The organism is Pedococcus sp. P2_E2 (genome assembly GCF_056403955.1).
Genome location: NZ_JBFUEM010000002.1, coordinates 284201 through 341871, shown reverse-complemented (window position 1 = coordinate 341871; position 57671 = coordinate 284201). Strand labels below are relative to the sequence as shown.

The window sequence follows — 57671 nt, the reverse complement described above, 5'->3', positions numbered from 1 at the left end:
TCGAGGATCTCGAGCTTGCGCGGCGGGGTCACGACGTCGGAGATGGCCACCGTGGTGCCCGAGCGGGTCGCCCAGTGGAAGCCGTACTCCTTGAGCGCGTCGAGGCTCGCAGCGACCTGCACCTTGGTGTAGCGCTCGGCCAGGTCGTTGACGATGGTCGACAGACGCTTCTTGTCGACGACCGCGTCCACGAACGGGTAGTCCACGGGCAGCGTCTGGTTGAACAGCGCGCGACCGAGGCTGGTCTCGATGGTGAGCGAGGCCACCTGGCCCTGCTCGTTGACCTCGGTGCCCTCGGCGAGCTCCGTGCCCGGGATCGGGACGACGTCGAGCAGGCGGATCTTGACGATGCTGCCGAGCTCGAGCTCGCCGGCGTCGAACGCCATGCGGGCCTCGGAGACCGACGAGAACGCGCGGCCGGAACCCTTGCCGTTCTCCACCTCGGACGTGAGGTGGTAGAGCCCGATGATCATGTCCTGGGTGGGCATGGTCACCGGACGGCCGTCGGCCGGCTTGAGGATGTTGTTGCTCGAGAGCATCAGGATGCGGGCCTCGGCCTGCGCCTCGGTGCTCAGCGGCACGTGCACAGCCATCTGGTCACCGTCGAAGTCGGCGTTGAAGGCCGAGCAGACGAGCGGGTGGATCTGGATGGCCTTGCCCTCGACGAGCTGAGGCTCGAAGGCCTGGATGCCGAGGCGGTGCAGGGTGGGCGCGCGGTTGAGGAGCACGGGGTGCTCGGTGATGACCTCTTCGAGGACGTCCCACACGACCGGACGGGCGCGCTCGACCATGCGCTTGGCCGACTTGATGTTCTGCGCGTGGTCGAGGTCGACCAGGCGCTTCATCACGAACGGCTTGAACAGCTCGAGGGCCATCTGCTTGGGCAGACCGCACTGGTGCAGCTTGAGCTGCGGGCCGACGACGATGACCGAACGGCCGGAGTAGTCGACGCGCTTGCCGAGCAGGTTCTGGCGGAACCGGCCCTGCTTGCCCTTGAGCATGTCGGACAGCGACTTGAGCGGACGGTTGCCGGGACCCGTGACCGGGCGACCACGACGGCCGTTGTCGAAGAGGCTGTCGACAGCCTCCTGGAGCATCCGCTTCTCGTTGTTGACGATGATCTCCGGCGCACCGAGGTCGAGCAGACGCTTGAGCCGGTTGTTGCGGTTGATCACGCGACGGTAGAGGTCGTTGAGGTCGGAGGTCGCGAAGCGGCCACCGTCGAGCTGCACCATCGGGCGCAGATCCGGCGGGATGACCGGGACGGCGTCCAGGACCATGCCGGACGGCTTGTTCGTCGTGGCCTGGAAGGCGGTGACGACCTTGAGCCGCTTGAGGGCACGGGTCTTCTTCTGGCCCTTGCCGGTGGCGATGATCTCGCGCAGCAGCTCGGACTCGGCCTGGAGGTCGAAGTCCTGCAGGCGCTTCTGGATCGCGGCGGCGCCCATGCCACCCTCGAAGTACAGACCGAAGCGGTCACGCATCTCGCGGTAGAGGATCTCGTCGCCCTCGAGGTCCTGGACCTTGAGGTTCTTGAACCGGTCCCAGACCTGCTCGATGCGCTCGATCTGCATGTCGGCGCGCTTGCGGATCTGGTTCATCTCGCGCTCGGCGGACTCGCGCACCTTGCGGCGGGCGTCAGCCTTGGCACCCTCGGCCTCGAGCTCGGCGATGTCGGACTCGAGCCGCTTGGCCCGGGTGTCGACCTCGGAGTCACGCTTGTTCTCGTACTCCTTCTTCTCCACCTCGATCTGGGCCTCGAGCGAGGGCAGGTCCTTGTGGCGCTGCTCCTCGTCGACCGAGGTGATCATGTAGGCCGCGAAGTAGATGACCTTCTCGAGGTCCTTCGGGGCGAGGTCGAGCAGGTAGCCCAGGCGCGACGGGACGCCCTTGAAGTACCAGATGTGGGTGACGGGGGCAGCGAGCTCGATGTGGCCCATCCGCTCACGACGCACCTTGGCACGAGTGACCTCGACGCCGCAGCGCTCACAGATGATGCCCTTGAAGCGGACCCGCTTGTACTTGCCGCAGTTGCACTCCCAGTCCCGGGTGGGGCCGAAGATGCGCTCGCAGAACAGGCCCTCCTTCTCAGGCTTGAGGGTGCGGTAGTTGATCGTCTCGGGCTTCTTCACCTCGCCGTGGCTCCACTGACGGATGTCGTCAGCAGTGGCCAGGCCGATGCGCAGTTCGTCAAAGAAGTTGACGTCGAGCACGTGGTTCCTTCTTCCGTGTCTCTAGCTAAAACTCAAAGGGTGGGTCGTGAGGAGGGCCGGTATGCCGCGTGCCCGCCCAGGGCGTCCACGCGGCATACCCGCGCCTTAGACCTCTTCGACCGAACTGGGCTCGCGCCGGGACAGGTCGATGCCGAGCTCCTCCGCCGCGCGGAAGACGTCCTCGTCGGACTCCTTCAGCTCGATGGAGGTGCCCTCGCTGTTGAGCACCTCGACGTTCAGGCACAGCGACTGCATCTCCTTGATGAGCACCTTGAAGGACTCGGGGATGCCGGGCTCCGGGATGTTGTCGCCCTTGACGATCGCCTCGTAGACCTTCACGCGGCCCTGGACGTCGTCGGACTTGATCGTGAGCAGCTCCTGCAGCGCGTAGGCCGCGCCGTAGGCCTCGAGTGCCCACACCTCCATCTCACCGAAGCGCTGGCCACCGAACTGAGCCTTACCACCCAGCGGCTGCTGCGTGATCATGCTGTAGGGGCCGGTGCTGCGGGCGTGGATCTTGTCGTCCACGAGGTGGTGCAGCTTGAGGATGTACATGTAGCCCACGGACACCGGCTCGGGGAACGGCTCGCCGGAGCGACCGTCGAAGAGCCGGGACTTGCCGGAGCCGTCGATGAGCCGCACGTCGTCGCGGGTCTTGGTCGTGGAGTCCAGCAGACCCACGATCTCGTCCTCGCGCACACCGTCGAACACCGGCGAGGCGACACGGGTGCCGGCCGGGGCCGAGCGCGCGTCCTCGGGGATGAGCTTGGCCCAGTCCGGGTTGCCCGCGATCTCCCAACCGCGGGAGGCGGCCCAGCCGAGGTGCAGCTCGAGGATCTGGCCGACGTTCATACGACCGGGGACACCGAGCGGGTTGAGCACGACGTCCACAGGGGTGCCGTCCTCGAGGAACGGCATGTCCTCGACGGGCAGGATCTTGGAGATGACGCCCTTGTTGCCGTGACGGCCGGCGAGCTTGTCTCCATCGGTGATCTTGCGCTTGTTGGCGACGTAGACGCGGACGAGCTGGTTGACGCCCGGGGGCAGGTCGTCGCCTTCGTCCTTGTCGAACACCTTGACGCCGATGACCGTGCCGGTCTCGCCGTGGGGCACCTTGAGCGACGTGTCGCGGACCTCGCGAGCCTTCTCACCGAAGATGGCGCGCAGCAGGCGCTCCTCCGGCGTCAGCTCGGTCTCACCCTTGGGCGTGACCTTGCCGACGAGCAGGTCCCCGTCGCGGACCTCGGCGCCGATGCGGATGATGCCGCGCTCGTCGAGGTCGGCCAGGACCTCCTCGGAGACGTTCGGGATGTCCCGGGTGATCTCCTCGGGGCCGAGCTTGGTGTCGCGGGCGTCGACCTCGTGCTCCTCGATGTGGATCGAGGAGAGGACGTCGTCCTGCACCAGACGCTGGCTGAGGATGATCGCGTCCTCGTAGTTGTGGCCCTCCCACGGCATGAACGCCACGAGCAGGTTGCGGCCCAGGGCCATCTCGCCACCGTCGGTCGCGGGACCGTCGGCGATGACGCCGCCGGCCTCGACCCGGTCGCCCTCGTTGACGACGACGACCTGGTTGTAGGACGTGCCCTGGTTGGAGCGCGCGAACTTGGCGATCCGGTAGGTGCGCGTCGAGCCGTCGTCACCGGCGACGGTGACGAGGTCGGCGGACACCTCGGTGACCACACCAGCGGTCTCGGCCCGGACGACGTCGCCCGAGTCGAGGGCGGCGCGGTACTCCATGCCGGTGCCGACCAGCGGAGCCTCGGACTTGACCAGCGGCACCGCCTGACGCTGCATGTTGGAACCCATGAGCGCACGGTTGGCGTCGTCGTGCTCGAGGAACGGGATCAGCGCGGTCGCGGCCGACACCATCTGGCGCGGGGAGACGTCCATGTAGTCGACGTCGGCACCCGGGATGTAGTCGATCTCGCCGCCCTTGGTGCGCACCAGGACGCGGTCCTCCGTGAACAGGCCCTCGGCGTTGATGACGGCGTTGGCCTGCGCGATGACGTGGCGGTCCTCCTCGTCGGCGGACAGGTAGTCCACCTTGTCGGTGACCTTGCCCTTGACGACCTTGCGGTAGGGCGTCTCGATGAACCCGAACGGGTTGATCCGACCGTAGGACGCGAGCGAGCCGATCAGGCCGATGTTCGGGCCCTCAGGGGTCTCGATCGGGCACATGCGGCCGTAGTGCGACGGGTGGACGTCACGGACCTCCATGCCGGCGCGGTCGCGGGACAGACCACCCGGGCCGAGGGCCGACAGACGCCGCTTGTGCGTCAGGCCCGCGAGCGGGTTGTTCTGGTCCATGAACTGCGACAGCTGGGAGGTGCCGAAGAACTCCTTGATCGACGCCACCACGGGGCGGATGTTGATCAGGGTCTGCGGGGTGATCGCCTCGACGTCCTGCGTGGTCATGCGCTCGCGGACGACGCGCTCCATGCGGGACAGCCCGGTGCGGACCTGGTTCTGGATGAGCTCGCCCACGTTGCGCAGACGACGGTTGCCGAAGTGGTCGATGTCGTCGACCTCGACCGGCACCTCGTCGCCGTTCTTGCCGGCGAGCGTCGACTCACCGGCGTGCAGCGAGACGATGTACTTGATCGTGGCGACGATGTCGTCGACGGACAGGACCGAGGCGCTGAGCTCGGCGGCGACGCCCAGCTTGCGGTCGATCTTGTAGCGGCCGACCTTGGCCAGGTCGTAGCGCTTGGGGTTGAAGTAGAGGTTGTCCAGCAGGGTCTGGGCAGCCTCGCGGGTCGGCGGTTCGCCCGGGCGCAGCTTGCGGTAGATGTCGAGCAGCGCGTCGTCCTGGCCGGCCGTGTGGTCCTTCTCCAGGGTGAGGCGCATCGACTCGAACTCGCCGAACTCCTCGAGGATGTCGGCCTCGGTCATGCCCAGGGCCTTGAGGAGGACGGTGACCGACTGCTTGCGCTTGCGGTCGACGCGGACGCCCACCATGTCGCGCTTGTCGATCTCGAACTCCAGCCAGGCACCGCGGCTCGGGATGACCTTGGCGGTGTAGATGTCCTTGTCGGACGTCTTGTCGGGCGTGCGCTCGAAGTAGACGCCCGGGCTGCGGACCAGCTGGGAGACGACGACACGCTCGGTGCCGTTGATCACGAAGGTGCCGCGCTCGGTCATGAGCGGGAAGTCACCCATGAAGACCGTCTGGCTCTTGATCTCGCCAGTCGTGGTGTTCATGAACTCCGCGGTGACGAACAGGGGCGCGGAGTAGGTCTGGTCGCGCTCCTTGCAGTCCTCGATGGAGTACTTGACCTCCTCGAAGCGGTGGTCGCGGAACGACAGCGACATGGAGCCGCTGAAGTCCTCGATCGGGGAGATCTCTTCGAAGATCTCCTCGAGGCCGGAGCGATCCGGCACATCCCCACGGCCGGCGGCCTTGGCCTCTGCGACACGGGCCTGCCAGCGCTCGTTACCGAGCAGCCAGTCGAAGCTTTCCGTTTGCAGCGCCAGGAGGTCGGGGACCTCGAGGGGTTCGCGGATCTTTGCGAAGGACAGACGGCCTGAGACCGTCCGTGCGGTGGACACAGTCTGAGTCGCGTTGCGCGAGGCAGCCAAGGAGGGGTCCTTCCACGGGCCTTGTCTTAAATCTGATGGTTCGAAACCGGTGCAGCGCTGACCGCCGGTGCCGACCACGCAGGAGACAGGGCCAGGAATTCGTGCCGCAGGGCACGACGAAAGGCTGAGGTCTGAGGCGGGATCGAAGAAAGAGGGCAGCGCAAAGGAAGAGCATACACGAAAGAGGGCAGCCTCGTCCAACCGTGTCCAGCGGGCTCGCGCCACGACCGTTGACGGGGGTCAGGCCCGGGCCACAAGCCACAGGCTGATCCGACGCAGACGAGGATGACGCGCGAAACCCCCCACGTCAAGACATTCGCCCCGTGTGGCGCCGAACGACCTGCGGCGACGCACCCGAAGAGGGGATGCATCGCCGCAGGTCAGGAGGATCCGGGAGGCGTCGCCGCGCCGGATCTCCGAAGGGGTGGTAGGCCCTTAGAAGGCTTCGACCTTGCTGATCAGCCAGCGGTCGCCGACCTTGGTCATCGTCGCGATGACCCGGTTCTGGTCGACCACGGGGTCCTGCTGGTCGGTGCCGATGCGGGCCTGGTTGACGAACGCCAGCACCTTGACGGTCGTGGGCGAGGAGCTCATCACCCCGACGTCGGACACCTTGGCCTGCACGACGGTCTGGTTCTTGACCGCGAGCGGCTTGATGTCCTTGTCCATCGCGGCCGTGAACTCGCCCTTGAACGACCCGGTGAGCAGGCCCTCGATCTGCGCCGACTGCGCGTCGATGGTCTTGTAGCTGTAGCTGAGCATCTGCTCGATCGAGGTGCGGGCCTGGCTGGCCGCCGCCCGGTTGGTGGCGGCCTGGGCGCCGGCGTCGCGCAGGCTGACGCCCACGACGGTCCCGAGCACGGCCAGCACGGCGACGAGGGCCACGAGCGGTGCGATCCAGCGTCGCCGGCCGCCTGCCGCGGGCTGTGAAGACGTCCAGGTATGCCGCGTGGGCAGCTTCGGGAGCCGGGGCCAGCTCCGCGTGGGGCTCGACTGGTCACCTGCCCCCGGCGCGGCTGCGCCAGGGTCGACGAGGGGCTGCTGTGGGGCGCGTGCCCGGGACCGCTCTCCGGCCACGCGGGGGCGAGCCTTCACCTTGGTATCAACCGACGAACTCAAGGTTTTCCACCTTCCACTCGTCGCCGACCAGGCGCAGGTCGAGCCGCATCCGGTAGGTCTTGGTCTCGCCGTTCGGAACGGCGGTGTTCTTGGTCGGGGCGACCACGCCCACGAGCGCGACGGCGGAGTCCTTGTCACCGGAGACCAGCGCGGCCTCGGTGCGCTGCACCGAGGAGACCGTCTTGTTGGCGACGAGGACCTTGCTGAGCTGGTCGGCCGAGGTCGAGTAGCTCTTGAGGAAGTCCCCCGTGGCGCCGGCCTTCACCCGGGCCATGTCAGCGTCGACCTTGGTGTAGTCGACCGTGACGAAGTTGATGGCCAGCTGCTTCGCAGCTGCCACGGCGTCGGCGTTGGCCGCCGACGTCTGCCGCGCGGCATACCAGTCGCGTCCTCGGGTGGCCCCGAGCGCGAGGCTCGCGATGAGCGCGATGGCGACCACGATCCACACCATGGTCGGGGTGATGCGCAGTGCCCTGGCCCGGTCACGGGCTGTCTGGTGATCTGTGTCGGCAGCGAGCGCGTCGGGGGGTGACACGTCCTCGTCCGCCTCCACCGCCCTCCCGGCGTGGGTGGTGATCGTGCTCATCGAGCAGCCTCCTTCATGATCCACAACCACGAGGCGTCGCCGCTCTCGGCCCCGGAGGGAGGCAGTGGCACCGATACCTGTGGCGTTGTCAGGCTCAACGAGGCAGCCATGCCCGGGGATACGGGCTGGTTGCCGAAAGCGAACGGGACGGTGGAGTTCGTGCTCGAGTGCGGACCCGGGGCGTTCTGGGCGCCGCGAACGCTGGCCGCCGACCCGCGTGGGGCCGTGCAGCGTGCCGACGTGTTCGCCTTGGTGTTGCTGGTCTGGTTGGGCGTGCGCCGCACCGTGCCCTGGTAGCCCTGCGTGCAGACCGGCGGGTCGTGCGCCATGGCCAGTCCGAAGTGGGCGGTGCCGTCGCCGGGGACGACCGTGAAGCCGCCGGCCACGACATCGGGGTAGGTGACGAGGAGCTGCTGGATCCCGTCGACCCGTGCCGTGGTCACCTGGCCGACGGTGATCAGGTTGGCCAGCAGCGCGGCGAGGTTGCCCTGGTTGTCCCTGATCAGGGACTCGAGCTCCTTGGACGCCACGACGCCGCGGTCGAGGATCAGGCGCAGGTCGCCGTCAGAGGCCTTGAGGGTCTCGGACAGGTCCGCGAAGTTCTTGGCGAAGACCTTGATGTCGCCCGAGGTCTCGCGCTGCGTGTCGAGCACGATGCGGCCGTCGTCGATCAGCTTGACCGTCTCGGGCAGCGCCTCGGTGGCCGACCTCGTCAGCTTGTCACCGCTGTCGATCAGTCGCTGGAGGTCCTGTCCCCCGTCGGCGAACCCCTTGCCGAGCTCGTCGACCACGGTGCGCAGGTCCTGCTTGTCGACCGAGTTGACGGTCCCGTCGAGGTCGAGCAGCAGCGTGTCGACCCGCAGCGGGAAGACCGTGTCCTTGCGCGGGATGGTGTCGCCGTTCCTCAGCGAGGCGCCCTTGTCGGTACGCGGCTGGAAGTCGAGGTACTGCTCGCCGACCGCGGAGCGGTTCTCCACGACGACCTTGGTGTCCTTCGGAATCACTACTCCCCGTTGGATTTTCGCGTCGACGATCACACCGTCCCTGGACAGCTTCAGGTTGTCGACCCGGCCGACGGTGACGCCGCGGTAGGTGACCTCGGAGCCGACGAAGATGCCGCCGGACTGCTCGAAGTCGGCCGCGACGTGGTACTGCCCACCGGCCACCTGGTCGTAGAGCCCGACGTAGCGGGCCGAGAGGACCGAGACGGTGACGAGGGTGATCAGCAGGAACGCGAACAGCTGGACCTGCACCGAGCGGCGGATCATGCGGCACCTCCGTAGAGCGAGCGCCACGAACCGTCCGAGCCCGACGAGCCGGACTGCTGGTCGGGGGCACCGACGCAGATCACGCCCGGGACGCACGCGCCCGAGGTCGAGCTGCCGCCCGGGGTGATCGGCACACTCGGGATGCTGGGCGTCGGCAGCGGCAGGCTGGGCAGCCCGGTGGGCCCGCCCGTCGGGCCGCCGGGGGGCGGAGTCGTCGGGATCCCCAGGTTGCCGGCGAGGTGCGCGAAGTTGAGGTCCAGGTCGGCGGACATGTTGGTGTAGTCGCCCTTCATGGCCCCGGTCGTCGCGTCCGAGAAGGGGTAGGTCAGCAGCAGCTGCAGCGACTTCGGCAGGTTGTCCCCGGCCTTGGTGAGCTGGGCCAGGATCGGCGCGAGGGCCTGGAGGTTGGCGGCGGTGTCGGCCTTGCTCTGCTGGATGACCTGGGTCCCGACGGCCCCGAGCCTGCTGAGCGCCTGGAGCATCTGCACGAGCTGCTGGCGCTGGTCGGCGAGCACCTTGAGGCCCTTGGGCAGCGCCTCGAGGGCCCTGCCGATGTCCTCCTTCTGGGCTGCGAGCTTGGCGGCGAGCGCGTCGATGTTGTCGATGGCGCGGACGATCTCGGACTTCTGGCTGTCGAGGCCGCCGATGAAGGTGTCGAGCTGCTTGATGACGTCCTTGATCTGCGCCTGGTTGCCCCGCGCGGCGTTGTTGAGCTCGGTCTCGATGACCTTGAGCTGGGCGACGCCACCACCGTTGAGCAGCAGCGACATCGCGCTGAGCACCTCCTCGACCTCCGGGTTGCGGCCGGTGCGGGCGAGGGGGATGTTGTCGCCGTCGCCGAGCCGGCCCTCGGGGGCCGCACCGGTCGGCGCGGACAGCTGGACGTACTTCTCCCCCAGCAGCGAGGTCTGCTTGAGCTCCGCCACGGCGTTGTCGGGCAGCTTGACGTTCTTGGGCAGGCGCAGCGTCACCCGGGCCGTCCAGCCGTTGAGCTCGATCTTCTCGACCGAGCCCACCGTCACCTGGTCGACCTTGACCGACGACTGCGGGACGAGGTCGAGGACGTCGGCGAACTCGGCCGTCACGCGGAAGATGTCACCGCGGTTGGCTGCTCCGCCGGGCAGCGGCAGGTCGAAGGCGCCTTGGCAGCCGGTGACGCCGAGGAGGACGGCGCCCACGACGAGCCCGGACACGGCGCGCCGGCCACGCGGCATACCCAGGGTCTGTGGCTTGGTGGTCTGTGACTGGTGGTCGTTCATCGGGTCCCTCCCAGCAGGCCGCCCAGGGTCGGGTCCGCGCCGCGCATCGTCACGACGGCCCCGCTCTGGCCGGGGGTGGTCGCGGGCGATCCCGACGACGCTCCGGCCTGGGCCTGCGGCACGGCGGACAGGAGGTTGACCGGCAGTTTCACGCCTTGTCCCGCGAGCTGGTCGAGCAGCGACTGGATCGGCTTGAGGGCCCCGCTGACGGTCTTGCACAGCGAAGCCGGCTGACCGCCCTGGACGATGAGGGAGCACAGCATGTTCTGCACGGTGAGGTTCTCGTTCACGTTGGCCCGGGTGTCGAGCGTGCCGGTGTCGGGGTTGTAGGCGTTCTGCAGGTTGCTGATCGCCACCGGGGCGTTCGTGAGGGTCTCGGCCAGGGCATCCCGCTGCTTGGCCACCGTGCCGGTCACCGACGCCAGCTGCTTGAGGTTGGTGGTCAGGCCCGCCCGGTTGTCGTGGACGAAGGAACTGATCTCGCTCAGCGCGACAGCGAGGTTCTTCAGGGCGGCGGCGAGGTCGTCGCGCTCCCCGTCGAGCTGCTGCGAGACGTTGGCGAGGTCGCTGTTGAGCCTGCGGACCTGGCTGTCGTTGGTGGCGAGCATGGTCGTGAAGGTCTGGAGGTTCTTCACGGTGCCGAACAGGTCGTTGCGGCCACCGGACAGAGCCTCGAGCGCCAGGCTGAGGTCGCGGTTGGTGTCGTGCAGCTTCTGGCCCTGGCCGCCGAGGTTCTTGGCGCCGGTGTCGAGCACGTCGGCGAAGGCGCCGTCCTTGTTGGCACCCGTGGGACCGAGGGCCACCAGGAGGTCGTCCAGGCTCGAGGAGATGCGGTCCAGCTCGACGGGAACCGCCGTGCGGTCCAGGCCGATCTGGGCGTTGTCCTTCATCACCGGACCAGCGGTGTATGCCGGGAGCAGCTGCACGTAGCGGTCGCTCACCAAGGAGGGGGCCACCACCGCGGCCTTGGCGTCCGCGGGCACCCGGTACTTGCGGTCGAACTCGAACTTGACCTCGACCTTGTCGCCCTTCGGAGTCACCTCGGTGACCTTGCCGACCTGGACGCCGAGGATGCGTACGTCGGACCCGGGGAACAGGCCGACCGCGCGGCTGAACTCACCGGTCACGTGGATGCTGTCCTGCCGCGGCCAGAAGGCGTACGCGCCGGCGACGAGGGCGACCACGACGAGCGCGGCGACGACCTTGGGGATCAGGCCGAGCCGGGGCGTGGCGGGCAGCGACGGCAGTCGCAGGGCGGGCAGGCGCTTCATCAGTTGCCTCCCGGAGACACGGGGGTCGTGAGGTTCTGGATGTAGGTGTCGAACCACCGGCCGTTGCCGAGGACGTTGGCGAACAGCCGCGTGAACGGGCCCATCGCGGCAATGGTGTCCCCGAGGTCCTTCTCGTGCTTCTGCAGCACCGCGAGGACCTTGGTCAGCTGGTCGAGGGCGGGCTTGAGCTCCGAGCGGTTGTCCCGGACCAGCCCGGTGAGCTGCTGGGCCATCGCAGAGGTGTTGGTGAACAGCGTGTGGATCGCCTCGCGACGGGCATTGAGCTCGACCATCAGGAGGTCGGCGTTCTTGATGATCGACTCCACGGCCTTGTTGCGCTCGGCGACGGTGCCCGAGACGCTGTTGGCCGAGGCGAGCAACCGCTTGAGCTCGTCGTCGCGCGAGGCGATGGTGTTGGACAACCTGCTGAGGCCGTCCAGGGCCGCCTTGACGTCGGGCGGGCTGTCCTTGAACTCGGTCGCCAGGGTGGTCAGCGACTTCGCCAGCATGTCCGTGTCGATCTCCTCGGACGTGGTCGCGAGGTCGCTGAACGCGTTGACGATGTCGTAGGACGAGATGGTCCGCTCCAGCGGGATCTCGCTGTCCGCCTTGAGCTGGCCACCACCGGCGGGCTCCAGGGCGAGGAACTTCGAACCCAGCAAGGTCCGCATCCGGATGCTGGCACCGGTCCGGGTGCCGAAGGCTGCCGGTTCGGTGACCTTGAAGTCGACGACCACGTGGTTGCCCGCGAGGTCGACCTTCTCCACCTTGCCGACCTTGACCCCGGCGATCCGCACGTCGTCGCCCTTGATCAGGCCGCCCGCCTCGCTGAACGAAGCGCGGTAGTGGTCGCCGCCCCCGAGGAACGGGATGCTCTGGACGTTGAACGCGAGGAACAGCACCAGCGCGATGGACGCCAGCCCGGCAGCGCCGATCGGGACGGGGTTGCGCTCGCGGAAGGGGGTACTCATGACGAGCACCTCGCTGCGGAGAGCCCAGCCGGCTTGTCGACCGGGATCTTGATGGCCGGGGCACCCTTGGTCGGCGACGGCACGACGATCGTCCCGCTGAAGTCGCACATGTAGAAGTTGAACCAGGAGCCGTAGGTCGCGGTCCGCGTGATCGTGTTGATCTTGCCCGGCGAGGTCGCCAGGAACTTCTCGAAAACGGCGGTGTTCGACGGCTTGTTGAGGTTCGTGCTGAGCGCACGGAGGTTGCTGATGTCCGCCTTGATCGAGGGACGGGTGACCTTCAGCAGGTCGGCAGTCTCCGCGGTCAGGGAGTTGATGTTGGTCAACGAGGCACCGATCGTCGTGCGGTCGGCGGCCAGGCCGGAGATGAAGCGCTGGAGCTGGTCGATCAGCGCCTTGAGGGCGGAGTCGTGGGCATCCACGGTGCCGAGCACCGCGTTGAGGTTGGAGATGGTCCGACCAATGACCTCGTCGCGGTCCGCGAGGGTCGAGGTCAGCGACGCCGTCTTGGACAGCAGCGAGTTGATGTTGCCGCCCTCGCCCTGAAGGACGCTGATGATGTTGGCCGACAGCTCGTTGACGTCCTTGGGCGACAGGGCCGCGAACAACGGCTTGAAGCCGTTGAACAAGACCGTGAGGTCCAGCGCGGACTGGGTGTGGTCCAGTCCGATCGTGGCCCCGTCCTTCAGGGGCGTGGCACTGCCGACGTCCTGGGTGAGGGCGATGTAGCGCTCACCGATGAGGTTGCGGTACTTGATGGTCGCCTTGGTCCCTTGCGTGAGCACACTGGTCTTCAGCACGTTGAACTCGACGTCCGCGTGCACGCGGTCGCTGGCGACCTTGATGGACTTCACCTCACCCACGCGCACGCCGGCGATCCGCACCTCCTGGCCCGGAGCGAGGCCGGTCACGTCGTTGAACATGCCGCGATACGTCGCCTTGTCACCGAACTGGGTGTTGGAGATGGTGGCCGCGAGGGTGCCCGTGGCGAACAGCGTCGCCGCCACGAAGATCAGGAACTTCACCAGGCTGGATCGGGTGCTCACTGTTGGTTCACCACCGTTCCGCGCAGCATCGGGCCCGCGAGGAGCGTCGTGATGGCTGAGGGGCGACCGTCTCGCGATAGGAGAGCGGCCACGACGGCCTGTTCCTGCTCGGTTCCGGCCAGACCGGAGTCGGCCTCAGCGATGCTCTGCCCCGACAGCCCGGAGAACATCGACGGCAACGCACTGCCCGCCGCCCGCGAGCCCGAGTGGTTGGTGCCGTCACTGAAGTGGTTGCCCTTCCAGGGGTTCGCCTGGGTGCCGACGCGGCCTGGCAGGCCCTGGCAGCTCGGGGCACGCCGCTCGCCCCACCGGGGTTCCTCGCCGGGCTTGTAGCCCTGGCGCTGCTGGGTGACCTCGACCGTGATGTGGAAGGTCTTGTCCCGCCAGGCCTGGTCGATCCGCGGCAGCCAGTTCACCATCGCCGTGGCGACACAGGGGTACTGCGATGAGTACTTCGCCAGCACCTCGACGGTCGGTCGCTGCACGCGACCCACCTGGATGATCCGCTGGCCATTGGCGTCCAGGAAGTCCGCGGTCGTGTTCGCGAAGCCCGCCGTCCCCGCCAGGAAGCCGGCCAGCTCGTCCTTCTTGGCCACGATCGTCGTGCTCGTGGTGATCAACGCCGTCGCCGCGCGCACGAGATCCGGCGCCGCCACGGCATACGTGGAGGCAAGGTCGGCCAGCCCGCTGATGTCCGCCTTGATCACGGGCAGCTTGGGGTTGATCTCCTTGAAGTAGCTGTCGACCAGGACCAGGTTCTGGCCGAGGCGGGTCCCCCGCCCGTCCAGCGCCGACGCCAGCGCGTTCAACGTCATCGCCAGCTTCTCCGGCTGCACGGTGCGCAGCAACGGCAACAGGTCGTCGAAGACCTTCTCGAGCTCGATCGCCACCGACGTGCGGTCCTGACCGATGGTGTCGCCCTTGGCGATGTGCCGCCCCACGGCACCGGTCGTCGGCGTCACCAGGTCGACGTACCGCTCACCGAACAACGTCTTCGGGAGCAGGCGGGCCGACACGTTGGCCGGGATCAGGTCGACCATCTCCGGCTTCAGGGCCAGCTTGAGCGTCGCGCCGTTGCCGGTGGTCTCGATCGACCGCACCTCACCGACGATCAACCCACGGATCTTGACGTCGGACGCCGTCTGCAGCTGGGACCCGATCCGGTCGGTCATCAGGTTGACCATCACCACGGGGGTGAACCGCTTGTGGAACGACGCCACCGACAGACCGATGAGCAGGCCCACGATGACGATGAAGCCGACCCCGTAGGCACGGTTGCCCAGGCGTGACATGAAACCGCTCGACGAGTCAGCCATGCGCTAACCCGCGATCCGTACGGTCGTCGTGGCGCCCCACACCGCCAGGGAGAAGAAGAAGTCCACGATGTTGATGGCGACGATGGAGGTCCGCACGGCCTTGCCGACGGCAACGCCCACGCCTGCCGGACCTCCGGACGCGTTGTAGCCGTAGTAGCAGTGGATGAGGATGATCACGACCGCGAACACCATCACCTTGAGGAACGAGAAGAGGACGTCGATCGGCGGCAGGAACAGGTGGAAGTAGTGGTCGTAGGTGCCGGCCGACTGCCCGAAGTAGTGCACGACGATGAAGCGGGTCGCGCCGTAGGACGAGAGCAGGCCCAGGACGTAGAGCGGGACGACCGCCACGAAGCCGGCGATCATCCGGGTCGTCACGAGGAACGGCAGCGAGGGGATCCCCATGACCTCGAGTGCGTCGACCTCCTCGGAGATGCGCATCGCACCGAGCTGGGCGGTGAAACCACACCCGACCGTCGCCGCGAGCGCCAGCCCCGCGACCAGCGGGGCGATCTCGCGGGTGTTGAGGTAGGCGGAGACGAAGCCGGTGAGGGCGCCTGTCCCGAGCTGGTTGAGCGAGGAGTAGCCCTGGAGGCCGACCTGGCTCCCGGTGAAGAAGGCGAGGAAGGCGATGACCCCCACGGTGCCTGCGATGACAGCGAGGGCACCCGAACCGAGCGAGACCTCCGCCAGCAGCCGCAGGATCTCCTTCTTGTAGCGGCGCAGGGTGCGCGGGCTCCAGGCGAGCGAGCGGACGTAGAACCGCATCTGCTCACCGAGGCTGTCGAGCGCCTCGACAGGCCGACCCGCGAGGTCCAGGACTTTGCTCACTGGGACTGCACCTCCTTCAGATCTTCTGGGGGACGACTTGGAAGTACACGGCGCTGGCGACGAAGTTCACGACGAACAGGAACATGAAGGTGATGACCACGCTCTGGTTCACTGCGTCGCCGACGCCCTTGGGGCCGCCGCCCGCGGTGAGGCCCTTGTACGAGGCCACGACCGCGGCGATGAAGCCGAAGATGAGGGCCTTGATCTCGCTGGTCCACAGGTCCGCCAGCTGGGCGAGCGCGGTGAACGAGGCGATGTAGGCGCCGGGGGTGCCGCCCTGGATGATGACGTTGAAGAAGTAGCCACCCGCGACGCCGACGACCGACACCAGCCCGTTGAGCAGCAGCGCGACGACCATGGCAGCCAGCACCCGGGGCACGACGAGGCGCTGGATGGGGCTGATCCCGAGGACCTCCATCGCGTCGATCTCCTCGCGGATCTTGCGCGAGCCGAGGTCTGCGCAGATCGCCGACCCGCCGGCACCGGCGATCAGCAGGGCCGTGACGATGGGTGAGGCCTCACGGATGACGGCGAGCACCGAGGCCGCTCCGGTGAAGGACTGGGCGCCGAGCTGGCGGGTCAGGGTGCCGAGCTGCAGGGCGATGACCGCACCGAAGGGGATGGAGACCAGGGCCGTCGGGACGATCGTCACCGAGGCGATGAACCAGCACTGCTGGATGAACTCCTTGGTCTGGAACGGCCGCTTCGGCAGGGACCGTCCGACGTCGAGGACGAGCGCGAAGAGCGATCCGCTCTGGCGCAGCGCACCAATAGCTGGATTGCCCATCTAGATCGCCGCCTCAGCAGACTGAGTGGGCTCGGTGTGGCGGACACCGGGAACGCCGGCGTTGTGCGACTGGAACGACCCGGGGGGCGGCGTGATGCCGTTCGCGCGGCACCAGTCCCCCGCCGGACGCTCGCCGCGGCGGGGGGTGCCGTCGCTGGTGCCGAGCTGGAGCGGGATGGGCGGCAGCGGCGGCAGCTCCTGACCGGACTTCGCCTCGGCCGCGAGCTCGTCGGCGTCCTTCTCCTCGGACATGCCGATGGGGCCGATCGTCTGGGCGTTCAGGAACTGGCGCACCACCGGCTCCTCCGAGCTCAGCAGCATCTCGCGCGGCCCGAACATGGCGAGGTGCTTGTGGTACAGCAGCCCGATGTTGTCGGGCACCGTGCGCGTCGAGTTGATGTCGTGGGTGACGATCAGGAAGGTCGCGTCGATCTGCGCGTTGAGGTCGATGAACAGCTGGTTGATGTAGGACGTGCGGACCGGGTCCAGACCGGAGTCCGGCTCGTCGATCAGCAGGATCTCGGGGTCGAGCACCAGCGCGCGGGCCAGGCCGGCCCTCTTGCGCATGCCACCCGAGATCTCGCCGGGCAGCTTGGACTCGGCGCCGGTCAGGCCGACCAGGTCCATCTTCTCGAGGACGATGGTGCGGATGTCCGACTCGGACTTCTTGGTGTGCTCACGCAGGGGGAACGCCACGTTGTCGTAGAGGTTCATCGAGCCGAACAGCGCGCCGTCCTGGAACAGCACCCCGAACAGCTTGCGCACCTCGTAGAGCTCGCGCTCGCGCATCTGGGTCAGGTCGCGGTCCTGGATCCAGATCGCGCCCGCCTCCGGCTTGAGTAGGCCGACCAGCGTCTTGAGGAACACAGACTTGCCGGTACCCGACGGCCCCAGCATCACGGAGATCTCGCCCGCAGGAAGGGTCAGCGAGACGTCGTTCCAGATCACCTGCGACCCAAATCGCTTGGTCAGACCTTCGACCCTGATCTCAACGCCCACAGCTCCACCTCGTCGTGAATGTCCACGCCCGCCACACATGGCGGGCCCCGGTTCGCAGGGCTCAACGAGGCGGGCAAGCCGAAGTTACGCCCCGGTATGCCACGGCAGCCGGTGCACACGCGGCATACGGGCGCTTTTCTGGCATGCGAAAGCGGGCCCGACTCGGTGGTTTGGAGTCAGCGATGGCGTGGGGTCAGGACGACGAAAGCGACCGCACACGCGGCATACAGTGCTAGCGCGGCGGCGAGGGGGAGCCTCCCGACGGTCCGGCTGATAGGAGCCAGAGCGGTCATGAACTCGAGGCCGACGGAGACCATGCCAAGCCCCAGCACCACGGCCGGCCCCTGGTTGACTGTGATTGTGGGCGCGACGACCCCGCCCGCTGCCAACAGCACGAACCACGTGAGGAAGGCGGCGTTCGCGTAGAAGGCGTGGTCAACCATGGCCGTCAAACCAAGCAATGTCGTGGTCAGGCCCAGACTCCAGGCACGGACCTGCCGTGCGCGCACCGCACCGCCCGCGAGCGCCCCGAACGCGCCTCCGAGTGGCACCACCGCGAACGCCACTTGGAGCGCGGCCAACGGCCAAACCAGTGGGAGGGGCTGCCTCAGCGCCGACACCACATGACTCCCCGCCGCCACCGCTGCGAGGGCCGTGCACACGACTCCCAGCCCCGCAGCTTTCGCTCGGTGCGCCTTCGCGAATGTTCCGATCACGTGAGGTCGCCGCGCATGACGTGGCACGACAGGATCGCCTCGAAGGCTGAGGTGACGTCCGAGGGAACCGGCTTGGGTGGGGTTTGTCCGACGAGTACCGCGACCAACCAGCCTTGGACGACGTCCTGCGCATCGAGAAGGGGGCCAGCCTCCTTCGCGGAGAAGAGCTCGGCACACTGGTGTGGCCGGGCCAGCGCGCGTGCCGTCGCCTGGGGAGAGTAGCCCTGCGCCGTCAGGTTCGCGGGGTCGAAGTCCAGCGGGGCCGCGGATCCCAGCTTCGCGTACTGGTCGAGTCGAGCGACGGTGAAGCGTTGGGGAGCGACGAACTGAGTCCCGTCCAGCGTGTGGTAGCTGTCGGCCAGAGACGTCTGGACGGGCTCGAGCAGCGGCAGTCGAGATGTGGGTCCACACACAGCAGGGTGCCGGCCAACGCACCGCACCTGTTCCGTGGAGACCTCGTAGACCTGGCTGTCCAACGGCCACGCGGCAGGCAGGACCACAGCCACGGCGACGACAGGGGCGAGGAGAACCCACAGGAAGCTCCTCGGTCGACGCACCGCGGTCAGCCAGCTGGAGGCGAGAACCAGACCACCGCCCAGGACCAGCAGTCCGGCGAGCGAGAGCATGGCCCGCGATGGCGTCCGCTGCAGGCCAGTCAACGTCCCGTACGTGGTGACCGCCTCGAACGGGCCGCGGCCAAACGGTGCCGCGATGACAAGCGTGGCCAGCACTGCCAGCACGGCCGCCGGCGCGGCCAGGAAGCCGTCGACCACGAGGCCGACGCACGCCCCCACCAACGACGAGACAAGGATCGGGAGGAGCACCTCGGCATACACCCAGTAGTCCGTCGGACCGACTCCGCCGCGGCGGAGCACGGCGACGGCGACGGCCAGCCAGGTCAGCACGTACGCGGCACCAGCGCAGAGGGCCACGGCGAGCGCGGGCGCCAGCGCCTGGCTCCCGCGCCGCGCCGAGGCCTTGGCCAGCTCGGCCACGGTCGGTCGATACCGTCTCGCGGTGTCGTGGGCCGCGGCGGCGGCAACCAGCGGGCAGGCGATGATCACGCTGGCGGCCGACAGTCTCGTGCCCCAGTCCCACTCGACCTGCCAGTGGCCTTGGCTGAAGACAGTGGTGAGGGTGAAGCCCGCCAGGGCCACGGCCACCGGAGCCCCCGCACCGCGACGGATCCACAGTGCGATGCCGTTCACGCCGGGACCGGCTCCTCGATGACGCGGAAGAAGCCTGACTCGATCGCGCTGCGCCGAGACCCGGCCGGGGCGAGGTCCGCGAGGTCCGCGACCGTGCCGGAGAAGCGAAGTCGACCGGCGTGGATCACCAGGACGTCGCCTGCGAGGTCGGCAACGTCTTCCACGACGTGGCTGCTCAGAAGCACCGTGCAGTCCAACCCCCTGATCAGCTCGACCATTGCCCTTCGCTGAGCCGGGTCGAGACCCGTGGTCGGCTCGTCCAGGAGAAGCACCTCCGGCTCTGATGCAAGGGCCTGGGCGAAGGCCACCCGGCGAACCATGCCTCCAGAGAGGGTCGACAGTCGGCGAGCGGCGACGTCGGCGAGGCCCACAGCCTCCAGGCATTCGTCGGCACGCGACTGGGCCTTTCTCGTGGGCAGGCCCTTGAGCCACGCGAGGTACGACACCACTTCCCGGGGCGTCAGCCGACCCGGGAAGCTCGCCCCTTGAGGCATCAGCGCCACGAGCGGGAGGGCCTCGCGTCGGGTCGCCCGCGCATAGAGGTCCCTCCCGCCGACAGCGACCGATCCGGAGGTGGGTTCGAGGATGCCCGCGGCGCACGACAGGAGCGTGGACTTGCCGGCGCCGTTGACCCCCAGCAGGGCCGTCACGCCACGCCCCAGAGTGAACGAGACCTCGCTGAGGGCGGTCTCCCGCCCGTAGGCGTGTGTGACGTCCTGCACCTGCATGACGGACCGGCTAGGGGTAGCGACGATAGTCATCCGAGCAGGGATCGCTCAGCGTCACCGTCTTCAAGCGCAAGACCTCTCTCCAAGACCGTGTCGTCTGACCTTGAGACTCGAGAGAGGGCCGGGCGTGACGCGGCCTGCCGGGCGGACACGCGGAAGCGGGCCCGACCTGGTGGTCGGACCCGCTTCGCAGCAGTGCTGGTGCTCCCCGAGGGGAGCTCAGATCACTTGAGGGTGACGGTGGCGCCGGCGGCCTCGAGGGCCTCCTTGGCCTTGTCGGCCGCAGCCTTGTCAACCTTCTCGAGGACGGGCTTGGGAGCGCCGTCGACGAGGTCCTTGGCTTCCTTCAGGCCGAGGGAGGTCAGCGCGCGGACCTCCTTGATGACCTGGATCTTCTTGTCGCCAGCGGCCTCGAGGACGACGTCGAACTCGTCCTGCTCCTCGGCGGCAGCGGTGTCGCCACCGGCCGGGGCGCCGGCCGCGGCAACGGCCACGGGGGCAGCAGCGGTGACGTTGAAGGTGTCCTCGAACTGCTTCACGAACTCAGAGAGCTCGATGAGGGTCATTTCCTTGAAGGCCTCAAGGAGCTCGTCGGTGGAGAGCTTCGCCATGATGGGCGTCCTTTCTAATTCTTGGTATGCCGTGAGTGGCGTCTTGGTGTGTGAGCGGGCTCGGTGCGGGGTTGCCCCCGACCGGGTCAGCTCTCGTCGCCACCCTCGGCGACGTCTGCGGTTGCCTCGGCCACGGGGGCCTCGGCGGACGCGTCGGCTGCGGGAGCCTCGGCGGTGTTGTCGTCAGCCTCGGCAACCTCGGCCTCGGCGGCGGGAGCGGCGGCAGCAGCCACCGGGCCCTCGGCCTCGACCTTGGCGCGCAGCGCGTCGACGACCCGAGCGGTCTGCGACAGCGGCGCGGCGAAGAGGTAGACAGCCTGGCTGAGCGACGCCTGAAGGGCACCGGCCAGCTTGGCCAGGAGAACCTCGCGGGACTCGAGGTCCGCAAGCTTCGTGATCTCCGCGGGAGTCAGGGCCTTGCCGTCGAGGACGCCGCCCTTGATCACGAGGAGGGGGTTCGCCTTGGCGAAGTCACGCAGACCCTTGGCGGCCTCGACCGGGTCGCCATCGACGAATGCGATGGCGGACGGTCCGACGAGCTGGCCGTCGAACGCCGTGACTCCGGCGTCCTTGGCAGCAAGCTCGGTGAGCGTGTTCTTCACGACGGCGAAGGTGGCGTTTCCGCGCAACGAGTTGCGGAGATCGGTGATCTGCTTCACCGAAAGCCCGCGGTACTCGGTCAGCACGGCCGCGCCGGAGTTGCGGAACTTGTCCGACAGCTCGGCGATGGCGGCAGCCTTGTCAGCCTTGGCCATGGGGCCTCCCTTCCGTGTGTTCGACCGTCCGGAGCTGGAGGCCACACGGAAAGAGCCCCATGCACAGGGCACGGGGCTCGCACGCGGGCAGGCTCTGGGAGCCGGCACTGCGGGTGAATCGTGGCCTGCGCTGGACGCCCACCGGAGTGGAACCTTCGGTCACGTGCTGCCTATTGCGGTGGCACGCGACAACCGAGCGGTCTTTGGTCAGGGTCCAGAGTACGGGTGGGCGGGCCCCCGACCAAATCGCTGTCTCCCGGCGCCCCCGGCACCGCCCGGTCGACCCGTCGGCTCACGGGACCTTGAAGGTGCCCACCTGACTGGCGGGTGGTGCGGTGATGGTGACCGGCTTCCCCCAGCCGCCGAACGTGCCGCCGACGGTCTGTCCCTCGACCTCGACAGTCATCGAGACGGGCCTGTCCTTGGCGTCCAGGACGTAGCGGGTGGTGACCGGGGCCATCGACGGCACCGCGCCCTGGCCGGCTTCGCCGAGGAGCTTGGCCGGGTCGATCGACACCTCGTAGGTCGTCCCGGTGGCCGACGAGCTCACGACCGTGGCCTCCGCGCCGACCATCGCGTCGGCGAACTGGCGGGGACTGCCCATCTGGCCCAGCATCCCGGAGAACAGCTGGCTGGACGGGTCCTTGGCCTTGGGGTCGATCTTCACCCAGGGCTTGGTCGAACCGGGCAGGCCCTTGATGTAGAGCACGCCGTCGATCGACACGATCTCCATCCGGACGCCCTCGAGCGCCATGACCATCCGCTGGCGCATCGTGCCCTTCCTCATGATGAAGGAACCGCTGGCCGTGCCCCCGGCACCGACGTTCATGGTCATCGTGCCGGAGCCGGCCTTCACCATCGCCGCGAGCATGCGAGTCCCGAGGTCGCCCCCGTCGACCGTGGTGCCGACAGCGAGACCGGCAGCGGAGGCAGCGCTCGACGCGGTGGTCGAGCTGCTCGAGCTGGTCGAGCTGGTCGACGGTGTCGCGCCGGCGTTCGACACGGCAGGCGTGGTGCTGCCGCAGGCGCCGAGCGCCAGGGTCGCGGCAAGGGCGAGGGCGGCGCACGAGATGGTCTTCACAAGAATCCCCCAGGACGGGCACGTGGGGCACGTCCCCGACGGCTGCGTCCACGCTACCCCGACAGCCACGCCCGGCGCCGGGATTCGGGCAGACGAGAGCCCGCCCCCGGTGCGGGTGGCGGGCTCTCGGCAGGACTGCGGCGAGGCTGGGACTCAGGCGGTGGCCTCGTCCTCGACCAGCAGGTTGCGGGTGCGGGTGTAGTCCAGCGGGATGCCGGGGCCCATCGTCGTCGACAGGGTGGCCTTCTCGATGTAGCGGCCCTTGGAGGAGGACGGCTTCAGGCGCAGGATCTCGTCCAGCGCGGTCGCGTAGTTCTCGACCAGCGACTTCTCGTCGAAGGAGGCCTTGCCGATGATGAAGTGGAGGTTCGCGTGCTTGTCGACACGGAACTCGATCTTGCCGCCCTTGATGTCGGTCACGGCCTTGGCCGTGTCCATCGTGACCGTGCCGGTCTTCGGGTTGGGCATGAGACCACGCGGGCCCAGGACCTTGCCGAGACGACCGACCTTGCCCATCATGTCCGGCGTCGCGACGACCGAGTCGAAGTCGAGCCAGCCGCCGGCAACCTTCTCGAGCAGCTCGTCGGAACCGACGAAGTCGGCGCCGGCCTCACGGGCGGCCTCGGCCTTGTCGCCGTTGGCGAACACGAGGACGCGGGCGGTCTTGCCCGTGCCGTGCGGCAGGTTGACGGTGCCACGGACCATCTGGTCGGCCTTGCGGGGGTCGACGCCGAGTCGCATCGCGACCTCGACCGTCTCGTCGTACTTGGCCTTGGCGGACGCCTTGGCGAGGCGGACGGCCTCGAGGGGGGCGTAGCTCTTGGTCGCGTCGATCTTGTCCGCGGCCTCGCGGTAAGCCTTGCTGCGCTTCATTTCTGCTCCTTGGTCTTTCAATGGTGCTGCCTGGGTGTTTCGGTGGAGTTGTGGTCTGTACGGACCAGCGCGGTCCTGCCACGTGCCCCGGTATGCCGCGTGGGCGGCATACCGGGGTTGTTTCCCTTAGAGGGTGGTGTCGATGCCCATGCTGCGGGCGGTGCCGGCGATGATCTTCATCGCCTGGTCGATGTCGTTGGCGTTCAGGTCTTCCATCTTCTGCTCGGCGATGGCGCGGACCTGGTCGGCCGACAGCTTGGCGACCTTGGTCTTGTGCGGCTCGCCGGAACCCTTGGGCACACCCGCGGCCTTCTTGATCAGCTCGGCGGCCGGCGGCGTCTTGGTGATGAAGGTGAAGGAACGGTCTTCGTAGACCGTGATCTCCACGGGGATGACGTTGCCGCGCTGGGACTCGGTCGCAGCGTTGTACGCCTTGACGAACTCCATGATGTTGACGCCGTGCTGGCCGAGGGCCGGGCCGACGGGCGGGGCGGGCGTGGCCGCGCCGGCCTGGATCTGCAGCTTGATGAAGCCGGAGATCTTCTTGCTCTTGGGAGGCATTGCTGTGTTCCTTCTGTTGTGGTGGGCCTACGCCGTGGGCGATGACCCGGTTGCATGCTCCCGGGGTGCCGGGAACAGGTGCTGTCGTGCGCTCAGATCTTGGCGACCTGGTTGAACGACAGCTCGACCGGGGTCTCCCGGCCGAAGATGGAGACGAGCACCTTGAGCTTCTGGGTGTCGGGGTTGATCTCGGAGATCGTCGCGGGAAGGGTCTCGAACGGCCCCTCCATGACGGTGACGGACTCGCCGACCTCGAAGTCGACGACCGCGGCTTCCTTGGCCTTGCCCGCGCCACCCCCGGCGGCGCCGGCAGTCGCCGGGCTCTCCAGGTCGGCCGGAGCGAGCATGGTGAAGACCTCGTCGAGGCTCAGCGGCACCGGCTGGTGGGCGTTGCCGACGAAGCCGGTGACGCCGGGCGTGTGGCGCACGGCGCCCCACGACTCGTCGGTGAGGTCCATGCGGACGAGCACGTATCCGGGCATCCGGACGCGGCGCACGAGCTTCTTCTGGCCGTTCTTGATCTCGGTGACCTCTTCCATGGGCACCTCGGCCTCGAAGATGAAGTCCTCCATGTTGAGGGAGGTCGTGCGGTTCTCGAGGTTGGCCTTCACGCGGTTCTCGTAGCCGGCGTAGGAGTGCACGACGTACCAGTCGCCGAACTTGGCGGCGAGGGCGTCCTTGAACTCCTGCACGGGGTCGGCCGGCGGGGCGTCGACGTCCTCGGTCAGGGCGTCGGAGTCGTCAGCCGAGTCGCCCTCGGTGGCGTCGGCCGGCGCGTCGTCGTCGGAGGCCGCGTCGTTGGAGGCTGCGTCGTCGGAGGCTGCGTCCCCGGAGAACGTCAGGCTCGACACCTGCGGCTGGTGGGCCTCGCTGTCGGCGGCGTCGGTCTCGTCGCGCTCGACCTCCAGGTCGGACTGGGGGTCGGCGTCCTCTGCGGCAGCACCGTCAGCCGCGACCTCATCGGTCTCGGGCTCGGCGTTCTCGGTGGTCCACTGGTCGGACACGCTGATGACCTACTTCCTTCTGGTATTCGCCGGGTGACCCCGGGGTGTCTGTGGCAGGACGGCGGTCAGCCGCCGAAGACCCACAGCACGAGCTTGGTGAAGCCGAAGTCCACGGACGCGACCAACGCCATCACGAACGTCACGAACACGATCACGACGATCGTGTAGTTGACCAGTTCGGACCGCGTCGGCCGGACGACCTTGCGGAGCTCGTCGAGGATCTGGCTGACGAAGAGGGACATCGAGCGGAAGAACCGCGAAATCGGGTTGCCGCCCTTGTCACTCTTGCGGCCGGTGCGACCAGAGCCGCGGGTGTCCGCGCTCACGTCCGTCACGATGCCTCTGCTTTCACTCATGTATGCCGTGACCGGGTCCGGTCACAGGTCCTGCTACGCAGGGCAGGAGGGACTCGAACCCCCAACCGCCGGTTTTGGAGACCGGAGCTCTACCAATTGAGCCACTGCCCTACGGAACTCTCCGCGGGGGCGGTGGGTTCCGGGAGGCTGACCTGACCCGTTCGCGGGCATGCCAGAAGCATGGCCAATGTCAACCGAGGAGAAAGCATACGTGAGGCCCGCTGCCGAACGCGAACTCGCCGGTGAGGCCCGCGAGCGCGACTCCTGCCACCCACCCGCGGCGCGCCGCCGCCGACGCGGTGGCGGCACCTCTAGACCAGGCCCAGCTCCGAGGCTCGCCGCACGACGTCGCGCCGTGTCCCCAGCCCCAGCTTCGTGAGCACGGCGGAGACGTGGTGGTCGGCAGTGCGCGGGGAGATGTACAGCTTGTCCGCGAGCTCGGCATTCGTGAGCCCCAGCGCCACCAGTCGGGCGACGTCGAGCTGGCGGGAGGTCAGCCCGGACGGGTTGGCGACGGTGGTCGCGCGGCGACGGGCGGGCACCCTGGACAGGCCGCGCTCGCGCAGCACACCACGGGCCCGGTCGGCGGCTGCCCACGCACCCATCGTCTCGAGGTCGGTGAGGGCACCGACCGCCACCTGCTCGTCGGTCGACCCGATCCGCGCCAGCGCGGACTCGTAGGGCGCTCCCAGGGCCCGCCACTGCTCCGCCGCCTCCTCGTACCTCCCGTCCAGCTCCAACGCACTCGGCTCCGCGACCACGGCTCCGGCCAGTGCGTCGCCGACGGCGTCGGGGTCCAGCCGGTGCAGCCACACGGCGAGGCGCCCGGTGGACCACTGCACCCCGGGCAGCCTGCCCACCTCACGCAGCAGGGCGCCGGCCTCGTGCACCACGGCGTCGGCGTCGACCGGCGCCGGTCCGTGCGTGTCCAGCAGCCAGGCCCGCTCGGCCTCGGCCGCCATGACAGCCAGCAGCGCCAGGGGCTCGTGCATCTGCTCGGCGAGGATGCGCGCCTGCCCCAGGTGGTCCTCGCCCTCCCGCGCGGCCTCGCCGCGACGCAGGGCCACCAGGCCCGCCACCAGGTGCGGCCACAGGCTGGCGATCGGCGCCCCGCCGTCGAGCACAGTCCGCGCGTCCTCGAGGCCGGCCTCCCACCGACCGCGCTCGAACTGCAGTCGCGACCGCACGCCGGTCTGCCACTGCTCGCAGATCGGGATGTCACGGTCGACGGTGAAGGGGATGGACTGCTCCAGCAGCCTCTCGGCGTCGCGGAACCGTCGCTGCTCCACGTCGATGGCGACCAGCTGGGACCACCCGGTCGAGGCCGTCTCGTCGAAGAGCCGCGCGGCCGCGTCATGGACCAGCGTGAGCAGCCGGTCCCGCGCGGCGAGGTCGTCGCCCATCAGGAGGTCGCCGGCGGTGCCGAGGATCTCCGATCGCACCAAGAGCTCGTCATCCGACCGCTCCTGCGCCAGCGAGCGGGTGACCGCCCTGCCCTCCGCGGTGGCGTCGGCGTCGTTGCGACGGAACGCCAGCAGCATCTCCAGGGACAGCGCTGCCCCGTATGCCGGGGCGTCGCGGTGTCCCAGGGCCAGCTCGACGTGGTGCTCGGCCGCGGACCTCCGGGCCGAGTAGTACTCGATGAGGGCGCGCCTGCTGTGCGCTGCCGCGACTCCGTCGTCGTCGCGGGCCTCCGCCCACAGGCGGGCGGCCTCGGTGATCGAGGAGACGGCTTCGGACAGCCGGCTCACCATGTACTGCTGGAAGCTGAGCCGCTCCAGCAGCGCGGCCCGCTGGGCCTGGTCGCCTCCGGGGGCTGCACGAGCCAGCTCCAGGAACGAGACGGCCTCGCGGTGCGACCCGGCCTGCGCAGCCTCAGCGGCTGCCCGGTCGGCGTAGGCGCGCGTCCGCTCGGGGTCACCTGCCGCATGGGCGTGGTGGGCCAGGACGGCCGCATCGGCGCCCACGCCCTCCAGTGCATCGAGCACCCGAGCGTGCAGCCGGGCGGCCACCCCGGGCGCGATGGAGTCCTCGACGGCCCGGCGTGCCAGCTCGTGGCGGTATCCGACGCCGCGACGTGACCGTTCCAGGAGACCGGTGGCCTCGAGCCTGCGCAGCTGGGGCATGTCGATGGCCAGCTTGGGCAGCACGCGGTCGTCGAGGGAGTCAGGGGCCGTGGCGATCACCTGGAGCACCTCCAGGTCGGCGCCGCCGACCGCGCTCGTGCTGGCGAGCACGGCGTCGCGGACCGACGTGGGCAGCTCCTCCCCCGGGTGCCGGGCGATCTCGGTGACGAAGAAGGGGTTGCCGCCGGTCAGCGCGAGCACCGACGGCGGGTCGATCCCCGTGCCCTCGAGGACCGCGCGGATGGCGCCGATCGACAGACCCTTCAACGTGATGGTGCTGCCGGCGTCCAGCCGGGCGATGTCACCGAGCAGCGGACGGAGGGCATGGTCGGGTCCGACCTCGGCGTCGCGGTAGGTGAGGAGGACGACGAGGGGCAAGGTCTCCACGCGTCGGGCCACGAAGCGCAGCACCTCGACCGAGGCCTCGTCCACCCACTGGGCGTCCTCGATGACGAGGGTGGTCGGCTCACCCGCCACCGCGCCGAGCAGCCGTTCGGCCAGCGGCACCGGTGATCCCGGGTCCGCCCCTACCTCGACCCCGAGGTCGGCCAGCACGTCACGCAGCGGCCCGAGCGGTCGCGGGGTCTCCAGGGGATCGCAGAGCCCCCGCGCGACCCGGGTCCACCGTTGTCCTGTTGTCGCCACCCTGACGAGGGCGGACTTGCCGGCGCCAGCCTCCCCGGCCACGGCGACCACGCACCCTTGGGTGCGGCTGCGCTCCAGGGCAGCACGCAGATGCTCCAGCTGCGGCTCCCGCTCCACGAGCTCCACCCCGACAGGGTACGAGCCGCCGGTTGCGTCCCGAAAGCCCTCCGAGCCGGCCGGGCGACTCGGGGTGGTGGGCCTGCTGCTGGCGCCGGGAGACGCCGACCGGGGACGGACGGGCTGGGTGGCCGTTCCGTCCCCGGTGGCGGTGCCGCGACGGTCAGTGCGACCGACGACGGCGAGGTGGGTCACCGGGATTCGGCCCGGCGCCGGCGACGGACGTCGAGGACGATCCGGCGGGCGCTGCGCGGTCCGACCGGCCGCATCGCCCCCCTCCGGCCTGCGTCGGCCACGTCGTTGAGGAAGACATGCATCTGCGCGTCGATCATGCCGTCGCCCCCGCTCGTTCGCGTTCGAGCTCGGCCGCGGTGTGCGACCCGAACTCGGCCACGACCTCGGCGACCACCTCGCACGGAAACCCGCCCCGGCGGGCGTGCTCGCGGATGGTCTCGGCGTCCTCGGCCTCGTGGACGCAGTAGATCTTGTCGCCCGCGACGTAGCTGGTCACCCAGGTGTAGGGCACTCCCAGCGACTCCACGGCCGCGTTGGATGTCCGGGAGATCTCGGCGAGCTGCTCGTGCGTGAGCTCACTTGCACCCGGGACCTGGCGCTCGATCAGAAAACGCTTCATTGGACTGTTCCTTCTTCTCGTGAGGTGCAACGGCCTCGTGCCGCCGCCCTCCAAGAGTCCGGTCGGGAGTGCCTCCCGGGCATCGGTACCCACTGCCCATCTGTCCTCCGCTCACCTGCCCACGTTCCCGACCCGCCCGGCGCCCCGACCCGCGTGGCGCTCCGACCCGCAGGGCGCCTCGACCCGGGTGCGGCACCCCGCCGCGCCCGCGGTGACCGGGCTGCGGACGGTGCCTTCGCGGCATACCGGGGCTCTGGGAGCATGGGAGGCGTGACCGAGCAGACCGCCACCGCCACCACCCCCCTCGCCGAGCGTTCACCGCAGGAGCTCGAGGCCTTCGCCGCCGAACAGCAGGAGGCGTATGCCGCGCTGAAGGCGCGCGGCCTGTCACTGGACCTCACGCGTGGCAAGCCCGCCGCGGCCCAGCTCGACCTGGCCGACGACCTGCTCAACCTGCCCAAGGGCGTCAAGGACGCGAGCGGCGTCGACACCCGCAACTACGGCGGGCTCGAGGGGATCAAGGAGCTGCGCGAGATGTTCGCCGAGCTGCTGTGGGTGGAGCCCGAGCAGGTCGTGGCCGGCGGCAACTCCAGCCTGGTGATGATGCGCGACGTGCTGGTCGACCTGTGGCTGCACGGGGCCGTCGACAGCGAGCGCCCCTGGAGCCAGGAGGAGAAGGTCACCTTCATCTGCCCGGTACCCGGCTACGACCGGCACTTCACCCTGCTCGAGTGGTTCGGCATCGACATGGTGACCGTGCCCATGCACGAGGACGGGCCCGACGTCGAAGCCGTGGCGACGTTGGCGGCGAGCGACCCGAGCATCAAGGGCATGTGGCTGGTGCCGACCTACGCCAACCCGACAGGGTCGGTCGTCACCCAGGAGATCGCCGCCCGGCTGGCCGCGATGGAGACGGCCGCACCCGACTTCAAGATCTTCTGGGACAACGCCTACGCGTTCCACCACCTCACCGAGGACGAGGCCAAGAGCGCCGACATCCTCACCCTGGCTGCCGCAGCCGGACACCCGCACCGGCCGATCATGTTCGCCTCGACCTCCAAGATCACCCTGGCCGGCGCCGGTGTCGCGTTCCTGGCCGGGTCGGTCGAGACCGTGAAGTGGTACACCGGCCACCTGGGCAAGGGCGCGATCGGCCCCGACAAGGTCAACCAGCTGCGGCACGCGCAGTTCTTCGGCTCACCGCAGGGCGTCCGCGACCACATGGCCAAGCACCGCGAGGTCATCGCCCCGAAGTTCGCCGAGGTCGAGCGGATCCTGACCGAGCGGCTCGGCGGCCTGGGGGTCGCGACCTGGACCCGGCCGACCGGGGGCTACTTCGTCAGCCTCGACGTGCTCGACGGCACCGCCTCCCGAGTGGTGCAGCTGGCCAAGGAGGCCGGGATCGCCCTCACGCCGGCCGGTGCCTCGTTCCCCCACGGGACCGACCCCCGCGACCGCAACATCCGCCTCGCCCCGACCTTCCCCCCGCTGGAGCAGGTCAGCGAAGCCATGGAGGCCGTGGCCACCTGTGTCCTGCTCGCCTCCGTGGAGAAGGTGCGCGGCGAGGGGTGATGGCTGGGCGCCCCCTGTGAATCACGCAAAAGCTCCGGCGGTGCCCGCACGGCATACCTAGAATTGGCGGAACTGGCCGGGCCGACTCCGGCGCCGAGGGGGCGCGCGTGTATCTCAGCGACCGGCCGCGGGACGCGGCCGGCACCGAACGCCCCGCTGCCGCGCCCGAGAGCGGGCCCACGAGCGGGCCCACGAGCCCGTCCAACAGCAAGTCGACGACAGGGCGCCGAGTGGGGTCGACCGTCATCCTGCTCGGCTTCGTCAGCCTGCTCACCGACATCTCGTCGGAGTCGCTGTCGGCGGTGCTGCCGCTCTACCTGACCGCCGTCCTCGGCCTGTCGCCACTGGCGTACGGCTTCGTCGACGGGCTCTACCAAGGGGTCAGCGCGCTGGTCCGGATCCTCGGTGGATGGCTGTCGGACCGGGCGGACCGGCCCAAGTGGATCGCCTTCCTGGGCTACGGGCTCTCGGCCGTCACCAAGGCCCTGCTCATCCCGGCGCAGGGGCTGGCCGCCGTCACCGCCGTGATCACGGTGGACCGGCTCGGCAAGGGTCTTCGCACCGCACCGCGAGACGCGATCATCGCCGCGTCGACCCCTGAGCAGTCGTTGGGCCGCGCGTTCGGCGTGCACCGGGCGCTGGACACGACCGGGGCGGCGATCGGACCGCTGATGGCGTTCTCGATCCTCTGGCTGGTGCCCGGCGACTACCGCGCGGTCTTCATCGCCTCGCTGGCCGCGGCGTTGTTCGGGCTGGCGCTCCTGGGCCTGATGGTTCCCGACGTGCGACCCCGACGGGCCGCGCGACGGGCTGCCGCCCCGCCCGTCGCACCGTCCTGGCGCAGCCTGGCCGACCCTCGGTTCGGTCGCGTCGTGGCGGCGTCCGCGGTGCTGGGGGTGCTCACGATCAGCGACGGCTTCCTCTACCTCTCGTTGCAGCAGCGGGACGACTTCGCCGGCACGTGGTTCCCCCTCCTGTTCGTGGGCACCAACCTCGCCTACCTGTCGCTGGCCGTTCCCTTCGGCCGCCTGTCCGACCGGCTCGGTCGGGCCAAGGTGCTCGTCGGCGGCCACCTCCTGCTCGTCGGCGCCTACCTGTGCGCAGCCCTGCCGACCGGGGGGCTGGGGCTGACCGTCGCCTGCCTGCTCCTGCTCGGCGGGTTCTACGCGTGCACGGACGGCGTGCTGGCCGCGCTGACCTCCACGCTCGTGCCCGCGCCGATGCGAGCCAGCGGCATCGCGACGGCCCAGACCGTCGTGGCGCTGGCCCGGTTCGCGTCCTCCCTGGTCTTCGGTGCCCTCTGGACGGGGCTGGGTCGTTCGACCGCCGTGTATGCCGTGGCGGCAGCCTTGGTCGTGGCGGTGGCCGTCGCGTGGTGGTTGCTCCGCGGCGTCGACCGGACCGCGCAGGAGCTGGTGGCGGCATGAGCCTGCGACAGCGCGTGGTCGCCCTGGTCGCCGTCGGTGTGCTCCTGGTCGGCGGGACGACCGCCTACCTCGTGCTGTCGCGGGCCACGCAGCAGGAGGCTGTTCGCAGCGCCACACCACAGAGCACGGTGTCGTTGGCCCAGGTGGCCAGCAGCCCACGCATCGTGTTCCGCAACACCGCGATCGGCCCGGTCTACGGTCGCGTGGCGATGGTTCCGCTCACCGATCCCTCAGGTCCCCGCGCCGTGACGGCGACCTCCTGCGACCGGGTCTTCGTCGCCCGCACTCGCACCCTCTGCCTGGCCTCCGACGCCGGCATCGTCACGACCTACACGGCCAAGACCTTCGTCGACGCCGAGGGGCCGGTGCAGGACCTGCCGCTCACCGGCATACCCAGTCGGGCTCGGTTGTCCGACGACGCGTCGCTGGCCGCGACGACGAGCTTCGTGTCGGGCGACTCCTACGCCTCTGCCAGCTTCTCCACCCGCACGGTCGTCTCCCAGATCGGCACCGACCGCAGCTACGACCTCGAGAACTTCCGGCTGGTCCACCGGGGCAAGGCCATCGCCCCGTCCGACCGCAACTACTGGGGCGTGACGTTCGCGAGCGACGACGACGCCTTCTACGTCACGGTGAAGTTCGGGAAGACGACCTGGCTCGCCTCGGGTCGGCTCTCGACCAGGACCGTCCAGACCCTCCGCTCGGACGCAGAGTGCCCCTCCCTGTCCCCGGACGGGACCAAGGTTGCCTACAAGAAGCTCGGCACCCGCGGTCCCGGTGACTGGCGCCTGGCGGTGATGGACATCGCGACGGGCACGGAGGTCGCGCTGACCGAGCAGCACAGCGTCGACGACCAGGTCGAGTGGCTGGACGACCACCAGATCCTCTACGGGTTGCCGGGTGAGGGCACCCACGCCGCCGAGACCAACGTCTGGGTGGTGCCCGCCGACGGCACCGGGGCGCCGCGGCTGCTGATCGCGAAGGCGTGGTCACCGGCCGTCGTCCGCTGAGGCCCCCACCCACCGCCTTGCGGTGCCGGCCGCGCTGTCGCAGGGTGGGGACATGAGCGATCAGCCGGGCACGGAAAGCTTCGAGGACGACCTGGGCAGTGTCAGCCTGGACGACGGCGTGGACGCCGGCAGCGGTCAGGACCAGCTGCTCGACTCCAGCGAGGGCGACAACGAACCGTCCTCACCGCCCGACCTCCAGCCGCGCGCGACCGAGTGGGGCACGACGGCCTCCGAGCAGGGCCAGGAGGAGAGCATCGAGCAGCGCATCCGGCAGGAGGTGCCGGACCCGGACTCCGCCTACGGCGCCCCGGACGACGAGGGCGGCCTCGACGCCGAAGCCCGCGTGGGTGGCGCGGACCCCGACTCCATCGCGGCGGAGGACGACTACCTCAGCGACGACGCCGTGGGGGACGCGAGCGTCGGACAGCTGACCGATCCCGACGAGGGGGACCGTCCGGACGAGGAGAGCGAGCTCGTCGGCGACGAGTCGAGCCCCAGTGGCGATCTGCAGAGCCCGGAAGAGGCAGCCATGCACATCGTGGAGGACTAGCCCTGCCAGACTGCTCCGCATGCGCCCGGTGACCGCCCTCCCGAAGGCGCACCTGCACCTGCACTTCACCGGTTCGATGCGCGTGGAGACGGTGCGTGACCTCGCGCAGAAGCACGCCCTCCACCTCCCCGAGGCCCTGACGACCGGGTACCCGCCGCAGTTGAGCGGACGGGACGAGCGCGGCTGGTTCCGGTTCCAGCGCCTGTACGACGCTGCTCGCGCGTGTGTGCGCGACGAGTCCGACCTGCGCCGGATCGTGCGTGAGGCAGCGCAGGACGATGCTGCCGAGGGCTCGCGGTGGCTCGAGATCCAGGTCGACCCGACGTCGTACGCGCCCTTCGTCGGGGGCATCACCCCCGCCCTCGAGATCGTCCTCGACGAGGCGGCGGCCGCCTCCTGCGAGGAGTCCACGCAGGTGGCGGTCGTGGTGGCAGCGAGTCGGATCCGCCACCCGCTCGACGCCAGGACGCTGGCCCGCCTCGCGGCGCACCACGCCGGCGAGGGGGCGGGCACCGTCGTGGGTTTCGGACTCAGCAACGACGAGCGGCGCGGTCAGACGTCCGACTTCGCGCCGGCCTTCGAGATCGCCCGGCGCGCCGGACTGGCCCTGGTGCCGCACGCTGGGGAGCTCCTCGGCCCGGCGGCGGTCGAGGCGACACTCGAGGCCATCCACCCCGACCGGATCGGCCACGGCGTCCGCAGCGTGGAGGACCCGCGGGTGCTCGACCTCGTCGCGGAGTCCGGGGTCGCCCTGGAGGTCTGCCCGCGCAGCAACATCGCGTTGGGGGTCTACGACAGCCCCGCGCAGGTGCCGCTCCGCACGATCGTGGAGCACGGCATACCCGTGGCGTTGGGCGCCGACGACCCGCTGCTGTTCGACTCACGACTGGCCGACCAGTACGAGCTGGCGCGCACCGCCCTCGGCTTCACCGATGACGAGCTGGCCGAGCTGGCCCGGGGCTCGGTGACCGCGTCGAGCGCGCCGACAGCGGTGCAGAAGGCGGCGCTGGACGACATCGACGCCTGGCTCGCGGCCCCGACTGCCTGACTGCCTGACTGCCTGACTGCCTGACTGCCTGACTGCTGCGAGTTTGCAGGATCCTCCGGGTCAGGACGCGGCGGATCCTGCAAACTCACTACAGCTCGTGGCCCACGAACACCGGCTCGTTGACCAGGGTGACCCCGAACGCGTCGTGGACGCCCTGCTGGAGGTGCCGCGCCAGGGCCGCGACGTCGTATGCCGTGGCCTCACCACGGTTGGTGATGGCCAGGGTGTGCTTGGTCGACAGGGCGGCCCCGCTGCCGGGCAGTGCGAAGCCCTTGCTGAAGCCGGCCTTGTCGATCAGCCAGGCCGCCGAGGTCTTGACGTTGCCGTCCGGGTCCGAGAAGCGAGGGGGCGCCGACGCCTCTGGTCCGAGCCGGGACGCTGCCCGGGTCTCCAGGGCTGCGAACCGCTGGGCCGACAAGACCGGGTTGGTGAAGAACGACCCGCAGGACCAGGTGTCGTGGTCGTCGGCGTCCAGGACCATGCCCCGCAGCCGCCGCTGCGCCAGGACTGCCTCGCGCGCGTCCGCCAGCGGCACCCGCTCCCCCGGTGACACACCGAGCTGACGGGCCAGGTCGGCATACCCGATCGGCTGGCTGAGCTCGCTGGGGACGAGCTGGAAGAGCACGTCGAGCACGACGAAGCGCGTCGTGGCCTTGAAGGCGGAGTGGCGATAGGTGAAGGCGCAGTCCGCGGCCGCCAGGGTGCGGACCTGCTGCTGGGCGCGGTCGTAGACCCTGACCGAGGCGATGGTCTGGGCGACCTCCTGGCCGTAGGCGCCGACGTTCTGGACCGGGGTGGCGCCGCTCGACCCGGGGATCCCGGACAGCGCCTCCACGCCGGACCAGCCCTCGGCCACGGCTCGCTCGACGAAGTCGTCCCACACCACACCGGCAGCCACGCGCACCATCACCCCGCCGCACAGGTCGGCGGACTCGACGGTGACGCCGTCGGTGGCCAGTCGCACCACACTGCCGGCGAAGCCGGCGTCGGCGACGACGAGGTTCGAACCGCCGCCGATGACCAGCAGCGGCTCGTCGGCGTCGTCGACCTCGCGGACGGCGTCGACGACCTCGTCGATGGTCTGGGCGGTGACGAGGCGGGCAGCGGGACCGCCGACCCGCATGGTCGTCAGGGACGCCAGGGTGACGTCGTGCTCGTCGTGCATCGAGGGCCGGTCAGTCGAGCTGGACGACGGCGATGCACCGGCCGAGCACCTTGGCGCCCTCGCTCGTCGCGGTGAGCTCGACGGTGGCACGCCGGGTGTCCTCGTCCACTGCTTTGACGACCCCGGTGACCTCGACCTCGCCACCGGCCTGAGGGACGACGACCGGCTTGGTGAAGCGGGTGCCGAACTCGACGACCCGGCCTCCGTCGCCGGCCCACTCCTCGACGACCGAGCCGACGGCTCCCATCGTCCACATGCCGTGGGCGATGACGTCGGGCAGACCGACGGACTTGGCGAAGGCCTCGTCCTGGTGGATGGGGTTCTGGTCGCCCGAGGCGTCGGCGTAGGCCACGAGGGTCTCGCGCGCGACGGTGAGCCTCAGCGGTCCGATGGTGTCGCCGACGGTCGCCTCGGCCAGGGTCCGTGCGCCCACGATCACTCCCCTCCCCGGATGACGATGGTGGACGTGGAGGTGCACAGCGCCTCACCGTCCCGCGTCGCCAGCTCCGTGCGCGTGGTGACCATCGCGTGGCCACCGGCCTCGCGCACCGAGTCGACCGTCAGGATGCCGAGCACGGAGTCGCCCGCCGTGATGGGTCGGTGGTGGACGAAGCGCTGCTCGCCGTGCACCACCCGGGTGTAGTCGATGCCCGCCTCGGGATCCTGGACGAACACCGCGTCGCACTGCTGCGCGAGGGTGACGGCAAAGGTGGGCGGCGCGATCACGTCGCGGTAGCCGGCGGCCCGGGCTGCCTCGCTCGAGGTGTGCACGGGATCGGTCGAACCCACCGCCGAGGCGAACGCCGCGATGGTCGCCGCGTCCACGGCATACGGGCCACTGGGCGGGTAGCTGCGCCCTGCGAAGTCTGCGTTGACGGCCATGGCGACCACTCTATTGGTGCCCGACGACGACGCGACCAGGCCGCCACCGGGGACACGACAAAGCCGCCCGGGGACCGAAGTCCGGGGCGGCCGTCGAGGCGCGTCAGGTCAGCGGGTCTCGCGGTGGACCGTGTGCTTGCCGTCGCGGGGGCAGAACTTCTTCATCTCCAGGCGGTCGGGGTTGTTCCGACGGTTCTTCTTGGTGATGTAGTTGCGCTCCTTGCAATCCACGCACGCCAAGGTGATCTTGGGGCGGACATCGGTGCTCTTGCTAGCCACGGGGCAACCTGCTCTCGGAACTGACTGGTGGTCTGTCTTGGTTCAAACAGAATGATGAGGAGCGCACCGATGAAGGCGCGACGACGCATCAGAATACGCGAATCCAGGGGTAATCCTGAAATCGCGGTTGTAGCGGGAGCGGGGCTCGATCCCGCGACCTCACGATTATGAGTCGTGCGCTCTAACCAGCTGAGCTACCCCGCCATGGGGTGTGCGCCTCACGACGCCGTTCCCAGAGCCCCCTGTCGGAATCGAACCGACGACCTTTTCCTTACCATGGAAACGCTCTACCGACTGAGCTAAGGGGGCCTGCCCACCCGGGGCTCGTGAGAGCCGCGCGGAAGTGCGACGGTGAGACTACACGGTCTTGAGCCTCCACCGAAAATCGAGGGTATGCCGCGTGGCCGGCCCCGCGCGACGGCTTTCCTGACACCGGTCCACCGGGGTCTAGCGGAAGGCCTGCTGGCCGGTCATCGCCTGTCCGATGACGAGGGTGTGCATCTCCACGGTGCCCTCGTAGGTGAGGACCGACTCGAGGTTGTTCATGTGCCGGATGATCGGGAACTCGAGGCTGATTCCGTTGGCGCCCAAGATGGTTCGGGAGGTGCGGCAGATGTCGAGGGCTTCCCGGATGTTGTTGAGCTTGCCGAGGCTGACCTGCTCGGGGCGAAGCGTCCCGGCGTCCTTGCGACGTCCCAGGTGCAGGGCGAGCAGCTGGCCCTTGACGAGCTCCAGGGCCATGTCGGCGAGCTTCTGCTGGGTCAGCTGGAAGCCGGCCAGCGGGCGACCGAACTGGTGCCGCTCCATCGAGTAGCGGCGGGCGGTGTCGAGGCTCGACCGAGCGGCGCCGAGGGAGCCCCAGACGATGCCGTAGCGCGCCTCCGACAGGCAGGCCAGTGGCCCCTTGAGGCCGGTCACGTCGGGGAACACCGCGTCGGCGGGAAGCCGGACCCCGTCGAGGACGAGCTCGCTGGTCACCGAGGCGCGCAGCGACAGCTTGTGCTTGATCTCGGGGGCCGAGAACCCGGGGGTGTCGGTGGGCACCACGAAGCCCCGGATGACGCTGTTGCCGTCCCCGGACTCGTCGACCTGGGCCCAGACCACGGCGACGTCGGCGATCGAGCCGTTGGTGATCCACAGCTTCGAGCCGTCCAGGACCCAGTCGTCGCCGTCCCGACGGGCGCGGGTGCGCATCGAGGCGGGGTCGGAGCCGTGGTCGGGCTCGGTCAGGCCGAAGCAGCCGATCGCCTCACCGGCCGCCATCCGTGGCAGCCACTCCTGCTTGTGCTCCTCCGTGCCCCAGCGGTGGATCGCGAACATCGCGAGCGACCCCTGCACGGAGACCAGGCTGCGCACGCCGGAGTCGGTGGCTTCGAGCTCGAGGCAGGCCAGGCCGTAGTCCACAGCGCTCATCCCGGCGCAGCCGTACCCCTCGAGGTGCATGCCGAGCAGCCCGAGGGCGCCGAGCTCTCGGGTCAGTCCGCGGACGTCGTCGATCTCACCGCGTTCGAACCAGTCCGCGACGAACGGCTCGACACGCTTGTCGAGGAAGGCGCGGACGGTGCCGCGGATCGCCTTCTCCTCGTCGGTGAGCAGGTCGTCGATGCCGGCGAGGTCCATCGGGTCGAGCGCAGACGGCGGGGTCATGCGCGCCAGTCTGGCAGGCCGGGTCGCGCTGGTGGATGGGCGCAGGCGACTCAGTGGCGGTCGTCGATGAGCTCGGAGATCCGGGCGATCGCGTAGGCGTAGCCGCTGGGGCCGCAGCCGCAGATGACACCGTCGGAGACGGCGGACAGGTAGGAGTGGTGCCGGAACTCCTCCCGCCTGTGCACGTTGCTGAGGTGCACCTCGAAGACGGGGATGCTCACCGCGGCGAGCGCGTCACGCAGGGCGATCGAGGTGTGGGTGTAGGCGCCGGCGTTGATGACGATGCCGACCGCGCTCTTGCGGACCTCGTGGACGGCGTCGATCAGGGCACCCTCGTGGTTGCTCTGCCGGAAGTCGACGTCGAGGCCGGCCAGGCCCGCCGCCTTGCGGCACAGCGCCTCGATCTCGGCCAGGGTGTCGGAGCCATAGATCTCGGGCTCGCGCTCGCCGAGCAGGTTGAGGTTCGGTCCGTTCAGGACGACGACGGTCTGCTGGCTCATCGTGGGCGCTCCTGTGCGTGCGGTATGCCGTGTGACCGCGGCTCTGCGGGTGCGGCCACCTTGCCATGCGGCCGGTCACTTTCAGGGTAGGCCACCTCAGGTCCGCATGACCGGCTGATCCGGTCATCGTCCGTTTGGCGGGGAGGCGGCCGGACCCCTAACCGCTCATCGCCCGCCAGATCACGATCACGGCCACCACCACGACGACGCCGACGGCGATCTGCTTGCCGTAGGACCTGAGGAGCACGGGCAGGACCGCGCTCCCGAGGTCGAGCGCGTCGTCCGTGCTCGCGGGTGCAGGTTTCGTTCCGATGGGGTGAGATGCCTGCGGCTCGGGGGCCGCCGGGGCTTCCGGCACGGGCTCGGGCTCGCCAGTGGGCTCCCCGAGGGGCGGGACCTCAGTGGGCTGCCCCACGGGCGGGACCTCGCCGATCTTGCCCTCGATGCAGCCGATGAACTGGCCGAGCAGCTTGTCGGACACGTCCTGCATGACTCCGCGGCCGAACTGGGCCGGCTTCCCCGTCACGGCGAGGTCGGTCTGCACGTCGGCGCGGGTCGAGCCGTCGCCGACGTCGGTGAGCTGGATGGTCACCGTGGCACCCGCCGTGCCGTTGCCCCGCTTGTCCTTGCCCTTGGCCTCGATGACCGCCCGGTGGGCGCCGTCGTCACGCTCGACGAAGGCGCCCGTGCCGGAGTAGACCAACGCGATCGGGCCGAGCTTGACCTTCACCGTGCCCGCAAAGCCTTCCTCGGTCACCTCCGTGACCGTGGCACCGGGGAAGCAGCCGCCGACCAGGGGCAGGTCCATGAAGGTCGCCCAGGTCCGGTCGACCGTGGCAGGCACGGTGAAGGAGTGGCTCAGCTCCACGGGCTCAGCCTCCCGCGGCCGACAGGACGGCCCGTCGGGTGAGCACCGTCGCGAGGTGCTTGCGGTAGTCGCTGTCGCCGTTGAGGTCGGACGGCGGGTTGGTGCCGTCGGCAGCCGCGGCGCACGCCTCCCGCACTGCCTCGTCGGTGGCGGCCTTGCCCACCAACGCCTGCTCCACCGTCGTGGCGCGCAGCGGCGTGGACCCCATGTTGGTCAATCCGATGCGCGCCTCGGCGATCGTGCCGCCGTCGACGCGCACCGTCGCCGCCACGGCGACGATGGACCACTGGTGGGACACCCGCACGAACTTCTCGTAGCGGTGGCCCCACCCGGTGTGCTTGGGGATCCGGATGGCGGTGAGCAGCTCGCCCTCCCCCACGGCCGTCTCGAACAGGTCCTGGAAGAAGTCCCCGGCGGCCACGGTGCGTTCGCCGCCACTGCCGGCGATGACGAACTCGGTGTCGAGCGCGAGCGCGGGAGCACCCACGTCACCAGCCGGGTCGGCGTGGACGAGCGCTCCGCCGACCGTGCCCCGGTGGCGGATCTGCGGGTCGGCCACCTCGGCGATGGCGTCGGTGAGCAGCCCCGCGTGCTGACGGACGAGATCGCTCGCCAGCACATCGGCATACGTGGTCATGGCACCGATGACGAGGTGGTCACCGTCTTCGGTGACCCCCTTGAGCTCCTCGATCCGGCCGAGGTCGATGACCTTCTCCGGGGCGTTGAGGCGCATCCGCAGGATGGGCAGCAGGCTCTGGCCACCGGCCAGCACCTTGGCCTCGTCGCCGGCCTCGGCGAGGGCCGCCAGGGCGTCGGCCACGGACGTGGGTGCCACGTAGTCGAACGATGCGGGGATCACTGGTCTGCTCCGTTCGTCGAGGCACCGGTCGGGCCGGCGTCCTGGTTGGGCGCATCCGCGTCGAAGTGCGGCTGCGCCTGGTCCGTGGTGGCCTCGGACTGGTTGGATCCGGCCGACTGGATGGCCCTCCAGACGCGCTCCGGGGTGCACGGCATCTGGATGTCGCTGATGCCCAACGGTCGCAGCGCGTCGACGATGGCGTTGACGACCGCCGGCGTGGACGCGATGCAGCCGGCCTCGCCGACACCCTTGGTGCCGAGCGTGTTCGTCGTCGATGGGGAGGTGGTGTTCTCCGAGACGAAGCTGATCGTGTCGGCGGCCGTCGGGAGGGTGTAGTCGACGAACGACCCCGTGACCAACGTGCCCTGGTCGTCGAAGACGGCCTCCTCCCACAGCGCTTGCGCGATGCCCTGGAGCACGCCACCGTGCACCTGGCCCTCGACGATGAGCGGGTTGATGATCTGCCCGACGTCGTCGACGCTGACGTACTTGCGCATGGTGACCTGGCCGGTCTCGGTGTCGACCTCCATGGCGCACAGGTGCGTGCCGTGGGGGAACGAGAAGTCGTCGGGGTCGAAGGTGGCGTCGGCGTCGATGCCGGACTCGACACCGGGCGGCAGGTTGTGCGACGTGAACTGGGCGGTCGCCACCTCCGTGATGCCGATGCCGTTGTCCGTGCCGCGGACGGTGAACCGGCCCGAGGAGAACTCCAGGTCGTCGACGCTCGCCTCCAACAGGTGGGCGGCGACGACCTTGGCCTTCTCGACGACCTTGTCGGCGGCACGCACGACCGCCTCGCCGCCCACGACGAGCGACCGCGAGCCGTAGGTGTCGAGCCCACGGGGTGCGATCTGGGTGTCGCCGTGCAGCACCTCGATGTCCTCGAAGGGCACCCCGAGGCGATCCGCCGCGATCTGGCTCCACGCCGTCTCGTGGCCCTGGCCGTGGGGTGAGGTGCCGGTGATGACCTCGACCTTGCCGGTCGCCAGCATCCGGATCGAGGCGTGCTCCCACCCGCCGGCGCCGTAGTTCAGGGCGCCGAGGATGCGCGAGGGTGCGAGGCCGCACATCTCGGTGAAGGTGGAGACGCCGATCCCGAGCTGGACCGGGTCCTTGCGCTCCCTGCGTTCGCGCTGCTCACGGCGTAGCCCTTCGTAGTCGAAGAGCTCGACGGCGCGGGCCGTCGCTGCCTCGTAGTTGCCCGAGTCGTACGTCATCCCCGCCACCGAGGTGAACGGGAACTCGTCGCTCTTGATCCAGTTCTGCTCGCGGATCTGCAGGGGGTCGACCCCCACCTCCGCCGCCAGCTCGTCCATCAGCCGCTCGATGGCATAGGTGGCCTCGGGGCGGCCGGCGCCGCGGTAGGCGTCCACCCAGGTGGTGTTGGTGAACACCGTCTGCACCGTGAACCGGTAGGCACGGAACTTGTAGATGGCGTTGTACATCCACGCGCCGAGCACGGGGACACCGCCTCCGACCAGACCGACGTACGCGCCGAGGTTGGCGATGAGGTCGACCTTCAGGGCCGTGACCGTGCCGTCCTTGGTCGCCGCGAGGGTGAGCGTCTGGTACTGGTCGCGGCCGTGGTGGCCGGAGACGAGCGACTCCGACCGGGTCTCGGTGTACTTGACGGGCTTGCCGACGTGGCGGGCGGCGGCCAGCGTCGCGAACTCCTCGGCCGTCGTCTGCAGCTTGCCGCCGAACCCGCCGCCGACGTCGGGTGCGATGACCCTCACCTTCGACTCCGGTATGCCGGTCGTGGCAGCGATGAGGAACCGCAGGATGTGCGGGACCTGGGTCGAGGTCCACACCGTGATCTGTTCACCCGTGGGGTCGACCACGGTCGACCGGGGCTCCATGAACGCCGGGATCAGTCGTTGCTGGCGGATCTCCCGCTCGATGACGATGCCGTCGGCGCGAGCCTTGGCGATCTCGTCGTCGACGGAGGTGCCACTGCCCTGGTCGGCGGAGTCGAGCCGCCACAGTGCCGACTTGTTGGTGCCGAGGTCCGGGTGGGCGAGCACCGCGTCCTCGACCGCCTCCTTGGCGTCGAGTACCGCTGGGAGCTCGTCGTAGTCCACGTCCACGAGCTCCGCAGCGTCGCGGGCCTGGGCCGCGGTGCGTGCGACGACGACGGCCACGATCTCGCCGGCACAGGCGACGTGGTCGACCACGATCGGCAGGTGGGCGGGCGCCTTCTGGTCGGTGGTGATGGGCCACGCGTTGGCCACGGCGCCCTGACCGTCCTTGACGTCCGCTCCGGTGACGACCGCCATCACCCCGGGAGCCTTGCGGGCCGCTGCCGTGTCGATGCCCCTGATCATGGCGTGGGCGTGGGGGCTGCGGACCATGGCGGCGTGGAGCATGCCCGGCAGGACGATGTTGTCGGTCCAGCGGGTGCGACCGGTGATGAGGCGCTGGTCCTCCTTGCGCAGGCGCCGGCTGCCGATCTCGGCGGCCGGACGCGTCTCGACGGCGGTCATGCCTGGCCTCCGTCCGAGCCCGAGCCCCCAGCGGCGGAGGCCCCCGCGGCCTGCTGCACCGCCTTGACGATGTTGACGTAGCCCGTGCAGCGGCACAGGTTGCCCTCGAGCCCGACCCGGATCTCCTGCTCGGTGGCGTTCGGGTTCTCGTTGAGCACGTCGATGGCCTGCATGATCATCCCGGGTGTGCAGTAGCCGCACTGCAGCGCGTGGCACTGGTGGAACGCCTCCTGCATCGGGTGCAGCTCGCCGTTCGTGGAAAGCCCCTCGATGGTGGTCACGTCGTGGCCGTCGGCCTGGACCGCGAGCACGTTGCACGACTTCACGCTGCGCCCGTCGAGGTGCACGGTGCAGGCCCCGCAGTTGCTGGTATCGCACCCGACCACCGTGCCGGTCTTGCCCAGCTGTTCCCTCAGGTAGTGGACGAGGAGCGTCCGCGGCTCCACCTCGTCCGAGTAGTCGACTCCGTCGACCGTGACGCTGATGCGGGTCATTCGCTCACCTCTCTGTGACGAAACACCTCTGACGGAACACCTGTGACAAACGCTGGGCGCGGCCGCCGCCGCACTTCGGATACTTGTCGTCAGGACAAGTGCTGGCAACGGTCAATCCGGGTGGTTTCCGGTGACCTCCTCCATTCCGGTGGATGCCCCCACCAACCCCGTCGCATGGTGGTGGATCGGCCCCTCGCGGTGGCCCAGCCGATCTCCTCGGCCTCCCCACTGGAGCGCGATGATCTCCGCCGCGATGCTCACGGCCGTCTCCTCGGGAGTGCGCGCCCCGAGGTCGAGACCGACCGGGCTCGAGAGCCTGGCCAGCTCGTCCTCCGTGAGGCCGGCCTCCCGCAGGCGGGCCATCCGGTCGTCGTGGGTGCGGCGCGATCCCATCGCCCCGACGTAGCCCACCTCGGGCAGGCGCAGGGCGAGCTCGAGGACCGGCACGTCGAACTTCGGGTCGTGGGTCAGCACGCAGATCACCGTGCGGGCGTCGATCCGGCCGGCGTCCCGCTCCGCCGCGAGGTAGCGGTGCGGCCAGTCCACGACGACCTCGTCGGCGGACGGGAACCGCGACGCCGTGGCGAAGACCGGTCGGGCGTCACAGACCGTGACCTGGTAGCCGAGGAAGTGGCCCTGGTGCGCCACCGCCGCGGCGAAGTCGATGGCTCCGAAGACCAGCATCCGGGGCCTGGGGGCGAAGGAGGAGACGAAGACCCGCATGCCCTCGCCGCGGCGCTCCCCGTCCGGGCCGTAGGTGAGGGTCTCGGTGCGACCGGAGGCCAGCAAGCCGCGCGCGTCGTCGGTGACCGCGTCGTCGGCTCGCGACGACCCCAGCGTCCCCGTGTCCCCGGCGGCGCCGTTGACTGCCGCGGGTCCAGGGGCATCGGACTCCGGACGGACGACCAGCCGGCGCCCGAGCCACGCCGGGTCGGGGTGCTCGATGACCGTCGCCACGGCGACGGGGCGACCCGCCTCGATGTCCCCGGCCACCGCTCCCAGCTCGGGGAAGGTCTCGCGGCTCACCTGCTCGACGAAGACGTCGAGGATCCCTCCACAGGTCAGCCCCACGGCATACGCGTCGTCGTCACTGACGCCGTAGCGCTGCAGGACCGGCACCCCGTCGGCGACCACACCCTGGGCGAGCTCGTAGACGGCGCCCTCGACGCACCCGCCGCTGACCGACCCCACGGCCTCGCCCCCGGGACCCACGAGCATGGCGGCTCCCGCCGGGCGGGGCGCCGAGCGCCACGTGGCGACCACGGTGCCCACACCGACCGTGGCACCGGCCCGCCACCAGCGGAGCAGCTCGGGGAGCACCTCACGCACGCGCAACCACCTCCACGAGCTCCTCGAACGTCGCCATCGAGTGACCTGCCACGAAGTCGTCGACGTGCGGGAGCGCAGCGACGATGCCCTGCTGGACGGGCTCGTAGCCCGGCTTGCCGCGATGCGGGTTGACCCACACGACCCGGTGGGCCAGCGCACTCAGCCGGCGCATCTGCTCGCCGAGCGCCGCGGGCTCGTCGCGTTCCCAGCCGTCGCTGAAGAGCACGACCACCGCGCCCCGGGCCATCCCTCGTCGGCCCCACCTGTCGAGGAAGGCTCCGATCCCCTCGGCCAGCCTGGTGCCGCCCGACCAGTCGGGGACGCAGGCACCGCAGGCGACGATCGCCCGCTCTGGGTCGCGCTGTCGAAGCGGGCGCGTGACGTGCGTCAGCCGCGTTCCGAGGGTGAACACCTCGACCGGCAGACCGCTGGCGGCGTAGGTGTGTGCCAGCCGCAGCAGGGCGTCGGCGTAGGCGCTCATCGAACCGGACACATCCACGAGCAGGACCACCCGGCGAGGGCGGGTTCCCTTGTGCCGCCACGCGATCGGGCCCGGCTCCCCCATCCGTCTCAGCTGTTCCCTCAGCGTCCGGCGGGCATCGACGCCGCCCCTCCGCGACGGGGTGTGCCGGTGGGCCGGACGGCGCGGCGCGCGTGGCCGCAGGGCCGCGAACATGGCCGCGAGCCGCGCGCGGTCGGCGTTGCTGAGGGAGGCCACGTCGCGGTGGCGGAGCACCTCCAGGGCGCTGGCCGACGCGCGCACGAGGTCCTGTGGCGACTCCGGGTCCTCACCCTGCCCCTGCCCCGCGTCGAGGGGGGCGTGGGCGACGGTGTGGGACGTGTCGCGCCGCGCGCGCCGCGTGGCACGCTCGAGGCCGAACCACGCGGCATACACCTGGTCGTAGCGCTCGAGGTCGGCCGGTGAGGCACACAGGGTGGCGCGCCCGGCCCAGTAGGCGCCGGACTCGTCCCCCAACCCGACGGCGGCCACCGCGTCGAGGAGGGTGCGCTCGCGGTCGGCCGTGACGTTGACGCCCGCGGCCCTCACCGCCCGGGCGAAGCCCAGGAGGATCTCGTCCGCGGCGTGAGCGGGTGCGGCAGGCGACGGGGCAGCCATCGGCGTCGGCGAGGCCGTCATCGGGCCAGGATCCGGTCGAGCGCCGCGCGGACCTTCTCGGCGTCCTCGCGGTACTTCACGGCGACGCCAAGGCTCGCCGACGCGGTGTCGAAGTCGAGGTCGGACGCACCCAGCTCCTGAAGCGCGCGAGCCCAGTCGAGGGTCTCCGCGACGCCGGGAGGCTTGATCAGGTCTTGCTCGTCGCGCAACCGGTGGACAGTCGAAACCACTTGCGCGGCAAGGGATTCTGAGACTTCCGGAGCGCGCGTTCTCACGATCTCCAGTTCGCGCTCGAGGCTGGGGTGGTCGATCCAGTGGTAGAGGCATCGACGCTTGAGCGCATCGTGGAGCTCGCGCGTGCGGTTGGAGGTGAGGACCACGATCGGCGGCGTCGCGGCCGTCACGGTCCCCAGCTCGGGGATGGTCACCTGCCACGTCGAGAGCACCTCGAGCAGGAACGCCTCGAACTCGTCGTCGGCCCGGTCGATCTCGTCCACGAGCAGGACGACCGGCGACTCCCGCAGAGCACGCAGCACCGGCCTGGCGAGGAGGAACCGCTGGTCGAACAGCTGCGCCTCGACCTCGGCCAGGTCCTGCCCCCCGGCCGCCACGGCCTCGACGGCTCGAAGGTGCAGGATCTGGCGGGGGAAGTCCCAGTCGTACAACGCCTGGGTCGCGTCGATGCCCTCGTAGCACTGCAGCCGGATCAGGGGCAGGTCGAGCGCGGCCGCGATGCCCTCGGCGAGCGCGGTCTTGCCGGTGCCGGGCTCCCCCTCGAGCAGCAGCGGGCGCTGGAGACGCAGCGCGAGCCAGGCAACCGTGGCGAGGGCGTCGTCGGCGAGGTATCCCGTGTCGGCAAGCCCCTGCGTCAGCTCCCCCGCGGACTCAAAGGCCTCGCGTGGCTCCATGTCCACAGCATCACCCATGCCGGCGACTAATTGAAGGGGCAACCCCGGTCACAGGTCGTCAGGGGTGTCGACGTCGTGCCCCGAGGCGAGGTGACCGACCTCGACGACCGCGTGGGGGTGGGTGGCGAGGTATTCGCGGGCGCCGTGGTCGCCGGTGGCACTGTCGGCGATCGGGCTCCAGTGGTCGCGCCCGATCACCACCGGGTGCCCGGGCGCTCCTCGGTATGCCGCGCGCGCCAGGACGCTCGGCGCGTCACCTGCGGCGGTGAGCACCGTCGCGACGACGTCGGCGCCCACGTCGGGGAGGTCGACGAGCAGGACGCAGGCCACCTCGGCCTCCGTCGTGCGGAGGCCGTCGATGCCGCGGCGCAGCGACGCGCTCTGGCCCTGTGCCCAGTCGGCGGCCTCGACGACCAGGTCCGCTCCCGCCGCGGTCGCCAGTGCTGCCGCGCGCTCGCCCTCCGCGCCCACCACGACGACGACCGGCGCGCAGCCTCCGTCGCGCAGCACCCGAACGCCCCGCTCGACGAACGTGCCACCGGTGGGGTCCCCGAGCACCGCCTTGGGGGTGCCCATGCGGCGGCCTCCCCCGGCAGCGAGGAGCAGCCCTGCGGGTTTCACCCGGCCAGACTGCCACGGGACCGCACCGGAGCGCCGGAGGGCGCGGGCGCACGTCAGACGGGGGGCTCGGCCTGGCGGACGTCCTCGACGTAGCGGTGACCGACGGAGAGTCGCTCCGCGACGGTCTCGACCCAGCGTGGCGGCTGCTCCCCGATCCCCCTCGCGGCGAGACCGGCGGTCAGGTCGGCCTGCACGTCGAGCGGGTCGCGGCCCTCCGCACCAGGGGCGAGTGCGTCGATCACCTCCTGGATCACCGACTGCACGACCCGGTGGCGGTCGACGTCACCCTCGTCCATCGACGCGAGGTCACGGTTCTGCTCACTCATCGTTCCTCCTGCGGTTAGAGGGGGTGTTCACCCGTCTCGTACCCACAGCCGGGTCGCGGCATGCGTCAGGCCGGTCAGCTGCTGCGCGCCAGCCCTGCCTCGATCGCGGCGATGATGCGGGGCCGCAGCTCGTGCGGGTCGATGACGGCGTCGACCGATCCGACGCTGACCGCGCGGTGGATGCTGTGCACGCTGTCGAACTCCGAGGCGACCTCGCCGAGCTTCTCGCTGCGCACCGCGGTGCGCAGCTCGGCGAGCTCGGTGGACAGTCGGGCGCGCTCGGCGCCCCATGCCTCGCCGAGCCGTGCCTCGAGGTCCTTGACCCGCGGGTCCGCGGCGGTCCGGGCGTCGACGTCGCGGGAGAACACGACCGCCGCTGCGGGCGCCCCGCCGATGACCGAGGCGAACGACCCCTCGACGGCCAGGACGGTCATGTTCGGGTTGAGCGCCTTGGAGAACACGACGAACGCCCCACCGTGGTAGCGGCTCACGACGCAGAACACGATCGGACCCTCGAAGTTGACGATGGCCCGGCCGATCTCCGCGCCGTACTCGAGCTGCAGGCTGCGCATCGACTCGGGCGACCCGTCGAAGCCGGACAGGTTGGCGAGCACGACGACGGGACGGTTGCCGCTCGCGGCGTTGATCGCCCGCGCGGTCTTCTTGGACGAGCGCGGGAAGAGGGTGCCCGCGGTGTAGGTGTCGGGTCCGTCGGTGGGCGGGAAGCCCCGTCGCGCAACGGTTTTGGACTCGATGCCGATGAGGCAGACGGGAATCCCGCCAAGGTGGGCGTCCTGCACGACCGAGGTCTCTGCGTCGGCCATGCCGGCCCAGCGCTCGAGCGTCGCGTGGTCCTGGTCGGCCACCGCCGCCATCAGGATGCGGATGTCGAAGGCCTTCTTGCGGTCCGGGTTCGTGGCCGCCGAGAAGATGTCGCCCACCGTCGTGAAGCCGGAGTCCGGCATGACGTGCGGGTATGCCGTGACGTCGCGGGCGACGTCGTCGCTGGACTTCGCGCGACGCGGCCCGGCCTCACCCGGGTGCACGTAGGTGTGGTCGTAGTGGGCCATCAGGACGCCGTAGGCGCCGGCGAGGTCGCGCGCCCAGTACTGCGCCTGGCCGTTCGGCCCCATGACCCGGTCGTAGCCGCCGATGCCGAAGTTGTCCTCGGCCGACACCCCGCCGGAGAAGTCGAGCGACTGCTTGCCGGTCAGCACCATGGCGCTGTCCGGGGTCATCACCAGGATGCCCTTGGTGTGCATGAGCATCGTCGCCTCGGCGTTCCAGTAGGGCTGGGCGCCGACGTTGATCCCGGCGACGACGATGTTGATCTCGCCACCGTCCTGGGTGAACTCGATGATCCGCTTGAGGGCCTTGGCGACCCAGTCCATGTTCTCCGTGCCGGAGTCCATCGAGATCCTGGCGCCGGCGGACAGGGCGAACCACTCGACCGGCACCTCCATCCGCTCGGCCAGGTCGAGGGCCGCGATGACACGCGCGCACTCGGCCTCGGAGACTGCACCGAGGGCCTTGAGCGGGTCGCCGCAGAGCAGCACCCGGGTCATTCCCTCGGGATAGCGCTCGGTGGGCGTGGTGATGACACCCGCGATGATGCCCGCCTTGTTGAGGCCGTAGGGCCGGTCGACGGGGACGAGCACTCCGGCGTCGTCCAGGTCGTACTCGGTGGCGGTCCCACCGGGTCCGGCGATCATGGCCTGCAGCTCGTAGGGGTAGACGACCCCACGACGACGGGCACGCACGACCTTCTGCGCGTAGTCGTCCAGCGGCTTGAGGCGGGTGGTCGGCGGCTCCTCGACGGAGGTCACGACGCCCGACCCGGGCTGGTAGTGGAACCGTGCCGCGAGAGGCGCGCTGGCACCGTCGGGCGTCGCGATCCGGCCCTGGACCAGGACCTCCTCGATGCCTGCACCGGCGGTCAACGGGGCGATCCGGGCCTGGAGGGCGGTCAGCTGGTTGAGGTCCGCCTCGATGGGTGGCCAGATATGGACCCACACGTGGTTCATGTCGAGCCGGGCACCGGCCGCTCCACGAGCCGACCGCGCCCGGCGGATGGCCTCGAGGCAGTTGGCGATGGCGCGCTCCGCGTGGGGCAGGGCCGTCACCCGGCCCTGCTCGTCGCGGACGACCACGAGCTGACGGACCTGTGCCAGCGCGACGAGGCGCTGGTCGGCCTCGTTGCCCGGGGCGGTGCACAGGTAGAGCAGGACGTCCTCGGGGGCTTCGAGACGGGTCACGTCGAAGTCGCGAAGCCGCCAGAGGTTGAGGCGCCGCCCGACCATGGGGTGCACCCCGCGCACGAGCCGGTCCTCAACCATGGCGCCCTCGCCGTCGGGACGGAAGGTGAAGTACGCCACCGGTCGTCCGGCACCGGGGCAGACGGCGACGGCCACGCGGCGCACCCGCTGCGCGAACGGCATACCGGCGAGGAGGTGACCCAGGCGGTCGGAGGCGTCCTCGGGCGACTCCGGCTCGTCGGGCCACGACAGGTAGAGGTCGACCACGCCGTCGGAGCCCGCGGCGCTCTCGTCGAGCTGGGCCGACACGGCCTCGGCGAGCTCGCCGTCAGCCGTGAGCTCGTCGACCCGGCCGACACTGGTGACCAGGTGCGTGGGCCGACCGTCGAGCGTGTAGTCGGCGATCGCGAAAGGCCTTGTGCCAACTGAGATCTCGCGCAGGGCGGTCAGGTCGTGGTCGCGGTAGTGACGCTTGATGAGGACGGCCAGCATCGGCTCGCGCCGAGGCACGCCCCGGTCCAGCCGCTCCGCGAGGAACTGCACGATCTGCTCGGGGATGGCGGCGAGGGCGTCGATCCGACGGGCGCGCTCCTCGCTCTCGGGCATTGCCTCCAGGGCGGTCAGCTCGTCGCTGACGCCACCGAGGATGCTGGCCCGGTCGGCGTCGACCAGGGGCTGGTCGAACCAGCGGAACCGCACGCTGCGGGCGAGGTCGCCCACGACCGGGAAGCGCAGCTGGGTCGCGACGACGAGCCGGTCGAGGACCTCTCGGGCGGCACTGTCGAGAGGGGCTTCGGGACAGGGCTCGACCATCCAGCGCTGCAGCAGTGACGTCGCGAGCGCGACATCAGGGGCTGACCGCTGCTGCGAGAGGAAGACCCGGAAGACCGCCTGCTCCAGCTCGGCGGTGCGGTCCAGGCTGTCGATGCCGTAGTGCCGCACGACGTTCGACAGCTTGGCGCGGAACTGCTCGGGCAGCGCCCCGCGGTCGGGGTCGAGGCTCTGGAGGTAGGTGTGGAAGTGCTCGCGGGGGCTGTGCACCCGGTTCTCGACATGGGTCTCCTCGCCGGCCGGCCGGTTGCGGCTCAGCTCGGCGAAGTCGGCGAACACCTCGAGCACGGCGACCTCGGCACAGACCTGCGAGACACCCTGCGCGGTCAGCTCGTCGCGGGCGGCGAGGTAGGTCGCCAGGGTGCTGCCCTCGTCGCGCTGGTCGAGGTCGTAACCGAGGAGCATCGCGGCCAGGGCGGATCGGGCGTGATCCGCGGAGGCGGCAGCACCGTCGCCCGTGGTGGAGTCTTCGGGCAGGTCGAGGTCCACGGCCTCGTCGGCGTCGCCGGCGTCGGCCGCCTCGTCAGCGTCACCCACCGGTTCCAGCCGGACCAGGGGCGTGCCGGTCTCGACCTGGCTGCCCGCCGACACCAGGAGCTCCTTGACCCGGCCGGCGAACGGCGCGGGCAGGACGGTCTCCATCTTCATCGACTCGAGCACGAGCACCGGCGCGCCTGCCGCGACCTCGGCGCCGACGGCGACAGGGGTGGCGACGACCAGGGCCGGAGCCGGCGAGCGCAGCACGCCGCCCTCGTCCCGGCTGACGCGGTGCGTGACCCCGTCGACCTCCACGAGCTGGACCGGGCCATGGGTGGCGGTGATGAGTCGATGCGTGCGCCCGGAGATCGTGAGGCGGCTGGTGTACTCGTCGAGACGGTCGAGGTCGGCATCGACGGTCTGCTCGACGACGCCGGCGGCGAGGGCCACACGGAACTTGTGCGGCCCGATCCGCCACACCGTGACCTTGTATGCCGTGCCCCTCAGCTTGAGGTCGATGGCACGACCGGTGCGGTGCTGCACCTGGGGTCGTCCACCCCGAGACGTCTCGAGCAGGCGAGTGCGCTCGACCTCCTCCTCGTCCTCGTAGCCCTCGATACCCGCGGCGACGAGGGCCACGCCGGAGTGGCGGTGCGAGACCAGCCGGCCCTCGGCGCGGACCCGGTCGATCCATCCCGTGTCGGCGCTGCCGTCGATGATCTCGGGCTGGTCGAGCAGGTCGAGGATGAAGCTCTTGTTGGTCGACCCCCCCTCGATGACGACAGTGGTCTCGCCCATGGCGCGACGCAACCGGGCCAACGCCTCGTCACGGTCACGCCCGACCGCGATGATCTTGGCGATCATCGAGTCGAAGTCGGCGGGGATCGAGTCCCCTTCTCCCACACCGGTGTCCACCCGGATGCCGGGGCCGCTGGGGAGCTGCAGCAGGGCGATCCGACCCGGCGACGGGGCGAAGTCACGGTCGGGGTCCTCGGCGTTGAGGCGCGCCTCCACGGCGTGGCCCTCTTCGCGCGGGCGCTCCCCCTCGAGCCGGCCGCCGGCGGCTACGTGGATCTGGAGCTTGACCAGGTCGGTGTCGGTGGTGACCTCGGTGATCGGGTGCTCGACCTGGAGGCGGGTGTTGACCTCGAGGAAGGCGAAGGACCTGTCACCCGGGTGGTAGAGGAACTCGACGGTGCCGGCCCCGGCATACCCCACGGCGACGGCGAGGCGCTCGGCACTGGCCTTCACCTCTGCCACCTGCTCGGGGGCGAGGACGGGCGACGCGGACTCCTCGATGACCTTCTGGTTGCGTCGCTGCACAGAGCAGTCGCGGACGCCGATGGCCCAGGCGGTGCCCTGCCCGTCGGCGATGACCTGCACCTCGACGTGGCGGGCGCCGGTCACCAGCCGTTCGAGGAACACGACGCCGGAGCCGAACGCGCGCTGGGCCTCGTCGCGCGTGCGCTCGTAGGCGTCGGTGAGGTCAGCGTCGGAGGCGACCATCCGGATGCCCCGTCCGCCACCGCCGGCGGTCGCCTTGAGCATGAGGGGGTAGCCGATCCGGGCGGCCGCCGCCTTCGCGTCCTCGAGGGTGTCGACCCCGCCGCCGCTCCACGGGGCCACCGGGACGCCGACCTCCTCGGCGATGATCTTGGAGCCGATCTTGTCGCCGAGCTTGCGCATCGCCTCGGGACTCGGGCCGATGAAGGTGACGCCGATCCGGGCGCAGACCTCGGCGAAGTTCGGGTCCTCGGCGACGAAGCCCCAGCCGACCCAGGCGGCATCCGCTCGGGTCTCGGCCAGCGCCTTCTCGAGGACGGCGTAGTCGAGGTAGGGGCGGTTGGCCGCCGGTCCGAGGTTGTAGGCGTGGTCGGCCTCGCGGACGAACATGGCCCGCTTCTCGCCCTCGGTGTGCAGGGCGATGGTCTCGATGCGGTGCCCGTCAGCCCCCGCCTGCGCGTTGAGGTCGCGCACCGCGTGGATGAGCCGCATGGCGGCCTCGCCGCGGTTGACGATGGCGATGCGCGAGAACATCGGGTGGGCCTCCCAGCGACGACGGACTGCGGAACGGTGCCGAGCCTGCCACCGATCACGGGTGACGCGCGAGTAATGCGATGCCTAGGCACGCGGCATACCGTGGTTGCCACCTGCTTGCTTGCCAACACCCGACGGCACCTGAGACACTATTACAGACCGTTCGGTCAGTTATTGGCCTCACCGCGGAGGGTTGCATGACGGACACCACCACTGCCCCGGCCACGCCGGGTGGCGAGGCCGACCTCCTGGCCGGGTTCGAGGCGACGATCAGCCACAACGACCGCATCGAACCCCGCGACTGGATGCCTGAGGGCTACCGCAAGACGCTCATCCGCCAGGTCGCCCAGCACGCGCACTCCGAGATCATCGGCATGCAGCCGGAGGGCAACTGGATCGGCCGCGCGCCCTCGCTGCGCCGCAAGGCGATCCTGCTCGCCAAGGTCCAGGACGAGGCCGGCCACGGGCTCTACCTCTACTCGGCTTGCGAGACGCTCGGCGTCAGCCGCGGCCAGCTCACCGAGATGCTCATCGAGGGCCGCCAGAAGTACTCCTCGATCTTCAACTACCCGACCCTGTCCTACGCCGACGTCGGCACCATCGGGTGGCTCGTCGACGGCGCCGCGATCTGCAACCAGGTGCCCCTGTGCCGGACGTCGTTCGGGCCCTATGGCCGCGCGATGATCCGCATCTGCAAGGAGGAGTCCTTCCACCAGCGGCAGGGCTTCGAGCTGCTCATGACGATGATGCGCGGCACCGACGAACAACGCGCGATGGTGCAGGAGTCAGTCAACCGGTTCTGGTGGCCGGCGTTGATGATGTTCGGGCCGCCCGACGACGAGTCCCCCAACTCGGCACAGTCGATGGCGTGGGGCATCAAGCGCAACACCAACGACGACCTGCGCCAGCGGTTCGTCGACATGTCCGTGCCGCAGGCGAAGGTGCTCGGCGTGACCTTCCCCGACCCCGAGCTGCGCTGGAACGAAGAGCGCCAGGCCCACGACTTCGGCCGGCCGGACTGGGACGAGTTCATGCAGGTCGTCAAGGGCAACGGCCCGTGCAACACCCAGCGGATCGCCCACCGACGGGCCGCGCACGAGGACGGCGCCTGGGTCCGCGAGGCAGCGACCGCGTATGCCGCGCAGCAGCTTTTCGAGGAAGGCACGGCATGAGCGACGCACTGTCCCCCGACGAGCGGGTGCGCGCCGAGTGGCCGCTGTACGAGGTCTTCGTCCGCGGGAAGCGCGGACTGAACCACGTCCACGTCGGCTCGCTGCACGCGGCCGACGACCAGATGGCACTGCGGCACGCCCGCGACGTCTACACCCGTCGCAACGAGGGTGTGAGCATCTGGGTCGTGAAGTCGCAGGACATCGCCGCCTCGAGCCCCGACGAGAAGGACCCGATGTTCGCTCCGAGCGGCGACAAGGTCTACCGGCACCCGACGTTCTACGAGATCCCCGACAACGTCCCCCACATGTGAGCTGCTGACCCATGCCTGACCACAACGTGTCGCACGAGAGCGCGCTGCCCGACGGGCTCGATGCCCTCCAGTCGGTGGCCGACGACGTCGTCCACCAGCCGTCCCACCCGGCGCCCGACCCCAACGACGCTCACGGGTCGGTCTACGACGGTCTCCTCGGGGGCGACCCGTCGCACTGGGCGTTCGGCACCGACTTCGAGGACCCGCTCGCCGGGGTCGACACGACGATGCCCGACGGCGTGGAGGCCGCGGACCTCGGTGCCTACTGCGTGATGCTCGCCGACGATGCGCTGATCGCCTCGCAGCGGCTCTCCGAGTGGTGCAGCCGCGCGCCCGACCTCGAGGACGACATCGCGCTGTCCAACATCGCGCTCGACCTGCTCGGCCAGGCCCGGCTGCTCCTCGCCCGCGCGGCCGCGGCCGACCCCTCGCTCGTGCCCACGCTGCCCGAGGGCTCGCCCGTCCCGCCCGAGGACGCCCTGGCCTTCTTCCGCGACGCGGGGCAGTTCCGCAACGTGCGCCTCGTCGAGCTCGACAACGGCGACTTCGCCGTGACGATCGTCAAGCTGCTGCTGCACTCCAGCGTTCGCATCCAGATCTTCGAGCAGCTCGTCGAGAGCCGCGACCACGTGCTGGCAGCGGTCGCGGCCAAGGGGGTCAAGGAGCTGACCTACCACCGCGACTACGCCGGGCGCTGGTTCCTCACGCTCGCCCGCGGCACGCAGGAGTCCCGGCGGCGACTCGAGGACGCCCTCGACGCGGTGTCGCCGCTGCACGCAGAGCTGTTCCGGACGCACGACGTCGAGGCGCGGATAGCTGCCGCGGGCGTCGGCGTCGACCCGGCGACGGTCGCCGACGACGTGGCCGTCGTCCTCGCGCAGGTGTTCGCCCTCAGCGGCATCGAGCAGCCGACCAGGGCGCCGCTCGCAGCGGTCCAGGGCCGTCAGGGGCGCGACGGCATGCACACGGAGGCCCTGAGCCGGATCGTCGGCGAGATGCAGGTCGTCGCCCGAGCCCACCCGATGGGTCAGTGGTGACCATGACATCGACCACCCAGACCTCTCGGCGGTTCGACCTGGACGCGCCCGGCGATCCCGGCGCGTCTGCATCGAACCGGGAGCTGCGGAAGCGCGCGCACGCCGTGGCCCGGACCGTGACCGACCCCGAGATGCCGATGCTGACCCTCGATGACCTCGGGGTACTGCGCTCCGTCGAGGTGTCGGACACCGGAGCCGTGACAGTGGCGATCACGCCGACCTACACCGGGTGCCCCGCGATGGCCACCATGCGTGACGACCTCGTCCGCGTGCTCCGTGAGTCCGGCTTTGCGGACGTGACGATCCGGGTGTCCCTCTCCCCCGCCTGGTCGAGCGACTGGATCACCGATCGTGGCCGGCAGGCGCTCGTCGACCACGGCCTGTCAGCCCCCGGCCCCGTGCCGGCCCGCTCTGGACCGATCGCCTTGTCCCTCAAGCCGATCCGACGCGCGCTCCACTGCCCCCAGTGCGGATCCGGCGCCGTCGAGCTGACCTCCGAGTTCGGGCCGACGGCCTGCAAGGCGCTGTACCGGTGCTCGACCTGCCTCGAGCCGTTCGAGCACGTGAAGGAGATCTGAGTGACCGCCGCCACCGGCTCGTTGCTGCTCCCGAAGACCAAGCGCACCGCGCCCACCTTCCACACCCTGACCGTCCACTCCGTCGAGCAGCTGACTGACGATGCCGTGGCGGTGAGCTTCGACGTCCCGGCCGAGCTTGCCGCGGCATACGACTTCGTCGCGGGGCAGTCGCTGACGCTGCGGCGCACCATCGACGGGCAGGAGCACCGCCGCACCTACTCGATCTGCGCCGCCGTCGGCGAGCGCCCGCGCATCGGCGTGCGCGAGATCCCCGACGGGCTCTTCTCGCGCTGGCTGGTCCGCGAGGTGCGGCCAGGGACCGAGATCGAGGTGCAGACGCCGTCGGGGAGCTTCCGGGCCGACCCTGCCACCGGCGGACGTCACCTGTGCATCGCTGCCGGTTCGGGCATCACGCCGATGCTGTCGATCGCCAGCACCATGCTGAGCAACCCGGCGGCCGAGGTCACCCTGATCTACGGCAACCGCACCACCGGCTCGGTGATGTTCGCCGAGGAGCTCGCCGACCTCAAGAACCGTTACGGCGCAAGGCTTCAGCTCATCCACGTGCTCTCCCGCGAACCCCGCGACGTCGAGCTGTTCTCCGGCCGCATCGACGCCGACCGGCTGCGCAGGCTGCTCGCCGTGCTGGTGCCGGTGGACGACATCGACGATGTGTGGCTCTGCGGGCCGTTCGCCATGATCGGTGCCGCCCGCGAGGTGCTCGCCGAGGTCGGCGTCGCCGAGGACCGCGTGCACTTCGAGCTCTTCTACGTCGACGAGCCCCCACCGGAGCTCCACCGTGCCGTCGCCGTCGTCGAGGGAGAGACCAGCGACGTCACCGTCGTGCTCGACGGGCTCAGCTCGACCACGCCGATGCCACGGGGCCAGTCGATCCTCGACGCCGCCCAGGCCTCCCGCACCGACCTGCCATTCGCCTGCAAGGGCGGCGTCTGCGGCACCTGTCGGGCCCTGGTCCGCGAGGGCGACGTCGACATGCGGCGCAACTACGCCCTGGAGGAGGCAGAGGTCGCCGAGGGCTTCGTCCTCACGTGCCAGTCCTACCCTGTCAGCGACACCGTGACCGTCGACTTCGACGCCTGACCGTCCCCCCAGAACCAAGGAGCAGAGCGTGACCGAAGCCTTCATCGTGGACGGCGTGCGCACCCCCATCGGCCGGTATGCCGGTGGGCTGGCTTCCGTGCGCGCCGACGACCTCGCGGCCCTC

At 69.9% G+C, this 57671-nt stretch carries 53 protein-coding genes and 3 tRNA genes (2 of these 56 running past the window's edge); 11 read left to right on the top strand and 45 right to left on the bottom strand.

Features of this window, described 5'->3' with window-relative positions:
* From AC1DWR_RS07155 to AC1DWR_RS07025, 27 genes are all read right to left on the bottom strand, one after another.
* A protein-coding gene (locus AC1DWR_RS07155; RefSeq protein WP_477613522.1) for a DNA-directed RNA polymerase subunit beta' crosses the window boundary here: on the bottom strand, positions 1-2213 show its 5' portion. The gene continues 1666 nt to the left of window position 1, outside the view; only the first 2213 of its 3879 coding nucleotides appear in the window; it begins with the start codon at positions 2211-2213; its stop codon lies off the left edge, out of view.
* A gap of 105 nt (positions 2214-2318) precedes the next feature.
* On the bottom strand, positions 2319-5795 hold the full coding sequence (rpoB, locus tag AC1DWR_RS07150) for a DNA-directed RNA polymerase subunit beta (protein WP_477613523.1): 3477 nt from the start codon (positions 5793-5795) through the stop codon (positions 2319-2321).
* A gap of 435 nt (positions 5796-6230) precedes the next feature.
* Entirely contained in the window at positions 6231-6680 is a 450-nt protein-coding gene (locus AC1DWR_RS07145) for a hypothetical protein (RefSeq protein ID WP_477624079.1), read from the bottom strand.
* Between the two features lie 217 nt (positions 6681-6897).
* A complete protein-coding gene (locus AC1DWR_RS07140; RefSeq protein ID WP_477624078.1) occupies positions 6898-7500 on the bottom strand; it encodes a hypothetical protein in 603 nt (200 codons plus the stop codon).
* The gene (locus AC1DWR_RS07135) at positions 7497-8768 is read right to left on the bottom strand and encodes an MCE family protein (protein WP_477613526.1); all 1272 of its coding nucleotides are present in this window, start codon (positions 8766-8768) and stop codon (positions 7497-7499) included. The genes AC1DWR_RS07140 and AC1DWR_RS07135 overlap by 4 nt, the downstream gene beginning before the upstream one ends.
* Positions 8765-10027, bottom strand: coding sequence for an MCE family protein (locus AC1DWR_RS07130; protein ID WP_477624077.1), 1263 nt, complete (start codon positions 10025-10027; stop codon positions 8765-8767). Before AC1DWR_RS07130 ends, AC1DWR_RS07135 begins: the two co-directional genes overlap by 4 nt.
* Positions 10024-11298: an MCE family protein gene (locus AC1DWR_RS07125; RefSeq protein ID WP_477624076.1), complete on the bottom strand. Its 1275-nt coding sequence runs from the start codon at positions 11296-11298 to the stop codon at positions 10024-10026. The genes AC1DWR_RS07130 and AC1DWR_RS07125 overlap by 4 nt, the downstream gene beginning before the upstream one ends.
* Positions 11298-12269 carry an MCE family protein gene (locus AC1DWR_RS07120; protein WP_477624075.1) on the bottom strand — a complete coding sequence of 324 codons (972 nt, stop codon included), beginning with the start codon at positions 12267-12269 and terminating at the stop codon, positions 11298-11300. Before AC1DWR_RS07120 ends, AC1DWR_RS07125 begins: the two co-directional genes overlap by 1 nt.
* The gene (locus tag AC1DWR_RS07115; RefSeq protein WP_477624074.1) at positions 12266-13315 is read right to left on the bottom strand and encodes an MCE family protein; all 1050 of its coding nucleotides are present in this window, start codon (positions 13313-13315) and stop codon (positions 12266-12268) included. Before AC1DWR_RS07115 ends, AC1DWR_RS07120 begins: the two co-directional genes overlap by 4 nt.
* Complete coding sequence (locus AC1DWR_RS07110) at positions 13312-14631, bottom strand: MCE family protein (protein ID WP_477624073.1); 1320 nt, start codon at positions 14629-14631, stop codon at positions 13312-13314. The genes AC1DWR_RS07115 and AC1DWR_RS07110 overlap by 4 nt, the downstream gene beginning before the upstream one ends.
* Positions 14632-14634: 3 nt before the next feature.
* Positions 14635-15462: an MlaE family ABC transporter permease gene (locus AC1DWR_RS07105; RefSeq protein WP_477613532.1), complete on the bottom strand. Its 828-nt coding sequence runs from the start codon at positions 15460-15462 to the stop codon at positions 14635-14637.
* A 16-nt stretch (positions 15463-15478) separates the two neighbouring features.
* Complete coding sequence (locus AC1DWR_RS07100; protein WP_477613533.1) at positions 15479-16249, bottom strand: MlaE family ABC transporter permease; 771 nt, start codon at positions 16247-16249, stop codon at positions 15479-15481.
* Positions 16250-17248 (bottom strand): ABC transporter ATP-binding protein, encoded by a 999-nt coding sequence (locus AC1DWR_RS07095; RefSeq protein ID WP_477613534.1) that lies wholly within the window; start codon positions 17246-17248, stop codon positions 16250-16252.
* Positions 17249-17424: 176 nt separating this feature from the next.
* Positions 17425-17691: a hypothetical protein gene (locus tag AC1DWR_RS07090; RefSeq protein WP_477624072.1), complete on the bottom strand. Its 267-nt coding sequence runs from the start codon at positions 17689-17691 to the stop codon at positions 17425-17427.
* A gap of 269 nt (positions 17692-17960) precedes the next feature.
* Positions 17961-19172, bottom strand: a complete 1212-nt coding sequence (locus AC1DWR_RS07085) for a hypothetical protein (RefSeq protein WP_477624071.1) — start codon at positions 19170-19172, stop codon at positions 17961-17963.
* Complete coding sequence (locus AC1DWR_RS07080) at positions 19169-19900, bottom strand: ABC transporter ATP-binding protein (protein ID WP_477624070.1); 732 nt, start codon at positions 19898-19900, stop codon at positions 19169-19171. The genes AC1DWR_RS07085 and AC1DWR_RS07080 overlap by 4 nt, the downstream gene beginning before the upstream one ends.
* A gap of 224 nt (positions 19901-20124) precedes the next feature.
* Positions 20125-20511 (bottom strand): 50S ribosomal protein L7/L12, encoded by a 387-nt coding sequence (gene rplL / locus AC1DWR_RS07075; protein ID WP_477613539.1) that lies wholly within the window; start codon positions 20509-20511, stop codon positions 20125-20127.
* Positions 20512-20597: 86 nt separating this feature from the next.
* Positions 20598-21266, bottom strand: a complete 669-nt coding sequence (rplJ, locus tag AC1DWR_RS07070) for a 50S ribosomal protein L10 (protein ID WP_477613540.1) — start codon at positions 21264-21266, stop codon at positions 20598-20600.
* A gap of 292 nt (positions 21267-21558) precedes the next feature.
* Positions 21559-22347 (bottom strand): hypothetical protein, encoded by a 789-nt coding sequence (locus AC1DWR_RS07065; RefSeq protein WP_477624069.1) that lies wholly within the window; start codon positions 22345-22347, stop codon positions 21559-21561.
* A gap of 153 nt (positions 22348-22500) precedes the next feature.
* Positions 22501-23220 (bottom strand): 50S ribosomal protein L1, encoded by a 720-nt coding sequence (rplA, locus tag AC1DWR_RS07060; protein ID WP_477613542.1) that lies wholly within the window; start codon positions 23218-23220, stop codon positions 22501-22503.
* 126 nt (positions 23221-23346) lie between these two features.
* On the bottom strand, positions 23347-23781 hold the full coding sequence (rplK, locus tag AC1DWR_RS07055) for a 50S ribosomal protein L11 (RefSeq protein WP_056924021.1): 435 nt from the start codon (positions 23779-23781) through the stop codon (positions 23347-23349).
* A gap of 92 nt (positions 23782-23873) precedes the next feature.
* Positions 23874-24791 (bottom strand): transcription termination/antitermination protein NusG, encoded by a 918-nt coding sequence (gene nusG, locus AC1DWR_RS07050; RefSeq protein WP_477624236.1) that lies wholly within the window; start codon positions 24789-24791, stop codon positions 23874-23876.
* Between the two features lie 59 nt (positions 24792-24850).
* Entirely contained in the window at positions 24851-25120 is a 270-nt protein-coding gene (gene secE / locus AC1DWR_RS07045; protein ID WP_477613544.1) for a preprotein translocase subunit SecE, read from the bottom strand.
* A gap of 59 nt (positions 25121-25179) precedes the next feature.
* Positions 25180-25252, bottom strand: a tRNA-Trp gene (locus tag AC1DWR_RS07040).
* A gap of 200 nt (positions 25253-25452) precedes the next feature.
* A complete protein-coding gene (locus tag AC1DWR_RS07035) occupies positions 25453-28038 on the bottom strand; it encodes an AAA family ATPase (protein ID WP_477624068.1) in 2586 nt (861 codons plus the stop codon).
* 182 nt (positions 28039-28220) lie between these two features.
* The gene (locus tag AC1DWR_RS07030; RefSeq protein ID WP_477624067.1) at positions 28221-28361 is read right to left on the bottom strand and encodes a hypothetical protein; all 141 of its coding nucleotides are present in this window, start codon (positions 28359-28361) and stop codon (positions 28221-28223) included.
* Positions 28358-28663, bottom strand: a complete 306-nt coding sequence (locus AC1DWR_RS07025; protein WP_477624066.1) for a DUF4242 domain-containing protein — start codon at positions 28661-28663, stop codon at positions 28358-28360. The genes AC1DWR_RS07030 and AC1DWR_RS07025 overlap by 4 nt, the downstream gene beginning before the upstream one ends.
* A gap of 270 nt (positions 28664-28933) precedes the next feature.
* Here AC1DWR_RS07025 and AC1DWR_RS07020 point away from each other — a divergent pair, with 270 nt between their 5' ends.
* The 5 genes from AC1DWR_RS07020 to AC1DWR_RS07000 all read left to right on the top strand — a co-directional run bounded on the left by AC1DWR_RS07020 (position 28934) and on the right by AC1DWR_RS07000 (position 34270).
* The gene (locus AC1DWR_RS07020; RefSeq protein WP_477624065.1) at positions 28934-30235 is read left to right on the top strand and encodes an aspartate aminotransferase type Ic; all 1302 of its coding nucleotides are present in this window, start codon (positions 28934-28936) and stop codon (positions 30233-30235) included.
* 107 nt (positions 30236-30342) lie between these two features.
* Positions 30343-31662 (top strand): MFS transporter, encoded by a 1320-nt coding sequence (locus AC1DWR_RS07015; protein ID WP_477624064.1) that lies wholly within the window; start codon positions 30343-30345, stop codon positions 31660-31662.
* Positions 31659-32672, top strand: coding sequence for a TolB family protein (locus AC1DWR_RS07010; protein ID WP_477624063.1), 1014 nt, complete (start codon positions 31659-31661; stop codon positions 32670-32672). Before AC1DWR_RS07015 ends, AC1DWR_RS07010 begins: the two co-directional genes overlap by 4 nt.
* A 52-nt stretch (positions 32673-32724) precedes the next feature.
* Positions 32725-33222, top strand: a complete 498-nt coding sequence (locus AC1DWR_RS07005) for a DUF5709 domain-containing protein (RefSeq protein WP_477624062.1) — start codon at positions 32725-32727, stop codon at positions 33220-33222.
* 19 nt (positions 33223-33241) lie between these two features.
* Positions 33242-34270 carry an adenosine deaminase gene (locus tag AC1DWR_RS07000; protein WP_477624061.1) on the top strand — a complete coding sequence of 343 codons (1029 nt, stop codon included), beginning with the start codon at positions 33242-33244 and terminating at the stop codon, positions 34268-34270.
* A gap of 88 nt (positions 34271-34358) precedes the next feature.
* Here the strand turns inward: AC1DWR_RS07000 and AC1DWR_RS06995 are convergent, their stop codons facing one another.
* From AC1DWR_RS06995 to AC1DWR_RS06910, 18 genes are all read right to left on the bottom strand, one after another.
* Positions 34359-35435, bottom strand: a complete 1077-nt coding sequence (locus AC1DWR_RS06995; RefSeq protein WP_477624060.1) for a UDP-N-acetylmuramate dehydrogenase — start codon at positions 35433-35435, stop codon at positions 34359-34361.
* Between the two features lie 10 nt (positions 35436-35445).
* A complete protein-coding gene (locus AC1DWR_RS06990) occupies positions 35446-35868 on the bottom strand; it encodes a MaoC family dehydratase (RefSeq protein ID WP_477624059.1) in 423 nt (140 codons plus the stop codon).
* 2 nt (positions 35869-35870) lie between these two features.
* Positions 35871-36317 (bottom strand): FAS1-like dehydratase domain-containing protein, encoded by a 447-nt coding sequence (locus AC1DWR_RS06985; RefSeq protein ID WP_477613554.1) that lies wholly within the window; start codon positions 36315-36317, stop codon positions 35871-35873.
* A 108-nt stretch (positions 36318-36425) separates the two neighbouring features.
* Positions 36426-36596, bottom strand: coding sequence for a 50S ribosomal protein L33 (gene rpmG / locus AC1DWR_RS06980; protein WP_270887403.1), 171 nt, complete (start codon positions 36594-36596; stop codon positions 36426-36428).
* Between the two features lie 130 nt (positions 36597-36726).
* A tRNA-Met gene (locus AC1DWR_RS06975) sits at positions 36727-36800 on the bottom strand.
* 32 nt (positions 36801-36832) lie between these two features.
* A tRNA-Thr gene (locus AC1DWR_RS06970) sits at positions 36833-36905 on the bottom strand.
* A gap of 138 nt (positions 36906-37043) precedes the next feature.
* On the bottom strand, positions 37044-38243 hold the full coding sequence (locus AC1DWR_RS06965) for an acyl-CoA dehydrogenase family protein (RefSeq protein WP_477624058.1): 1200 nt from the start codon (positions 38241-38243) through the stop codon (positions 37044-37046).
* Positions 38244-38293: 50 nt separating this feature from the next.
* Positions 38294-38743: a type II 3-dehydroquinate dehydratase gene (aroQ, locus tag AC1DWR_RS06960; RefSeq protein WP_477624057.1), complete on the bottom strand. Its 450-nt coding sequence runs from the start codon at positions 38741-38743 to the stop codon at positions 38294-38296.
* A 157-nt stretch (positions 38744-38900) separates the two neighbouring features.
* Positions 38901-39611, bottom strand: a complete 711-nt coding sequence (locus tag AC1DWR_RS06955) for an SRPBCC family protein (protein ID WP_477624056.1) — start codon at positions 39609-39611, stop codon at positions 38901-38903.
* Between the two features lie 4 nt (positions 39612-39615).
* Positions 39616-40470: an FAD binding domain-containing protein gene (locus tag AC1DWR_RS06950; protein ID WP_477624055.1), complete on the bottom strand. Its 855-nt coding sequence runs from the start codon at positions 40468-40470 to the stop codon at positions 39616-39618.
* Positions 40467-42953 (bottom strand): xanthine dehydrogenase family protein molybdopterin-binding subunit, encoded by a 2487-nt coding sequence (locus AC1DWR_RS06945; protein ID WP_477624054.1) that lies wholly within the window; start codon positions 42951-42953, stop codon positions 40467-40469. Before AC1DWR_RS06945 ends, AC1DWR_RS06950 begins: the two co-directional genes overlap by 4 nt.
* Positions 42950-43447, bottom strand: a complete 498-nt coding sequence (locus tag AC1DWR_RS06940) for a (2Fe-2S)-binding protein (protein WP_477624053.1) — start codon at positions 43445-43447, stop codon at positions 42950-42952. The genes AC1DWR_RS06945 and AC1DWR_RS06940 overlap by 4 nt, the downstream gene beginning before the upstream one ends.
* 111 nt (positions 43448-43558) lie before the next feature.
* A complete protein-coding gene (locus AC1DWR_RS06935) occupies positions 43559-44776 on the bottom strand; it encodes an XdhC family protein (RefSeq protein WP_477624052.1) in 1218 nt (405 codons plus the stop codon).
* Positions 44769-45914, bottom strand: coding sequence for a vWA domain-containing protein (locus tag AC1DWR_RS06930; RefSeq protein WP_477624051.1), 1146 nt, complete (start codon positions 45912-45914; stop codon positions 44769-44771). Before AC1DWR_RS06930 ends, AC1DWR_RS06935 begins: the two co-directional genes overlap by 8 nt.
* Positions 45911-46801 carry an AAA family ATPase gene (locus AC1DWR_RS06925; RefSeq protein WP_477624050.1) on the bottom strand — a complete coding sequence of 297 codons (891 nt, stop codon included), beginning with the start codon at positions 46799-46801 and terminating at the stop codon, positions 45911-45913. Before AC1DWR_RS06925 ends, AC1DWR_RS06930 begins: the two co-directional genes overlap by 4 nt.
* A gap of 48 nt (positions 46802-46849) precedes the next feature.
* A complete protein-coding gene (locus tag AC1DWR_RS06920; RefSeq protein ID WP_477624049.1) occupies positions 46850-47422 on the bottom strand; it encodes a nucleotidyltransferase family protein in 573 nt (190 codons plus the stop codon).
* Between the two features lie 53 nt (positions 47423-47475).
* On the bottom strand, positions 47476-47748 hold the full coding sequence (locus tag AC1DWR_RS06915; protein ID WP_477613565.1) for a hypothetical protein: 273 nt from the start codon (positions 47746-47748) through the stop codon (positions 47476-47478).
* 74 nt (positions 47749-47822) lie between these two features.
* A complete protein-coding gene (locus tag AC1DWR_RS06910) occupies positions 47823-53348 on the bottom strand; it encodes an ATP-binding protein (protein WP_477624048.1) in 5526 nt (1841 codons plus the stop codon).
* 197 nt (positions 53349-53545) lie between these two features.
* On the opposite strand from AC1DWR_RS06910, the gene paaA reads away from it, so the two are divergent.
* The 6 genes in view from paaA to AC1DWR_RS06880 are tightly spaced (at most 28 nt apart) and all read left to right on the top strand, a layout consistent with a single transcriptional unit that may run on beyond the window.
* Positions 53546-54520, top strand: coding sequence for a 1,2-phenylacetyl-CoA epoxidase subunit PaaA (paaA, locus tag AC1DWR_RS06905; protein ID WP_477624047.1), 975 nt, complete (start codon positions 53546-53548; stop codon positions 54518-54520).
* On the top strand, positions 54517-54831 hold the full coding sequence (paaB, locus tag AC1DWR_RS06900) for a 1,2-phenylacetyl-CoA epoxidase subunit PaaB (RefSeq protein WP_477613568.1): 315 nt from the start codon (positions 54517-54519) through the stop codon (positions 54829-54831). Before paaA ends, paaB begins: the two co-directional genes overlap by 4 nt.
* A gap of 11 nt (positions 54832-54842) precedes the next feature.
* A complete protein-coding gene (gene paaC, locus AC1DWR_RS06895) occupies positions 54843-55868 on the top strand; it encodes a 1,2-phenylacetyl-CoA epoxidase subunit PaaC (protein WP_477624046.1) in 1026 nt (341 codons plus the stop codon).
* Positions 55869-55870: 2 nt separating this feature from the next.
* Complete coding sequence (paaD, locus tag AC1DWR_RS06890; RefSeq protein WP_477624045.1) at positions 55871-56446, top strand: 1,2-phenylacetyl-CoA epoxidase subunit PaaD; 576 nt, start codon at positions 55871-55873, stop codon at positions 56444-56446.
* Positions 56447-57547 (top strand): 1,2-phenylacetyl-CoA epoxidase subunit PaaE, encoded by a 1101-nt coding sequence (gene paaE / locus AC1DWR_RS06885; RefSeq protein ID WP_477624044.1) that lies wholly within the window; start codon positions 56447-56449, stop codon positions 57545-57547. It abuts the gene before it with no gap.
* A gap of 28 nt (positions 57548-57575) precedes the next feature.
* Positions 57576-57671, top strand: the beginning of a protein-coding gene (locus tag AC1DWR_RS06880; RefSeq protein WP_477613572.1) for a thiolase family protein. Its footprint extends 1083 nt past the window's final position; the window shows 96 of its 1179 coding nt (coding positions 1-96); the start codon lies at positions 57576-57578; the stop codon falls past the right edge of the window.

What these genes read in the sequence shown, in the direction of transcription:
- AC1DWR_RS07140 (WP_477624078.1), bottom strand. Translation starts at nt 7,500, where the DNA reads ATGAGCACGATCACCACCCACGCCGGGAGGGCGGTGGAGGCGGACGAG.
- AC1DWR_RS07135 (WP_477613526.1), bottom strand. Translation starts at nt 8,768, where the DNA reads ATGATCCGCCGCTCGGTGCAGGTCCAGCTGTTCGCGTTCCTGCTGATC.
- AC1DWR_RS07130 (WP_477624077.1), bottom strand. Translation starts at nt 10,027, where the DNA reads ATGAACGACCACCAGTCACAGACCACCAAGCCACAGACCCTGGGTATG.
- AC1DWR_RS07125 (WP_477624076.1), bottom strand. Translation starts at nt 11,298, where the DNA reads ATGAAGCGCCTGCCCGCCCTGCGACTGCCGTCGCTGCCCGCCACGCCC.
- AC1DWR_RS07120 (WP_477624075.1), bottom strand. Translation starts at nt 12,269, where the DNA reads ATGAGTACCCCCTTCCGCGAGCGCAACCCCGTCCCGATCGGCGCTGCC.
- AC1DWR_RS07110 (WP_477624073.1), bottom strand. Translation starts at nt 14,631, where the DNA reads ATGGCTGACTCGTCGAGCGGTTTCATGTCACGCCTGGGCAACCGTGCC.
- AC1DWR_RS07100 (WP_477613533.1), bottom strand. Translation starts at nt 16,249, where the DNA reads ATGGGCAATCCAGCTATTGGTGCGCTGCGCCAGAGCGGATCGCTCTTC.
- AC1DWR_RS07090 (WP_477624072.1), bottom strand. Translation starts at nt 17,691, where the DNA reads ATGGTTGACCACGCCTTCTACGCGAACGCCGCCTTCCTCACGTGGTTC.
- AC1DWR_RS07080 (WP_477624070.1), bottom strand. Translation starts at nt 19,900, where the DNA reads ATGCAGGTGCAGGACGTCACACACGCCTACGGGCGGGAGACCGCCCTC.
- rplL (WP_477613539.1), bottom strand. Translation starts at nt 20,511, where the DNA reads ATGGCGAAGCTCTCCACCGACGAGCTCCTTGAGGCCTTCAAGGAAATG.
- rplJ (WP_477613540.1), bottom strand. Translation starts at nt 21,266, where the DNA reads ATGGCCAAGGCTGACAAGGCTGCCGCCATCGCCGAGCTGTCGGACAAG.
- rplA (WP_477613542.1), bottom strand. Translation starts at nt 23,220, where the DNA reads ATGAAGCGCAGCAAGGCTTACCGCGAGGCCGCGGACAAGATCGACGCG.
- rplK (WP_056924021.1), bottom strand. Translation starts at nt 23,781, where the DNA reads ATGCCTCCCAAGAGCAAGAAGATCTCCGGCTTCATCAAGCTGCAGATC.
- AC1DWR_RS07030 (WP_477624067.1), bottom strand. Translation starts at nt 28,361, where the DNA reads ATGATCGACGCGCAGATGCATGTCTTCCTCAACGACGTGGCCGACGCA.
- AC1DWR_RS07025 (WP_477624066.1), bottom strand. Translation starts at nt 28,663, where the DNA reads ATGAAGCGTTTTCTGATCGAGCGCCAGGTCCCGGGTGCAAGTGAGCTC.
- AC1DWR_RS07010 (WP_477624063.1), top strand. Translation starts at nt 31,659, where the DNA reads ATGAGCCTGCGACAGCGCGTGGTCGCCCTGGTCGCCGTCGGTGTGCTC.
- AC1DWR_RS07005 (WP_477624062.1), top strand. Translation starts at nt 32,725, where the DNA reads ATGAGCGATCAGCCGGGCACGGAAAGCTTCGAGGACGACCTGGGCAGT.
- AC1DWR_RS07000 (WP_477624061.1), top strand. Translation starts at nt 33,242, where the DNA reads ATGCGCCCGGTGACCGCCCTCCCGAAGGCGCACCTGCACCTGCACTTC.
- AC1DWR_RS06995 (WP_477624060.1), bottom strand. Translation starts at nt 35,435, where the DNA reads ATGCACGACGAGCACGACGTCACCCTGGCGTCCCTGACGACCATGCGG.
- AC1DWR_RS06985 (WP_477613554.1), bottom strand. Translation starts at nt 36,317, where the DNA reads ATGGCCGTCAACGCAGACTTCGCAGGGCGCAGCTACCCGCCCAGTGGC.
- AC1DWR_RS06965 (WP_477624058.1), bottom strand. Translation starts at nt 38,243, where the DNA reads ATGACCCCGCCGTCTGCGCTCGACCCGATGGACCTCGCCGGCATCGAC.
- aroQ (WP_477624057.1), bottom strand. Translation starts at nt 38,743, where the DNA reads ATGAGCCAGCAGACCGTCGTCGTCCTGAACGGACCGAACCTCAACCTG.
- AC1DWR_RS06945 (WP_477624054.1), bottom strand. Translation starts at nt 42,953, where the DNA reads ATGACCGCCGTCGAGACGCGTCCGGCCGCCGAGATCGGCAGCCGGCGC.
- AC1DWR_RS06940 (WP_477624053.1), bottom strand. Translation starts at nt 43,447, where the DNA reads ATGACCCGCATCAGCGTCACGGTCGACGGAGTCGACTACTCGGACGAG.
- AC1DWR_RS06930 (WP_477624051.1), bottom strand. Translation starts at nt 45,914, where the DNA reads ATGACGGCCTCGCCGACGCCGATGGCTGCCCCGTCGCCTGCCGCACCC.
- AC1DWR_RS06925 (WP_477624050.1), bottom strand. Translation starts at nt 46,801, where the DNA reads ATGGAGCCACGCGAGGCCTTTGAGTCCGCGGGGGAGCTGACGCAGGGG.
- AC1DWR_RS06915 (WP_477613565.1), bottom strand. Translation starts at nt 47,748, where the DNA reads ATGAGTGAGCAGAACCGTGACCTCGCGTCGATGGACGAGGGTGACGTC.
- AC1DWR_RS06910 (WP_477624048.1), bottom strand. Translation starts at nt 53,348, where the DNA reads ATGTTCTCGCGCATCGCCATCGTCAACCGCGGCGAGGCCGCCATGCGG.
- paaA (WP_477624047.1), top strand. Translation starts at nt 53,546, where the DNA reads ATGACGGACACCACCACTGCCCCGGCCACGCCGGGTGGCGAGGCCGAC.
- paaB (WP_477613568.1), top strand. Translation starts at nt 54,517, where the DNA reads ATGAGCGACGCACTGTCCCCCGACGAGCGGGTGCGCGCCGAGTGGCCG.
- paaC (WP_477624046.1), top strand. Translation starts at nt 54,843, where the DNA reads ATGCCTGACCACAACGTGTCGCACGAGAGCGCGCTGCCCGACGGGCTC.
- paaD (WP_477624045.1), top strand. Translation starts at nt 55,871, where the DNA reads ATGACATCGACCACCCAGACCTCTCGGCGGTTCGACCTGGACGCGCCC.